Origin of the sequence: Terriglobus saanensis SP1PR4 (assembly GCF_000179915.2) — a bacterium.
Lineage (GTDB): Bacteria > Acidobacteriota > Terriglobia > Terriglobales > Acidobacteriaceae > Terriglobus > Terriglobus saanensis.
In genome coordinates, this window is the sequence record NC_014963.1 from 1321692 (window position 1) to 1379362 (window position 57671).

General features: G+C 57.6%; 50 protein-coding genes and 1 tRNA gene (2 of these 51 cut by a window edge). 21 read left to right on the plus strand and 30 right to left on the minus strand.

Features of this window, described 5'->3' with window-relative positions; translation table 11 throughout:
- Positions 1 to 1967: the 3' portion of a TonB-dependent receptor gene (locus ACIPR4_RS05495; protein ID WP_013567664.1), read on the plus strand. 1495 nt of this gene lie to the left of the window's left edge; 1967 of the gene's 3462 nt are visible here — the last part of the coding sequence; the start codon falls outside the window, past its left edge; it ends in the stop codon at positions 1965 to 1967.
- Between the two features lie 121 nt (positions 1968 to 2088).
- Positions 2089 to 4113 carry a beta-L-arabinofuranosidase domain-containing protein gene (locus ACIPR4_RS05500; protein ID WP_013567665.1) on the plus strand — a complete coding sequence of 675 codons (2025 nt, stop codon included), beginning with the start codon at positions 2089 to 2091 and terminating at the stop codon, positions 4111 to 4113.
- Between the two features lie 57 nt (positions 4114 to 4170).
- On the opposite strand, the gene ACIPR4_RS05505 is transcribed toward ACIPR4_RS05500, so the two are convergent.
- The 5 genes from ACIPR4_RS05505 to ACIPR4_RS05525 form a co-directional block, all read right to left on the minus strand.
- Positions 4171 to 4244 (minus strand) — tRNA-Gln (locus ACIPR4_RS05505).
- Positions 4245 to 4343: 99 nt separating this feature from the next.
- A complete protein-coding gene (locus ACIPR4_RS05510) occupies positions 4344 to 5873 on the minus strand; it encodes an ABC transporter substrate-binding protein (protein ID WP_013567666.1) in 1530 nt (509 codons plus the stop codon).
- On the minus strand, positions 5866 to 7041 hold the full coding sequence (locus tag ACIPR4_RS05515; protein ID WP_013567667.1) for an anhydro-N-acetylmuramic acid kinase: 1176 nt from the start codon (positions 7039 to 7041) through the stop codon (positions 5866 to 5868). Before ACIPR4_RS05515 ends, ACIPR4_RS05510 begins: the two co-directional genes overlap by 8 nt.
- Positions 7038 to 9707, minus strand: a complete 2670-nt coding sequence (mutS, locus tag ACIPR4_RS05520) for a DNA mismatch repair protein MutS (protein ID WP_013567668.1) — start codon at positions 9705 to 9707, stop codon at positions 7038 to 7040. Before mutS ends, ACIPR4_RS05515 begins: the two co-directional genes overlap by 4 nt.
- Before the next feature lie 44 nt (positions 9708 to 9751).
- Entirely contained in the window at positions 9752 to 10012 is a 261-nt protein-coding gene (locus tag ACIPR4_RS05525; RefSeq protein ID WP_013567669.1) for a hypothetical protein, read from the minus strand.
- A gap of 248 nt (positions 10013 to 10260) precedes the next feature.
- Between ACIPR4_RS05525 and ACIPR4_RS05530 the strand changes: the two genes are divergently transcribed.
- The 7 genes from ACIPR4_RS05530 to ACIPR4_RS05560 all read left to right on the plus strand — a co-directional run bounded on the left by ACIPR4_RS05530 (position 10261) and on the right by ACIPR4_RS05560 (position 18423).
- Positions 10261 to 11556 (plus strand): glycosyltransferase, encoded by a 1296-nt coding sequence (locus ACIPR4_RS05530; RefSeq protein ID WP_013567670.1) that lies wholly within the window; start codon positions 10261 to 10263, stop codon positions 11554 to 11556.
- 64 nt (positions 11557 to 11620) lie between these two features.
- Positions 11621 to 12919 (plus strand): glycosyltransferase, encoded by a 1299-nt coding sequence (locus tag ACIPR4_RS05535; RefSeq protein WP_013567671.1) that lies wholly within the window; start codon positions 11621 to 11623, stop codon positions 12917 to 12919.
- A 164-nt stretch (positions 12920 to 13083) separates the two neighbouring features.
- Entirely contained in the window at positions 13084 to 14400 is a 1317-nt protein-coding gene (locus tag ACIPR4_RS05540) for a glycosyltransferase (protein WP_013567672.1), read from the plus strand.
- 117 nt (positions 14401 to 14517) lie between these two features.
- Entirely contained in the window at positions 14518 to 15336 is an 819-nt protein-coding gene (gene ccsA / locus ACIPR4_RS05545; RefSeq protein ID WP_013567673.1) for a cytochrome c biogenesis protein CcsA, read from the plus strand.
- Positions 15333 to 16619: a glutamyl-tRNA reductase gene (gene hemA, locus ACIPR4_RS05550; RefSeq protein ID WP_013567674.1), complete on the plus strand. Its 1287-nt coding sequence runs from the start codon at positions 15333 to 15335 to the stop codon at positions 16617 to 16619. The genes ccsA and hemA overlap by 4 nt, the downstream gene beginning before the upstream one ends.
- Complete coding sequence (gene hemC / locus ACIPR4_RS05555; protein ID WP_013567675.1) at positions 16620 to 17672, plus strand: hydroxymethylbilane synthase; 1053 nt, start codon at positions 16620 to 16622, stop codon at positions 17670 to 17672.
- Positions 17665 to 18423, plus strand: coding sequence for a uroporphyrinogen-III synthase (locus ACIPR4_RS05560; protein ID WP_013567676.1), 759 nt, complete (start codon positions 17665 to 17667; stop codon positions 18421 to 18423). The genes hemC and ACIPR4_RS05560 overlap by 8 nt, the downstream gene beginning before the upstream one ends.
- Here ACIPR4_RS05560 and nth read toward each other — a convergent pair.
- Positions 18420 to 19184 (minus strand): endonuclease III, encoded by a 765-nt coding sequence (gene nth, locus ACIPR4_RS05565; RefSeq protein ID WP_013567677.1) that lies wholly within the window; start codon positions 19182 to 19184, stop codon positions 18420 to 18422. The genes ACIPR4_RS05560 and nth overlap by 4 nt on opposite strands.
- Complete coding sequence (locus ACIPR4_RS05570) at positions 19185 to 19955, minus strand: chlorite dismutase family protein (RefSeq protein WP_013567678.1); 771 nt, start codon at positions 19953 to 19955, stop codon at positions 19185 to 19187.
- 70 nt (positions 19956 to 20025) lie between these two features.
- Here ACIPR4_RS05570 and ACIPR4_RS05575 point away from each other — a divergent pair, with 70 nt between their 5' ends.
- Complete coding sequence (locus ACIPR4_RS05575) at positions 20026 to 20667, plus strand: DedA family protein (protein ID WP_013567679.1); 642 nt, start codon at positions 20026 to 20028, stop codon at positions 20665 to 20667.
- On the opposite strand, the gene ACIPR4_RS05580 is transcribed toward ACIPR4_RS05575, so the two are convergent.
- Positions 20664 to 21842, minus strand: coding sequence for a permease (locus tag ACIPR4_RS05580; protein ID WP_013567680.1), 1179 nt, complete (start codon positions 21840 to 21842; stop codon positions 20664 to 20666). The two genes, ACIPR4_RS05575 and ACIPR4_RS05580, sit on opposite strands and share 4 nt — an antisense overlap.
- Before the next feature lie 134 nt (positions 21843 to 21976).
- Here ACIPR4_RS05580 and ACIPR4_RS23455 point away from each other — a divergent pair, with 134 nt between their 5' ends.
- Complete coding sequence (locus ACIPR4_RS23455; protein ID WP_245536511.1) at positions 21977 to 22051, plus strand: hypothetical protein; 75 nt, start codon at positions 21977 to 21979, stop codon at positions 22049 to 22051.
- On the opposite strand, the gene ACIPR4_RS05585 is transcribed toward ACIPR4_RS23455, so the two are convergent.
- Genes ACIPR4_RS05585 through ACIPR4_RS05595 form a run of 3 tightly spaced genes read right to left on the minus strand, consistent with a single transcriptional unit; the run spans position 22023 to position 23910 of the window.
- Positions 22023 to 22829, minus strand: a complete 807-nt coding sequence (locus ACIPR4_RS05585; RefSeq protein ID WP_245536465.1) for an OmpA family protein — start codon at positions 22827 to 22829, stop codon at positions 22023 to 22025. The two genes, ACIPR4_RS23455 and ACIPR4_RS05585, sit on opposite strands and share 29 nt — an antisense overlap.
- 47 nt (positions 22830 to 22876) lie before the next feature.
- Entirely contained in the window at positions 22877 to 23653 is a 777-nt protein-coding gene (locus ACIPR4_RS05590; protein WP_245536466.1) for a flagellar motor protein, read from the minus strand.
- 8 nt (positions 23654 to 23661) lie between these two features.
- Complete coding sequence (locus tag ACIPR4_RS05595) at positions 23662 to 23910, minus strand: flagellar FlbD family protein (protein WP_013567683.1); 249 nt, start codon at positions 23908 to 23910, stop codon at positions 23662 to 23664.
- 242 nt (positions 23911 to 24152) lie between these two features.
- Between ACIPR4_RS05595 and ACIPR4_RS05600 the strand changes: the two genes are divergently transcribed.
- Positions 24153 to 25352 carry a flagellin N-terminal helical domain-containing protein gene (locus ACIPR4_RS05600; RefSeq protein WP_013567684.1) on the plus strand — a complete coding sequence of 400 codons (1200 nt, stop codon included), beginning with the start codon at positions 24153 to 24155 and terminating at the stop codon, positions 25350 to 25352.
- 100 nt (positions 25353 to 25452) lie between these two features.
- Entirely contained in the window at positions 25453 to 26607 is a 1155-nt protein-coding gene (locus ACIPR4_RS05605) for a diflavin oxidoreductase (RefSeq protein ID WP_013567685.1), read from the plus strand.
- A gap of 64 nt (positions 26608 to 26671) precedes the next feature.
- On the opposite strand, the gene ACIPR4_RS05610 is transcribed toward ACIPR4_RS05605, so the two are convergent.
- The 13 genes from ACIPR4_RS05610 to ACIPR4_RS05670 all read right to left on the minus strand — a co-directional run bounded on the left by ACIPR4_RS05610 (position 26672) and on the right by ACIPR4_RS05670 (position 41829).
- On the minus strand, positions 26672 to 28132 hold the full coding sequence (locus tag ACIPR4_RS05610; RefSeq protein ID WP_013567686.1) for a sensor histidine kinase: 1461 nt from the start codon (positions 28130 to 28132) through the stop codon (positions 26672 to 26674).
- A gap of 1 nt (position 28133) precedes the next feature.
- Complete coding sequence (locus ACIPR4_RS05615) at positions 28134 to 29174, minus strand: zinc-dependent alcohol dehydrogenase family protein (protein WP_013567687.1); 1041 nt, start codon at positions 29172 to 29174, stop codon at positions 28134 to 28136.
- A 49-nt stretch (positions 29175 to 29223) separates the two neighbouring features.
- Positions 29224 to 29721, minus strand: a complete 498-nt coding sequence (locus tag ACIPR4_RS05620) for a DinB family protein (RefSeq protein WP_013567688.1) — start codon at positions 29719 to 29721, stop codon at positions 29224 to 29226.
- A gap of 57 nt (positions 29722 to 29778) precedes the next feature.
- Positions 29779 to 31218: a hypothetical protein gene (locus ACIPR4_RS05625; protein WP_187290251.1), complete on the minus strand. Its 1440-nt coding sequence runs from the start codon at positions 31216 to 31218 to the stop codon at positions 29779 to 29781.
- A 381-nt stretch (positions 31219 to 31599) separates the two neighbouring features.
- Positions 31600 to 32622 (minus strand): ketol-acid reductoisomerase, encoded by a 1023-nt coding sequence (ilvC, locus tag ACIPR4_RS05630; protein WP_013567690.1) that lies wholly within the window; start codon positions 32620 to 32622, stop codon positions 31600 to 31602.
- A gap of 72 nt (positions 32623 to 32694) precedes the next feature.
- A complete protein-coding gene (ilvN, locus tag ACIPR4_RS05635; protein ID WP_013567691.1) occupies positions 32695 to 33312 on the minus strand; it encodes an acetolactate synthase small subunit in 618 nt (205 codons plus the stop codon).
- A 52-nt stretch (positions 33313 to 33364) separates the two neighbouring features.
- Positions 33365 to 35131 (minus strand): biosynthetic-type acetolactate synthase large subunit, encoded by a 1767-nt coding sequence (ilvB, locus tag ACIPR4_RS05640; RefSeq protein ID WP_013567692.1) that lies wholly within the window; start codon positions 35129 to 35131, stop codon positions 33365 to 33367.
- Positions 35132 to 35175: 44 nt separating this feature from the next.
- Complete coding sequence (ilvD, locus tag ACIPR4_RS05645; protein ID WP_013567693.1) at positions 35176 to 36870, minus strand: dihydroxy-acid dehydratase; 1695 nt, start codon at positions 36868 to 36870, stop codon at positions 35176 to 35178.
- Between the two features lie 37 nt (positions 36871 to 36907).
- Complete coding sequence (locus ACIPR4_RS05650) at positions 36908 to 37438, minus strand: hypothetical protein (RefSeq protein ID WP_013567694.1); 531 nt, start codon at positions 37436 to 37438, stop codon at positions 36908 to 36910.
- An 8-nt stretch (positions 37439 to 37446) separates the two neighbouring features.
- Positions 37447 to 38073 (minus strand): 3-isopropylmalate dehydratase small subunit, encoded by a 627-nt coding sequence (gene leuD, locus ACIPR4_RS05655; protein ID WP_013567695.1) that lies wholly within the window; start codon positions 38071 to 38073, stop codon positions 37447 to 37449.
- Positions 38073 to 39536 (minus strand): 3-isopropylmalate dehydratase large subunit, encoded by a 1464-nt coding sequence (gene leuC, locus ACIPR4_RS05660; RefSeq protein WP_013567696.1) that lies wholly within the window; start codon positions 39534 to 39536, stop codon positions 38073 to 38075. Before leuC ends, leuD begins: the two co-directional genes overlap by 1 nt.
- Before the next feature lie 10 nt (positions 39537 to 39546).
- Complete coding sequence (gene leuB / locus ACIPR4_RS05665) at positions 39547 to 40632, minus strand: 3-isopropylmalate dehydrogenase (protein WP_013567697.1); 1086 nt, start codon at positions 40630 to 40632, stop codon at positions 39547 to 39549.
- 15 nt (positions 40633 to 40647) lie between these two features.
- A complete protein-coding gene (locus ACIPR4_RS05670; RefSeq protein ID WP_013567698.1) occupies positions 40648 to 41829 on the minus strand; it encodes a 2-isopropylmalate synthase in 1182 nt (393 codons plus the stop codon).
- 93 nt (positions 41830 to 41922) lie between these two features.
- Between ACIPR4_RS05670 and ACIPR4_RS05675 the strand changes: the two genes are divergently transcribed.
- The 3 genes from ACIPR4_RS05675 (at position 41923) to ACIPR4_RS05685 (ending at position 44108) form a co-directional block, all read left to right on the plus strand.
- The gene (locus ACIPR4_RS05675; protein ID WP_013567699.1) at positions 41923 to 42849 is read left to right on the plus strand and encodes a LysR family transcriptional regulator; all 927 of its coding nucleotides are present in this window, start codon (positions 41923 to 41925) and stop codon (positions 42847 to 42849) included.
- Positions 42850 to 42937: 88 nt separating this feature from the next.
- Positions 42938 to 43315 carry a hypothetical protein gene (locus ACIPR4_RS05680; protein WP_013567700.1) on the plus strand — a complete coding sequence of 126 codons (378 nt, stop codon included), beginning with the start codon at positions 42938 to 42940 and terminating at the stop codon, positions 43313 to 43315.
- 193 nt (positions 43316 to 43508) lie between these two features.
- Positions 43509 to 44108: an outer membrane beta-barrel protein gene (locus ACIPR4_RS05685; RefSeq protein WP_041585937.1), complete on the plus strand. Its 600-nt coding sequence runs from the start codon at positions 43509 to 43511 to the stop codon at positions 44106 to 44108.
- A gap of 75 nt (positions 44109 to 44183) precedes the next feature.
- On the opposite strand, the gene ACIPR4_RS05690 is transcribed toward ACIPR4_RS05685, so the two are convergent.
- The 3 genes from ACIPR4_RS05690 to ACIPR4_RS05700 form a co-directional block, all read right to left on the minus strand.
- Positions 44184 to 44774, minus strand: coding sequence for an outer membrane beta-barrel protein (locus ACIPR4_RS05690; RefSeq protein WP_041585938.1), 591 nt, complete (start codon positions 44772 to 44774; stop codon positions 44184 to 44186).
- A 172-nt stretch (positions 44775 to 44946) separates the two neighbouring features.
- Positions 44947 to 46869 carry a hypothetical protein gene (locus ACIPR4_RS05695; RefSeq protein WP_013567703.1) on the minus strand — a complete coding sequence of 641 codons (1923 nt, stop codon included), beginning with the start codon at positions 46867 to 46869 and terminating at the stop codon, positions 44947 to 44949.
- Positions 46870 to 46967: 98 nt separating this feature from the next.
- Positions 46968 to 48074, minus strand: coding sequence for an energy transducer TonB (locus ACIPR4_RS05700; RefSeq protein ID WP_013567704.1), 1107 nt, complete (start codon positions 48072 to 48074; stop codon positions 46968 to 46970).
- Positions 48075 to 48504: 430 nt separating this feature from the next.
- Between ACIPR4_RS05700 and galE the strand changes: the two genes are divergently transcribed.
- The gene (gene galE, locus ACIPR4_RS05705; protein WP_013567705.1) at positions 48505 to 49485 is read left to right on the plus strand and encodes a UDP-glucose 4-epimerase GalE; all 981 of its coding nucleotides are present in this window, start codon (positions 48505 to 48507) and stop codon (positions 49483 to 49485) included.
- A 41-nt stretch (positions 49486 to 49526) separates the two neighbouring features.
- Positions 49527 to 50090: a DUF421 domain-containing protein gene (locus ACIPR4_RS05710; protein ID WP_245536467.1), complete on the plus strand. Its 564-nt coding sequence runs from the start codon at positions 49527 to 49529 to the stop codon at positions 50088 to 50090.
- Positions 50091 to 50117: 27 nt separating this feature from the next.
- Here the strand turns inward: ACIPR4_RS05710 and ACIPR4_RS05715 are convergent, their stop codons facing one another.
- Positions 50118 to 50330 (minus strand): hypothetical protein, encoded by a 213-nt coding sequence (locus ACIPR4_RS05715; protein ID WP_013567707.1) that lies wholly within the window; start codon positions 50328 to 50330, stop codon positions 50118 to 50120.
- Between the two features lie 162 nt (positions 50331 to 50492).
- Between ACIPR4_RS05715 and acs the strand changes: the two genes are divergently transcribed.
- A complete protein-coding gene (gene acs, locus ACIPR4_RS05720; protein WP_013567708.1) occupies positions 50493 to 52457 on the plus strand; it encodes an acetate--CoA ligase in 1965 nt (654 codons plus the stop codon).
- Positions 52458 to 52661: 204 nt separating this feature from the next.
- On the opposite strand, the gene ACIPR4_RS05725 is transcribed toward acs, so the two are convergent.
- Both ACIPR4_RS05725 and ACIPR4_RS05730 read right to left on the minus strand, forming a co-directional pair.
- Complete coding sequence (locus ACIPR4_RS05725; protein WP_013567709.1) at positions 52662 to 55037, minus strand: PAS domain S-box protein; 2376 nt, start codon at positions 55035 to 55037, stop codon at positions 52662 to 52664.
- Between the two features lie 80 nt (positions 55038 to 55117).
- Positions 55118 to 55657, minus strand: coding sequence for a YybH family protein (locus tag ACIPR4_RS05730; protein WP_013567710.1), 540 nt, complete (start codon positions 55655 to 55657; stop codon positions 55118 to 55120).
- Between the two features lie 73 nt (positions 55658 to 55730).
- Here ACIPR4_RS05730 and ACIPR4_RS05735 point away from each other — a divergent pair, with 73 nt between their 5' ends.
- Positions 55731 to 57131 carry a dicarboxylate/amino acid:cation symporter gene (locus tag ACIPR4_RS05735; RefSeq protein WP_013567711.1) on the plus strand — a complete coding sequence of 467 codons (1401 nt, stop codon included), beginning with the start codon at positions 55731 to 55733 and terminating at the stop codon, positions 57129 to 57131.
- A 124-nt stretch (positions 57132 to 57255) separates the two neighbouring features.
- Positions 57256 to 57671: the start of a 1-deoxy-D-xylulose-5-phosphate synthase gene (gene dxs / locus ACIPR4_RS05740; RefSeq protein ID WP_013567712.1), read on the plus strand. It continues 1474 nt past the right edge of the window; the window shows 416 of its 1890 coding nt (coding positions 1-416); its start codon is at positions 57256 to 57258; its stop codon lies beyond the right edge, outside the window.

Genomic DNA, 57671 nt, shown 5'->3' on the forward strand with positions numbered 1-57671 from the left:
GCTACACCCCCAATAAGGGACTGTTCACTGTTCCAGTGGTCAACGTCACGAACCTGGGTGTCGGTTTTGGTGATGCCAATCCGTATGAAGACTATATTCAGCATGGCTTTCATTGGCGGGATGTGGTGACCTATGTCCGAGGCAATCACGACTTTCGAATCGGTTACGAAGGCTGGCATGGGGATGACCTGGCGTACTTCGCAGGCCGATACAGCCAGCCAATCTTTACCTACACAAGCATCATCAACCTGATCAACGACAATCCATTTACTGAAACCAACATCGCTTTCAATCCAGTTACAGGACAGCCCTTTGCCGATAATTACGGCTTTGCCAAAACCTCGGGCGGTGCTTTCGCTGAAGACGAATGGAAGGTCACACACAGACTCACGGTCAACTACGGCATTCGCTACGATAACTTCGGCAATGCCTACCCTGCGCTCGGGCAGACGGTGCTGGCGAACTTTCATCCGGCGGCAGGCTCATCGTTTGCCGAGAGTATCGCCAACGGCGCCTTTACGCAGCAGAGCCACACGTTCGCGCACGATTTGAATTGGATCTTCAGTCCCCGAGCCGGATTTGCGTATGATCTCTTCGGTAAAGGAGATTGGGTCATGCGTGGAGGCTTCGGTGTCTATCGAGACGAGTTCACTCTTGGAAACCAGGAGAACGGATTGATTGCGAATCCACCCGGTCCTGTGCGTCCGACGTTCAAGAACGATGGTTCGACGCCAGCACCGGTCTTCGGATTGGCGACACAGAATACCTATCCCTTTGGCTTTCCGTATCCAGCCTTTGTTGGCGCTCCACTGGATGCAAAAGGCGGTCGCGTGGGAGGAGGATTCACTGTGATCGGGATCGACCCCAATCTTAGCTTGCCCCACACCTTGAACTACACTTTGACGCTTGAGCACTCACTGACGAGAAGCATCGTTGCCAGTGTCGGGTATCAGGGATCTCACTCTGGAAACCTGATCACGAATGGAGGTAACCTCGCCGCTCATACCTACGGCAATGACGTGAACGCCTTTGCGGGCGACCTTCTCCAGCATCCCAGCTTCGCAACTTCCGGAGCATATAACGGGACGGGCATTCAGAACCGTCTCAACACCAGCTTCGCCGCGATTACGTATGCGACGAATGGCCCGACCGCGAACTACAACGCCATCATCGCAGCGGTCAAAGGGCAGTTCTCGAGACATGGTTTTGTCACGGCTTCTTATACGCACTCCAAAGCAATGGACGACTGGCTGAGCTACCCAACCGCAGCACCGCCCTACAACCAATACTATTCAACCTCGCTGTTCAACGTGCCCAATGCTTTCTCGCTGGGATGGAACTATCAACTGCCAGGCGGCGCATTGCACAACCCCTTGCTCCGGCATATTGCGGGAGGTTGGACCTTGGCTGGGATTACGAGTCTGCAAGCCGGCACGCCCTTCAGTGTCCAGAACACAAACCCCTTGGCGGTAAGCGTTACCGGGACGGATGGGGTACGCATTACTTCTGCGAATTATGCAACCGAGTTGGCAGCCGGTCATCTCCAGTATGTTCTGACCAGCGGAGACTATAACGCCGATGGAAATAACACCGACTACCCGAACGTCACGGCCTATACGCAGAAGCACAATAGGAGCGATTTCCTTGTAGGTCATGGAGTCTTCCCTGTGTGTGCTGGCGGCGCGCTCCCTTGTGGCAACTTCACGCTTCCGGCCTTTGGGTCGGAAGGGAATCAAACCCCGAACCGGTTCAGCAATCCCGGTTATGCAGACACTGACCTGACGTTGAAAAAGACAACGCGGATCACAGAGCGCGTCAATATGGAGTTGCGCCTTGATACCTTCAACCTCTTAAATCGAGTGAACCTGATGGCCGTCGATCCGAAGCTGCAGGACACGACGTTTGGTCAATCGACCAGCACGTACGCACAAAGGAATATGCTGCTCGGAGCGAGAATCAACTTCTAACGACCGCGGTCTGCTTGGGAGGGTGGGTGATTTCTTTTGGGAACACCCATCCAGACTTCTGCTGACACCATCGCCACACTCTCGTTCGAAGCAAATCGTATACAAGGAATTCATTATCTCGATGCTGACACGTAGGAAGTTTGTAGAAGTTGGGGCAGCTGCTGTTGCCGCGGTGGCGCTGAAAGAAAAATCTGCTTTCGCTGATGAGCGACGCGAATCGTCGCTGAAGCTCGCTCCCACAGCGTTTCGAGCGCTGCCACTCGGGCAGATCCGTCCGGGGGGCTGGCTTCGTCGTCAGCTGCGCATTCAGGCGGATGGTCTAAGCGGTCATCTGGATGAGTTCTGGCCCGATGTAGGTCCGCATAGTGGATGGCTGGGCGGATCGGGCGAAAGCTGGGAACGCGGTCCTTATTTCGTTGACGGGTTACTCCCACTCGCGTGGCAACTCAATGATGAGCGTCTCAAGGCCAAAGCGATGCGTTTCATCGACTGGACTCTGAACCATCAGGCACCGAACGGCATGATTGGCCCGGCGAGCAATGACGACTGGTGGCCGCGCATGGTGATGCTGAAGGTGTTGGCTCAATATCATGATGCCACTGCGGATCCTCGCGTCCTTCCCGTACTCACGCGATACTTTCACTACCAGCTTGCCGTCTTGCCCACACGGCCCCTGCGCGATTGGGGAAAGTATCGATGGCAGGATGAAGTCCTCGTTGTAGAGTGGCTCTATGAATGCACTGGCGACGCGTCGTTATTGCGTCTTGCCAATCTGCTCGAGAAGCAGGGGTATGACTGGATTGTAGGCTTCGCGGACTTCAAGCATACCGGCGTCACCTCGCGCGCTTATCTTGATGCTTCGGCCATCGGCGGGAACAGGGCTGAAGGCATGGAAACGCATGGCGTCAATAATGGCCAAGCGATCAAAACCGCGGCCGTCCGTTACCGCCTTTCTGGGGACGCATCTGAACATGCCAACTTCAAACGACAGATCGACACGCTCGACCGCTTCCACGGCATGCCGAACGGTATGTTCTCCTGCGACGAGCATTTGGCAGGTCTTGATCCAAGCCACGGGACGGAGCTCTGTACTGTGGTGGAGACCCTCTATTCCCTCGAGGTCGCACTCGAAACCTTCGGGGATGCTTCCATCGCAGACCGTATCGAGAAGATTGCTTTCAACGCTCTTCCCGGTACCTTCGACGACGCGATGTGGGCTCACCAGTACGACCAGCAGGCCAATCAGGTTCTGGTGGGGCTCAACTCCAAGCCCTGGACAACCAACGGCCCCGAATCGAATCTGTACGGACTCGAACCCAACTTCGGTTGTTGCACGGCAAACTTTCACCAGGGCTGGCCTAAATTCACGTCCAGCCTGTGGATGCGCTCGCCGGACGGCGGTTTAGTGGCTTCGTTGTATGCCCCATGCGAGGTCGAGACCACGGTCAGCGATCACAAGATCTCTCTTCGCGTGGAGACCGAGTATCCGTTCAAGCAGGATGTCCGCATTGTTTTGTCTCCCGAGACTGCGTTGAGTTTTCCTTTGCACTTGCGGATTCCTGCATGGGCGAGCGCGGCCACTCTTCGGATCAATGGCCAGCCGGTACCGATCGATGCAAAGCCGGAAACCTTTGCGCTGATCGAAAGACGTTGGGTTCCAGGGGATGTTGTTGACTTGCATCTGCCCATGGTCCCTTCGATTTCACGTTGGTATAACCATTCGCTCGCACTGATGCGTGGGCCGTTGGTCTTCTCCCGGGATCCTGGAGAGAGTTGGGTCAAACTCCGCGACAGGGGACTGACTGCAGATTGGCAGGTGTACCCGAAGAAGTTTTGGAACTACGCTTTGCTCGTCGATGAGCGCTCGGCGGGGGAGGTTGAGGTCGTGGAGGGAGCTGTCGGTGTAATACCTTTTGCGGCGATATCGGCACCAGTGAAGCTGCGAGTCAAAGCTAGCCGCATCAATGCCTGGCGCTCAGAGGATGGAGTCGCGGCACCGGTGCCGGAAGGGCCGCAGACCAGCACACTTCCGGAGGAGATGCTGGAGCTCATCCCCTATGGCGCGGCCAAGCTGCGTATCACTGCCTTTCCGCAACTGAGAAGAGACAAGCAGGCAGATGAACACTTCTCACATGTTAAATGCTGATAATGCTTGATTTATGACCGCTTGAGGGATCTGGACCAGTGCCGAAAGGTGCAGAAGTGGTTGCCTCCCAGGGATTCGAACCCCGATATGCTGAGTCAGAGTCAGCTGTCCTACCATTGAACGAGGAGGCAATACTTTGCAGCGAATGGCTGCGGTGTGGGCGATGGATGTTTCTCAACCGCCTCATTGAGTGTACGAAGCATGCGGCAGTGCGTCAAACCAGCCCGTCGTTATTGGGCAGGAGAGGACGCGATTTCCGCCGTTCTGAGGAAGTCGTAAGTCGCTGAGGGTGTGGGGCGAACGTTCTTCAAACGTGCCGAATGAACGACCACGTTGTTCAAATACCAGAGGTTTACGCTGGGCTCCTGCTCGGCGAGGATGTGCTGTAGCTCCAGGTAGATGACGCGGCGCTTCGCCTGATCGAATTCGGCCTGCCCCTGCTCGATGAGCGCGTCGACCTGGGGGCTGGAGAAGCGGCCACGATTGGCTCCCTTGGGAGGGAAGCTGTTGGTGGCGTAAACATAGCGATAGATATCCGGATCCTCGTTCGCGCCGATCCATCGGAGGGCGTAGATCTGGAAGGCGCCCTTGGTGACGTCGGCATAGAAGGTGCCAAATTCGTTCGCGCGGAGCTCAAGATCGATACCGACGTTGCGAAGCTGCTGCTGCACGATGATGGCGAGCAGGCGCGTGGTGTCATCCGTCGAAGTCTTCAGGGTGAGGTGAAGGCGCGTGCCTTTGTTGTCTGACTTGTAGCCCGCAGCTTCGAGAAGAGCGCGAGCACGTGCGGGATCGTAGTTGTAGGTGAGGATCTCGTTCGGTGTGGCTCCCGCCCAGTGTCCTTCGGGCAGCATGCTGTTGGCGAGACGGGCCTCGTCACGAAAGAGAGCGTGGATGATCGCAGGCCGGTCGATGGCGAAGGAAATCGCTTGCCGCACACGCGCGTCGCGCAGGATAGGGTCCAGCGTATTGAAGTTGAGATAGTTCAGGATGGAGCCGGGATAAGTCTCCACGCGGACGTTTGGATCCGAACGCATCGCATAAACCGTGTCGAGCGAGAGAGCGTTGGAGACGATGTCGGCTGAGCCTTTTTGAATCTCCAGAGCGCGCGTGATGGCGTCAGGGACAACCTCGATGCGAACGTGCGGCACATGCGCGGGAGCGCCCCAGTAATGCTCGTTGCGGTCGAGAAGAACTTCTTTATCGACGACCTGCGAAACGTAGCGGAAAGGCCCAGTGCCAATCAGTGGTGCGTTTTTGCCGGCGCCGTTTTTTACAACGCCAAAGAGGCCATCGGAGAGATTGAAGAGCAGACCTGCATCGGGCTTTTTGAGGTGCACGGTGCAGGTGAGCGGGCCCGTGGCCTCTGCTCTGACCACGTTCGTAAAGCTGCCGGATTTCGAGGTGAGGATTGCGCCGTTGTGCATGCTTTCGATCGTCCACGCCACGTCCGCAGCAGTGAGGGAAGAGCCATCGTGAAAGAAAACGTTAGGGCGGATCTGAAATACGAACGTAAGCGGATCGGGTTGCTGCCAGCTCTCCGCGAGGAAGGGCTGCAGGTTGTAGTGTTCGTCTTTGCGCACGAGCGACTCGAAGACCAGTGAGCCGATGTGTTCGGACTGGGCATCGGTGCCCATGCGGATGTCCAGGTTGTTCGGTGAGCTTTCGATATCGACGACGATGGTGCTCAGGTTCGGCCTCTTCTGATGACAATCGCAGAGCAGCAACGGAAGAATGAAAAGCGCGAGGCCCTTACGCAAGCGTCACCTTGCCGAGAATCATAGGCTTGCTCGCTCCAGTTGCGGAGGGTACGTTGCCGGGAAGGTTATTCCAGCGCAGCCAGGCCAGCAGGGCGAAGGCCATGGCTTCCTTGGCTTGCGATGGTATGCCGTGCTCGTCTGTGGTGGAGACACTAATGCCGAGCGGCTCCAGACCTGCGCGAAGCTGCTGCATGAGCGTGCGGTTCGACGTGCCACCACCGGCGACGATGTAGTCCGTCGCGTCGGCCAGTGGTGCGTTCTGGCCGAGGAAGGGCCAGACGAGGTTGCGATAAGCGGAGAGGATACTCTGCACGGTGAGCGCGGTCGCGGTGGCGAGGATGTCTTCGTTGGTCGCGCGCGCTTTTTTACAGAGAGCAATAAGACGGTCGACGTACGCTTCGCCGAACTCTTCACGACCGCAGGACTTCGGTGTCTGCAGGCTGAAGTACTTGGTCTGCAAAAGCTGCTCGACAACCGGCTGGAGGGTCTTCCCTTTAGCTGCGGTTGCGCCATTGCGATCGTACGTGCGGTTGAAGAGGCGCTGCATGCACGCATCGATGAGCATATTCGCGGGACCGGAGTCGAAGGCCAGCGTCTCTTTGCTGCCGGCAGGGATGGCGGTAAGGTTGGCGATGCCGCCGAGGTTCTGCAGAATTCGATTGCGCTTTGGGTGTGCAAAGGCGATGCGGTCGAAGATGGGGACGAGCGGTGCGCCTTGCCCACCAGCGGTGATATCTGCTGGACGAAAGTCTGAGACGACGGGAAGGCCTGTGCGGGCGGCGACTTCCGCGGCTTCGCCTAACTGCCATGTGCAGCGCAGCGGCGTGCCGAAATACTTCTGCGCGATGCCCTGGTGATAGATCGTCTGTCCGTGAACGCCTGCAAGGTGCGCTTTGATCCTGTGCTGCTGTTGCGCCGCTACGATGGCATCTCCATAGACTTCGCCAAGACGCCAGTGGAGGCGTGCGAGTTCCGCAGCGGAGATATTCGGAGCATCCATGGCGGCGAGCACGGTGGCTCGCAGCTTCTTGCTGTAGGGAACTGCAGTGTGCCCGAGAAGCTTCAGCTTCGGTGCGGCGTCTTCGCGTGGAGTGATGCGGACGAGGGCAACGTCGATCCCGTCGGCTGAGGTGCCAGACATCACGCCCGCAACAACGAGGCTCTTCATTCGCTGATCTCCCGCTTGAGTTCCGAGAGAAGTTGCAGCGCTTCCATCGGCGTCATGCGGTCGACATCAAGCTCGCGGACGCGATCGACGACGCGCTGCGAGAGCGGCGTAAAGATCGTCATCTGCATCGACGGTGCTGGCGCGGCCTGTGCATGCACCTGTTGTGTCTCGACCTTCTCATGCAGTTTGAGGACGGAGCGCGCGCGGTCGATCACTTCGCGAGGAAGGCCCGCGAGCTTCGCCACTTCAATACCGTAGCTGCGGTCAGCCGCACCGCTCTCTACCGTGTGGAGAAAGACAATGCCAGTGGGCGTCTCGCGGCAGGCGACGCGAAGGTTCGTGAGACGCGTGAGCTGTTCATGAAGCAACGTGAGTTCGTGATAGTGCGTGGCAAAGAGGGTGCGCGCACCGATCTTGTTGTGCAGATGTTCCACGGTGGCCCACGCCAGCGAGAGGCCGTCATACGTCGCCGTGCCACGCCCCATCTCGTCGAGGAGGATGAGCGAACGCGCCGTTGCCGTGTTGAGAATCGCGGCAGTCTCGGTCATCTCCACCATGAAGGTAGAGCGGCCACGGGCGACGTTATCGCTCGCACCGATGCGGGTAAAGATGCGGTCTACGAGACCGATCCGAAGAGAGGCGGCAGGGACGAAGCAGCCGCATTGCGCCATGACGGCGAGCATCGCGGCCATGCGTAGATACGTGCTTTTACCACCCATATTCGGTCCGGTGATGAGCGCGAGCGATGGGCCGTTGGTCGCATCAAGAAAGCCCGAGTTTGGCGTGAAGCGGCCCAGGGCAGACTCTTCCAGACGAAGCTCGACTACAGGATGACGCGCTTCGGTAAATTCCAGAACGGTCGAATCCTCCTCAATGACCGGACGCGTCCAGTTGCGCAGCGCTGCCAAATGCGCGAAGTTCGCAAGAAGGTCGATCTCGGCAACACGCCGCGCTGTCTCACGCATGCGGTGAGCTGCTTCGAGGATAGTTCGCCGAAGGTCTACGAAGATGCGACGCTCGATCTCTGCGATGCGATCCTGCGCGGTAAGAATCTTGCGTTCGTAGTCCTTGAGTTCGGGCGTTGTGAATCGCTCCGCGTTGACGAGAGTCTGCTTACGCTCGTAGTCGGCGGGCACATTGGCGAGATTCGATTTCGTGATTTCGAGGTAATAACCGAAGACGGAGTTGAAGCGCACCTTGAGCGAGCTGATGCCGGTGCGTTCGCGCTCCCGATCTTCGATGGCCGCGATGGATTCGCGTCCACTGCGCGAGAGTCCGCGTAGCTCGTCCATCTCCGCGTCGACGTTCTGCGCAATCGCGTCGCCTTCGCCCAACTTCAACGGAGGATCTTCGACGAGGGTCCGACCGATCTGTCCGCAGAGTTCTTCAAGCGTGTCGAACTCCTGCGTCAAAGCGGACCAGCGGCCTTGCGAAAATTCTTTCGCGCCATATAACACGCCGGGCAAAGCGGAGAGCGTCCGGCAAAGAGCGACCACGTCACGAGGTCCGGCGGAGTCCAGTGCAATGCGCGCCAGCAGGCGTTCGAGATCGAGAATGCCGTCCAGCGCGCGGCGCAGCGTCTCGCGCTTCGGAAGGGAGGCATGGGCCTCGGCGACAGAGTCCAGCCGTGCGGCGATCTGCATCGGGTCGATGCTGGGCCGCAGAAGCGTGCTCCGTAACAGGCGTTTGCCCATGGGTGTGCGGCAGGCGTCCAGCGTGTAGAGCAGTGTGGTCTGGTTCGATTCGCCTGAGAACAACGGTTCCGTCAACTCCAGGTTGCGCACGCTGACAGCATCCAGTTCCAGGCAAGTTGCGCGCTCGTAGTATCCGAGAGAGTCCAGATGCTCCAGGTCCTCATGATGCGTGGCGCGGAGGTAATGCAGCAGAGCACCGGCAGCCGTGGCGGCAGAGGCGTGCGTCCCAAGTCCGAAACCATCCAGAGAGTTCGCACGGAAATGCTGTTGCAGAAGGGGCAGGGCATAATCCGCCGTGAAAACCCAGTCTTCCAGCGGAGTCTTGGTCGCGGCAGCGGGAAGCGTCTCGTCTTCTTCGCCGTTCAGCGTCGTCTGCGCCGATCCTAGACGAAGGTTCGTTGCCAGCAGGATTTCGCGTGGCGCGAGGCGATGGAGTTCGTCGACTGCTTCTTTTATCGCTGATTTGCCGTGAAACTCCGTCGCGCGGAACTCGCCGGTGGAAAGGTCCAGAGCGGCAACGCCTGCGGCATCCGACTTCGTGTTGAGTGTCAGGGCCGCAAGAAAGGTATTGTCATTCGCTGCGAGGCTGCTATCGAGCGCCGTTCCCGGTGTGAGCACGCGGGTGACACCGCGGCGGACAAGGGTCTTCGTGAGTTTGGGATCTTCGAGTTGCTCGCACATGGCGATCCGATAGCCGCGGCGGAGGAGCTTTTGCAGATAGTTTTCGGCGGCATGGTACGGAACGCCGCACATGGGAATCGCCTTCTCCCTGTCACGAGCAGTAAGGGAGATCTGCAGTTCGCGAGCGACGAGGATGGCGTCATCGTAAAACAGCTCGTAAAAATCGCCCATGCGAAAGAAAAGCAGGCAGTCCGGGTGGGCCTGTTTGGCCGCGAAAAACTGACGCATTACGGGTGTCTGCGTGTGGGGGGCTGGGATGGGGGTTTCTACAGACATTCCAATGGCCAGCATACCGTCTTCCGGCATGCTGGCGCTTGTGGAAGTCCGGGTGCGAATTAGCGGGCGGTCGCGTCCGAACCGTGCTGTTTCACCAGTTTGTTGTAGAGACCGAGGATCAGAAAGGGGGCGACCCACTGACCTACAAAGAGCGCAGCGTGGTCCCTTTTCTGCGCTTTGAAGAGCAGCGAGGCGGTAATGGACGCGATGGCTGCCGCCAGGAAAACACCGCTGGGAACCTGGGCGGTGTAGGTTTCAATGGCTGCGGTTGCTTTGCCTTCGGTTGCTTCGCCTGCCTGTACTTTATGTCCGTATTCCATATGTCTCTCCCGTGCGGATCTCCGCTACTTCCGGGTTCAGATGCGGAGGATACGCGGAACTCTGTGCGCCAATTGAGCAGGATCACGGGCGATTTCGGCTGACGAACAGACACCGATATTTTTGTGCGTACCCCGGACACCGCCTATGGGAAGAGAGTTTCCTCGCCACCGCCAGAGTCGGAAAATTGAATAAATTGGTGAATTCTTTGTTTTACCTAAGGCGAGCTGAATGCGCCCTTGGGAGACGAATGAGCAATATCCTTGTATCGGTTACGCCAGCGCCCGGTCACGTCAATCCTCTCCTTCTTATTGCAGAGCATCTCAGCAAAGCAGGACACGAGGTCACATTTAACAGCGCAGAGATCTTTCGCGAAAAGGCGGAGGCGGTGGGGCTCAATTTCGTTCCGTTCCTTGGCGCGGCAAATTTGGATTATCGCCTCATACCCGAACTATTGCCCGACAGAGCGTTCGCTGAACCAGGGCTACCCCAGGTCGACTACGACATGGAATATTTCCTCGGCGCGAACATCCCAGATCAATACGAGGGCATTCTGGATCTGATTGAAAAACAGAGAATTGATCTGGTTCTGACAGATTTTTGCTTTTTCGGCAGCTTTCCTCTGATCCTCGGGACCAAGAAGAGACCTCCCGTCGTTGCGTGTGGCGTGGCTCCATACTGGATGCGGCGGCAGGAGGTATCGCCTTTTACGGGGCCGGACAGCACCCCGGAAGGTCTGTTGCGCAATGCGGAGCACAACCGATTGGTCGACGAGGGTTTGGCGCGGTCGACAGCGTCCATCCAGCGAATCCTGGGGAGGTACGGCATATCCACCCCAATCGATTCGGTGCTCTACGCTGCTTGTGCGCTGCCCGATATTTTTCTGCAACTTACGGTGGAAGAGTTTGAGTATCCAATCAAAACCAAGCCAAAGAATCTGCGGTTTGTTGGGCCAATCATTCCAAAAAACACGGGTAAGGCGGACGAGCCTGAATGGTTGAAAAGAATAGATGGCTCCAGGCCCGTAATCTTTGTAACGCAGGGAACGGTTGCGAACTACGACTTCAATCAGCTATTGGGCCCAACCATCGCCGCTCTGGCGGAAGAAAACGTCGAGCTAGTCGTTACCGGCGGGGGCATGGATATTTCAGGCCTTCAGGAATCGCCGAATGTTCATCTCGAACGTTACCTTCCCTATCACCTTGTTTTACCGAAGGCTGACCTCTTTATCACCAACGGCGGATACAACGGCGTACAGCAGGCACTGAGCTTTGGGGTTCCGGTGATCGGGGCCGGGATTACCGAAGACAAACCGCTCGTCTGTGCTCGTGTGGCATGGTCTGGTACCGGAATTGACCTGAAGACCGGAAGTCCTACGCCGGAACAGATCTGGGATGCGGTCCAGCTTATCTTGGGCGATCGCAGATATCGCGAAGCAGCGAAGAAAATGGAAAAGGTTTTTGCCCGACATGATGCGCTGGGCACGATCTTGAAAGTGGTCGAAGCGGCCATTGGAACAGTGCATGGGCAAGAACCGGCAAAATGATTTGAATAAAACGACGAATGCGGTGTTTTACCTGCGGCGAAGCTGAATTCGCCCTGGGAGACGAATGAGCAACATCCTTGTATCCGTTACGCCCGCACCCGGGCACGTCAATCCTCTCCTCCTCATTGCAGAACATCTCAGCAAACAAGGACATGAGGTCACGTTTAACACTGCTGAAATTTTTAGAGAAAAAGCCGAAGCTGCGGGGCTGAACTTTGCTCCGCTCGGCGGCACGGCGAACTTCGACTATCGCCTCAAGGAAGAATTCTTCCCCGACAGACATACAACAGAACCAGGGCTGCCGCAGTTCAACTACGATATGGAACGCGTCTTGGGCGCTCAAATCCCAGACCAGTACGAGAACATGCAACGGCTGATTCAAGAGCAGGAGATTGATCTGGTCTTGACGGATATTGGCTTCTTTGGCAGTTTTCCTATGATCCTCGGAGCGAAAGCTAGACCTCCGGTCGTTTCGTGCGGAATTTTGCCGTATCTGATGAGTCGGCCCGAAGTATCGCCATTTACCGGCCCGGATAGCACTCCGGAAGGCCTGTTGCGCAATCTGGAGCACAATCGCCAGTTGGAAGAGGGGCTGGCGGGGGCTACAGCTTCCATCAACCGAATCTTGAGGGGGTACGGCATCTCCGCTTCAATCGGTGTGCCATTCGATGCTGCCAGTATTCTTCCGGATGTTTTTCTGGAGTTTACGGCGGAAGAGTTTGAGTACCCAATCAAGGACAAACCGAAGAACCTTCAGTTTGTTGGGCCGCTCGTTCCAAAGATAGCGGAAAAGTCCGAAGAACCTGAGTGGCTGAAGAGAATCGATGGATCGAAGCCCGTTATCTTTGTGACGCAGGGAACGATCGCGAACTACGACTTTGGCCAGCTTGTCGGACCCACAATCGTTGCCCTGGCCGAGGAAGACGTAGAGGTAATCGTCACCGGCGGCGGTGTGGATGTTTCAGGTCTTCAGATCCCGTCAAATGTTCATGTGGAGCGCTATCTTCCCTATCACCTGGTGTTGCCGAAGGCCGACCTCTTTATCACCAACGGCGGATACAACGGTGTGCAGCAGGCGTTGAGCTTTGGAGTTCCGGTAATTGGAGCCGGTGCGACGGAAGATAAGCCGTTCGTCTGCGCCCGTGTGGCGTGGTCGGGTACCGGAATTGATCTGAAAACCGGAAGTCCCACATCGGAGCAGATAAAGGATGCGGTCAGGCTTATTTTGAGCGACCCTAAATATCGCGAACGAGCGAAGAAGATGGCAGAAGACTTTGCACGATACGATGCGCTGAGTGCCGTCGTCCAGGTGGCTGAATCGGTTATTGAAAGCAGTGCGTGGCGGAAGGCCGAGAAGTCTTAGGAGAAAGAGACCGTATCAGCCAATTCTCGCGGTTATCTCGTAACTCATGAAGTTCTGAAAGGAAAGCCTTCTCGATATCGGCCAAAGTCGACAAATTTATTTGAATAAAACGACAGATGCTGTGTTTAACCTACGGCGAAGCTGAATTCGCCCCTAGGAGACGAATGAGCCGCATACTTGTATCCGTTACGCCCGCACCCGGGCACGTCAATCCTCTCCTCCTCATTGCAGAACATCTCAGCAAACAAGGACATGAGGTCATATTTAACAGCGCTGAAATTTTTAGAGAAAAAGCCGAAGCTGCAGGTCTGAACTTTGTTTCCCTCAACGGCAAGGCGAACTTCGACTATCGGCTCCTGCTTGAGATCTTCCCTGATCGAGCCACCAAAGAACCCGGACTGCCCCAGCTTAACTACGATATAGAACAGGTTTTCGTCGCCACAATTCCAGATCAATACGAAGGGGTCCAAAAGCTGATCGAAGAACTGGATGTCGATCTGGTTCTGACCGATCTCTGCTTCATGGGGAGCTTTCCTCTGATCCTTGGAACCAGTCCCAGACCTCCGATCGTTGGGTGCGGCATCATTCCATACTGGATGCGGCGGCCTGAAGTATCGCCATTTACAGGCCCGGATAGCACTCCGGAGGGTATGTTGCGCAATTTGGAACACAATCGTCAGTTTGAGGAAGGTCTGGCCGGGTCAACAGCCGCTTTGAATCAACTCCTGAGGGGTTACGGTATATCGACTTCAATCGATCTGGCTCTGGACGCTTCTTGCATGCTGCCGGATGTCTTTCTACAGTTTACGGCGGAAGAGTTTGAGTATCCGATCAAGGACAAACCGAAGAACCTTCAGTTTGTCGGTCCGCTTGTTCCAAAGCCCACCGATAGGGAAGAGCCCGAGTGGCTGAAAAGAATCGACGGCTCGAAGCCCGTTATCTTCGTGACGCAGGGAACGATTGCGAACTACGACTTCGGTCAGCTTGTCGGGCCCACCATCGCTGCACTGGCGGAGGAAAATGTCGAGGTGATCGTTACTGGCGGCGGTGTGGATATCACAGGCCTTGAGGTACCGCCCAACGTTCATATTGAGCGCTACCTTCCCTATCACCTGGTCCTGCCGAGGACAGACGTCTTTATCACCAATGGGGGATACAATGGCGTGCAGCAGGCGCTGAGCTTTGGCGTTCCGATCATCGGAGCCGGAGCGACTGAAGATAAGCCGTTTGTCTGTGCTCGTGTAGCGTGGTCAGGTACCGGCATTGATCTGAAAACCGGAAATCCCACATCGGAGCAGATACGGGATGCAGTTCGACTTATCTTGAGCGATAGCAAATATCGGGAGCGGGCAAAAGAGATGGCGAAGATTTTCTCCCAATACAACGCGCTCGGCACGACCGCCAAAGTGATTAAGTCGACCATTGAAAGCAGTCCATGGCGGGCTGGTAAGTCTCAGGAGAGAGAGACCTTACCGGCCTAGAGGGTGGCGAATAACGACTAGCCCCTTAGGCTGGTCGTGGTTCGCCGTGTTTTCAATGCCCGGTATACTTAAGGACAGGTACCTTGCGCGGCTTTGCGTCCAGGTATCTCCTTGTTTATGTCTCTAGTCTGGCTCAAGATCGCGGTACTTCTGTACGGTATAGCCTCCCTGGCCGTACTGCCTGCGGTTCTGTACGAACGCCCCAATTGGAGATATGCCGCGCTTCCCGCGGCGCTGCTTGGGTTGTTTTTTCACTCCATCTCCCTGGTGCAGATGCTTGCAGCAGCCCACCACCTCGTCCCGGTGGAGGCGACCGAAGTCCAGGCCGTTCTGGCCTTGCTGCTCGTTATGGCATTCCTGTTGACTGCTGCTGTTTATCGCACTCTGACGATGGGAGTCGTCCTGCTGCCGGTGGCTACGCTGCTCTGTCTCGTGCCAGCCTTTGCACTGGGCAAAAGCACCCTGGCAAGCCCGCTTTTACATAGCGGTTGGATCTGGCTCCATATTGCCCTTCTTCTGGCGGCCTATGCTGCTCTGATACTTTCGCTCCTGGCGAGCGTGCTCTACCTGATTCAGGAGAAGCGACTTAAGTCGCGTTCCACCAAGGGCCCGATGAGCGCTCTGCCGCCGCTGGCGACGACGGACGCGATCGTGCTGAAGTCGCTCCTCTTTGGCCTGCCGTGCATGACGGCCGGGCTATTGATCGGTTCGCTTCTGGCCATGCAGATGTATGGTTCGTCGTATTTCCACGACCCCAAGGTCCTGCTCAGTTTTGTCATGTGGCTGGCGTATGTCGCCATGATCGCGATCCGGCGCAGCGCAGGTCTGCGCGGACGTCGCGCCGTGTTTCTCTCGGCCTTTGTTTTCTTTGTGATGCTGGCGGTGTGGAGCGCGAACCAGTTTTCCAGCGTGCATCAGTTTGCGGTGGAGCGATGAGCTTGATCCTCCTTGGAGTCAATCACACCACAGCACCGGTTGAAGTTCGCGAACGTCTGGCCATTCCGGCGGACGGTCTGGCCGATGCTACGCGCAGCCTGCTGCAACATCCCGGCGTGCGCGAAGGCCTGATCCTTTCCACCTGCAATCGCGTGGAGTTTGTCGCGGAAGAGGACGACGCCAATCTTCCGGACCTGCGTAAGTTCTTGCGGGAGTACTTCTCTCTGCAGGCCTCTGCCATTGAGCCGCATCTCTATGAGTTTCGCGAGCGCGATGCCGTAAGACATCTCTTCCGCGTTGCCTCTTCTCTGGATTCCATGGTCGTCGGCGAACCGCAAATCCTGGGACAGGTGAAGGAGAGCTACAGCGTCGCCCGCGAGGTCGGCGCGGTCTCGAAGTCGCTCGAACGCCTCTTGCAGTCTGCGTTCACCACAGCGAAAAAGGTTCGTACAGAAACCGAGATCGGCTCGAGCAGCGTGTCCATCGCATCCGTCGCGGTGGATCTGGCGCATCGCATCTTCGGTTCGCTGGAGGGCCGGCAGGTGCTGCTCGTCGGTGCGGGGAAGATGAGCCTCCTCGCTGCGCGCCACCTGATGCAGCAGGGAGCCACGCAGATCCTGGTGGCGAACCGCACGCCCGAACGAGCGCAGCAGTTGGCGGCGGAGTTCCACGGTCTCGCGGTCCCGTTTGCAGATCTGCAGGAGCACGCCCCGAAAGCGGACATCATCATCACCTCCACCGGGGCTCTTGGCTATGTCTTTACGCGGGCTCAGGCGCAGGCAATTCTCCACCGTCGCAAGGGCAAGCCGATCTTCTTCATCGACATCGCCGTGCCGCGCGATGTCGAGCCAGCAGCCAACGAGGTCGACGGCGCCTTCGTGTACTCCATCGACGATCTGCAACAGGTGGCCTCGGCCAACATGGTGCAAAGGTCCGCGGAGGCTGCCGCAGCGGAAAAGATTGTCTCGCGCGAGGTCGATCGCTTCCAGCTGAGGCTGCAATCCCTCGATGCGGTTCCGGCGATCGTCGCCGTGCAGGAGTTCGCCGAGCAGATGAGGCAGGCCGAACTGGAACGCGCGCGAGGCCGCCTTGCTTCTCTTTCTGCAGAACAGGCTGCTGCTGTCGATGCTCTCACCAAGTCGCTGGTGAACAAGTTTTTGCATAGACCGATGCAGGGGATGCGTGAAGCAGCGCGCGCCGGAGATGGCGTTGCCCTGGATACGATGCGGCGCGTCTTCTCCCGTGGAAACGAAGAATCACTCAGGAACGATGAGGAGATCTAAATGCATTTGAGACTTGGATCGCGCGGATCGCAGCTGGCGTTATGGCAGGCAAATCACATCGCCGCATCGCTTCGTGGAGCGGGACATACCACCAAGATCACCATTATCCGTACCACGGGCGATCGGATGCAGGACCCTGCCTATGTAAAGGAGAACCCAGTCACGCCGGAGATGGACGCAAAGGGCATCTTTATCAAAGAGATCGAAGAAGCGCTCCTGCGCGGCGAGATCGATCTTGCGGTGCATTCGCTGAAAGATCTGCCGACCGTGATGGATCCGCGTTTCACACTCGCCGCCATTCCTACACGTGCAGACGCTCGCGATGCTCTGCTGTCGCCCGAGTGGGTCCAGTTGCACACCTTGCCGGACGGAGCGCGCGTGGGCACCACGTCGCCGCGGCGCAAGGCACAGATGCTCGCGCATCGACCTGATCTGCAGTTCGTAGAAATCCGAGGAAACATCGATACACGCCTGCGCAAGCTGGCTGCCGGTCAATGCGACGCACTCGTTCTGGCCTGCGCTGGAATCGACCGTCTGGGCGCACGCTTGCTGCATCCGGTGGACCTCGATCCCGCACATCCCGAGCACGGCCGTGCACCGCACGTCGAGTGTGTGACGCATGCCGACCACGATCACCTGGAAGAGCACCCTACGGAGCATGAACCAGCCGGACAGGTTGACTGGATCCGCGAGCGCTTTGCTGCAGACACGATGTGTCCGGCTCCTGGTCAGGGTGCGCTCGGTGTGGAGACACTATCCGATGCCCCCGAAGTGATTGCGGCAGTCTCCGCGCTGGACGACGCAGAGACGCGCTACGCCGTGGAAGCCGAGCGCTGGATGCTGCATGCACTCGGTGGCGGATGCTCTCTTCCCGTAGGTGCGTGGTGCGTCGACAAAAGGCTGACCGCGAACGTGACCGCAGCCGACGGCGACGAGATGCTCTCTTCCGAAATTTCAGCAAACGAAGGCGAGTCGGCGCGTTCCCTCGGTGAGCGCGTGGCCGCCGATCTGGTCGCTCGTGGAGCGCGTGAGCTACTGCAGGCCTATGCCTGACCGGAAACGCATTCTTGTCACACGCGCTAAACATCAGGCTTCTGCTCTGGCGGACGCGCTGGCGGAGCGCGGTTTCGAGGTCGTCGCAATCCCGGCGATTGAGATCGTTCCGCCTGAAGACAGCTATCGTGCGCTGGATTGGGCCCTGCGTACCGTGGAGCGGTTCGAATGGATCGTCTTTACCTCGGCCAATGCCGTCGAGGTCTTCGCGTCACGTCTTGAGTTCTTAGATTTACCGGTACCCGACACCTTGCAGATCGCTGCCATTGGGCAGGCCACGGCGCGTGCGCTGACCGAGCTTGGTCTGCAGGTCGATGTCATACCGCCGACTGCAGTCGCGGAATCGCTCGCCGAGGCGCTCGCTCCGCACGTCGCGGATACGCACGTGCTTCTCATACGCGCAGCCGAGGCGCGAGAGGTCTTGGTGCCGCAACTTGAAGCCGTGGGTGCAAAGGTGACCGTAGCCGCTGCGTATCGCACGGTTGTTCCAGAAGATTCTGCTGAGTCTCTGCGAACAGAACTCGGGGACATCGATGCCTTCACGTTCACCAGCGCCTCTTCCGTTCGCAACCTGGGCATACTGCTGCACAGCGCGGAGGTCACACTCCCGATGGAAGCCGTGATGGCCTCCATCGGCCCTGTCACTTCGCAGGCGATGCGCGAATCCGGTTGGGAACCGACCGTAGAGGCGCAGGAGGCCAGCGTGGCCGCGTTAGCGGAAGCCTTGAAGGTTTACTTCAGCAACCGCTAGTGCGATGACCAAGTCTTGTCGGTTGAGTTGCACAGCGTTTCAATGGAACAGTCGGCGCAGCGCGGTTTCCGCGCGATGCAGACCTGCCGTCCGTGAAAGATCACGCGATGTGAGTAGTCGATCCACTGGCCCTGCGGAAGGATGCGGATCAGGTCCTGTTCGACCTTGACCGGTTCAATATTCTTCGTCAGCTCAAGCCGTCGCGAGATGCGCAGAACATGGGTATCGACCACCACACCGGAGGCGATCTTGAACCACGAACCGAGCACCACATTCGCCGTTTTGCGTGCAACGCCCGGGAGAGTGATCAGTTCTTCAATCGTCTGCGGCACCTTGTTGCCGAAGTTTTCGACGATCACGCGCGCAGCGCCCTGAATATTCTTCGCCTTCGAGTGGTAAAAACCAGTTGGGCGAATGATCTGTTCGATGGCTGGGATAGACGCTTCTGCGAGGGCCTTCGGTGTAGGGAAGATCCTGAACAGCATCGGAGTCACGGAGTTCACTGTAACGTCCGTCGTCTGTGCGGAGAGTGCGGTCGCGATCACGAGCTGCCATGCGGAGTTGTGAATCAGTGCGCAAACGGCATCAGGATAAGCCTTTGCCAGACCATCCAGAATTGCCGCCACACGCTCTGGTGCGAGCGGCTTCTTCGTTTTTCCCGGCTTGATCTTCGGGGAAACAGGTTCGCTGGCCGCAATCGCCCGCGCTTTTGAGGGCGCGGGCGCAGTGGCGCTGCGGACTGATTTAATGCGAGTGGACATCTATCCGAGGCGGTTCAGAGCATCTTCCGGCGTCAGGCGTACGCAGGAGAAGATCGGATAGTCCTTGAGCGTGTAGATGCTGATCTCGGTTTCGCGTAGCTGCTGCACGAGATCGAGGAAGTCTTCAGGGAAGTTGGTCTCAAAGGCCACCACAAATTCCTGATCGTCGATACCGAAAGAGTAGGTGGTGTTGAGCTTCACGCGAGGAAAGGACAGCCCAACGCGGATGTGCTCTTCCATGAGACGGCGGCGTTCTTCCATCGAAAGCAGGTACCAGGGGCGGGTCTTCCAGAACGGATAGACGAAGAGATACTTGTGTCCGCCTGGCCGAATTGCGCCGCGGCCTTCGCCTTCGCTCTCGTCTTCGCGATCGATCTGGTACTGCGAACGCTTGGTCATCGCGAGGAAGCTGTGCGGTATCTCGAGGTAGCCGCCGATGGGGGTTGCCAGCAACTCCGCCCGCATCCGGTTCAACTCTTCGATGGAATAGCAGATGCTCCAGACGCAGAGATCGGTGTCCCCACGCGTACCTACCGTGGAGTAGGTGAGTGAGAGAAACTCGCCGGGCGTATTCCAGCGATTGAAAACTTCGATAAAGGCGGCTTTGTGCGCCGCGCGCTCGTCGGCGGGCAGGCGCTTCCACTCGGGAAGGATCTTGTAGAAACTGAAAGCCACGATCTGACGGCGGACGGGCGGTCCACCGTGCGTGGAGGGTTGTGCGCCGTAGGAGGATGCCGGTCGTTCTGCGGGAGGTGCGCTTGTCTCTGCCATAGCCTCTATCGTAGAAGCCTGCGGGGAGCGCGGCAAGTTTGGGCCTACGGTTATACTCGTCTGGACGTCCATGACAGAACACATCATCAATTTCCTGCTGCCCTACATCACCGGAATTATCTCGGCGATCGGATATCCTGGCGTCGCCCTCCTGATGGCCATCGAATCGGCGTGCATCCCTCTGCCGAGCGAAATCATCATGCCGTTTGCCGGATACGTGGTCTACCAGGGCAAGATGAACCTGCTCCTGGCGGCAACCGCTGGCGCCATTGGGTGCAACCTTGGTTCGGTGGTGGCGTACTGGATCGGCGCGTACGGCGGGCGTCCCATGGTGGAGAAGTTTGGCCGCTATGTTCTTATGTCGAAGCGCGATCTCGATCGCGTGGACCACTACTTCCAGAAGTACGGCAGCATTACCGTTCTGCTCGGACGTCTGCTTCCCGTCGTGCGTACCTTTATCGCCCTGCCCGCGGGCATCGCCCGCATGCCGCAGCTTCGCTTCCACGTCTATACCTTCATCGGGTCGTGGCCCTGGTGCTTCGCACTTGCCTACGCGGGTATGAAGGCTGGCGAAAGCTGGGACGATCCCAACTCCATGCTCAAGCATGTTCTGCACAAGGCCGATGCCGCGGTCATTCTGTTGGTGCTGGTAGGTATTGTCTGGTTTGTCTGGTCGCACCTGAAGCATCGCGGAGACGCTAGCGCCGCCTAGTGGCAGTGGTGGTGATGGCCCTCTTCGGATGGCGCTTCGTCCATCATGCGGAGCATTGCCGGACCTCCGGTTTTGAGAAACCGGATAAACAGAGGTAATGAAAGAACCAGGAATACGATATTCAGCATGCTGGTGTAGTTCCAGCGCACAGACTCCTGCATGATGCTGGCGTGGCCGTGCTCTGGAATCAGATGCAGCAGGCCGAAGAGACCTTCGACGGCAAGTGCCGCAAGGGACATCGATGAGTAGAAGACAAGGAAGAGAATCGCCGCGACCTTGCCGCCGTAGTATCTCCGATAGATATTGACGATAGGCAGGATGATGAGATCGGCGAAGAGGAAGGCGATGACACCGCCGAAGCTGATGCCTCCGTTCCACAGCACCGCCGCCAGCGGGACATTGCCTACAGAGCAGACGAAGCTGAGCACCGCGACCAGCGGCCCGATGAGCGGTCCCCAAAACTTTGCCAGAAGTGGATGTCCGGCAAGGAAGAATCCCTGCCAGAAGGTTTGCGGCACCCATGCCGCAAGGACTCCGGAGATGAGCAGGCCGAGGGCGATGTCTCCCCAGAGTGAAGACCAGTTCATGAAGTAGTAGTGACTGATGGCCGTCTGGCCTTTGTTCGAGGAAAATTTCTGCCAGAACGTCCCCTGGTGGAGCGACATATCCATGGCGGCATGGCCTTCCATCTTGCCCGCCAGGTTACGTTCGGCCTGCTTTCTTGCGGCTTCAAGGACTCGTGGCCTGAGCGTGATCCGCAGCAGCACCACAAGCAGCATGATCATGACGGGACCGCCCACAAACTCCGCCAGCATGAACTGCCAGCCGAGCAGCACCGCGAGAAGAATGCTCAGCTCCAGAACGAGATTGGTCGAGGCAAACTGAAAGGCCATCGCTGCGATGAAATCCGCGCCTTTGCGAAAGAGAGAACGAGCGATGGCGACGGCAGCGTAAGAGCAGGAAGAAGACGCCGCTCCCAGACCGCTGGCGATCACGATGGTCTTCGGTGAAGAGTCCGGCATGAGCTTGCCGATCTGCTCCTTGGACACCACGGCTTCCACCACGGCAGAGACCAGGAACCCGAGGCAGAGCGCCCAAAGGATCTCCCAGGCCATCATGACCGCCATCATGAGCGGATGGAGCAGTGTCTGGAGGTGCATCGTATGAACGTGCATCGCTTGTCCTCACCCATGGGTACCTTTGATGATTTGACCGACTCTTGCAAGAATAGCCGGAGAAAGGTCCTCATGCATCACGAGAGATCTCGACCGTCACCAAGGGTCGGCTCGATCTGGGCCCGTGGCGGCGGATCGTTTCCGCGGAGCTTGATGGGCAGCGATCAAGGCGCGTGATCGTCAAGGTGTTGGGGACAACGAAGGCTTAGCGGGAGAGACGATCTGCGCCAACTCCGCTAAGGGTTGTTTCAAAAGAACGATATCGACGCGACGGTTCTTCGCCCGGCCTTCTTCCGTGCTGTTGCTGGAAATCGGGTGGAACTCCGCGTACCCCGCGACAGCGAGCGATGCAGGATTGACGAGGCTTCGCGCCAGTAGAACACGCGCAATGGCATTTGCGCGGGCGGTAGAGAGCTCCCAGTTGGAGGCGTACAGCGCCGTGTGAATTGCGACATTGTCCGTGTGTCCCTCCACGCGGAGCGGACCCATAGGTAGACTGGCTGCGATGCGTTCCAGCACAGGTATCGCATCCGCACGGAGTGCGGCGGAGCCGGAGTTGAAGAAGCCCGCGTCCTGCAGAGACAGCACCAGACCCTCGGGTTCGCTGCGAAAGGAGACTGCGCTGATCGCGGTGCCGCGCTTCTCGGGCGAAGGCGGCTTCGCACCGAGCGGAGGAAGGTTCTGATTCTTCTGCGGTACAGCCATCTGCGCCAATGCATCATAGATACGCTTCTTGTCCGCGGCTTCCTTTCTCGCGGCAGCCTCGGGCGTCATGGGAGTCGGCATGGCAATGGGCGTCGGCTTTCCCATCGCACCTGCAGAAGGCGCAAGCGCGGGAGTCTTGGAATGCGCATCGAACGCCCCCTGCGCAAAGGCCGTCTGGATGGCAACGGCGAGCAGTTGCTGCTTTTTGGCGTCTCCCCTTGAGCCTGCAAACAGTACAACAAAGAACGCAAAAAGGAGAGTGATGAAATCTGCGTACGACACGAGCCAGCGCTCGTGTCCATGGGGGGCGTGTTTCTTTTTCCCGCGCATTAGATGGTCTCGGAGGTCTGCGGCTTCTGCTCGAAGAGGAAAGTACGCAGTTTGGTTTCTACCATGCGGGGATTCATGCCTTCGAGGATGGAGGTCACGCCTTCCAGCATCATCTCCTTCACCATTCGCTCATCGCTCTGCCGGATCTTGAGCTTTCCTGCTGCTGGAATACAGATGAGATTGGCCAGAGCGACACCGTAGATCGTCGCGACAAACGCGGTCGCGATGCCTTTGCCCACTTCATCGATGTTGTCCAGATGCTGCATGACCTGGATCAGGCCAAGCACCGCGCCAATAATTCCGACAGTTGGCGAAAATCCGCCGGCCGATTCCAGGACCTGGGGAATCTTTTCTTCATACTCTGCTTTGTTATCCAGCTCCATGCGCATAATCTTTCGCACCTCGGAGGGTTCTGTGCCGTCGACTGCCAGCATCAGAGCTCGCCTCAGGAATGGATCCGACACCTTCGCCAGGTCTGCGTCCAGCGAGACGATTCCGCTCTTGCGTGCCTTGTTGGCAAACCCCACCAACTGGTTCAAAGTGGCTTCTCCATCCGTACCGCGATGAAAGAAGACGCCCATGAAACCCCGGATCGACGCGAGAAAGATACTGAGAGGGAATTGCAGGAGTACTGCACCCGCCGTTCCTCCAATCACGATCAAGGCAGCCGTTGGCTGCATGATCTGACCGATGTTTCCACCCTCCATCATCATGCCAACAAAAATGCCGATGAAAGCGAGTGCAAGACCTCCAATGCTGGCGATATCCATGTTCATGTCCCTGTTTATTCTGTGGAGCTGGCACGGAAGGTTTGAAGAGCAGAAACTGCTGAGGCAGCACTCGGCCACGCTTCATGAAGGATCGAAGCACGATATTGTTTGACTCGCTGCGTCAGGTCTTCTCGACTCTCCAGAACAACGAGCTTCTCGCCCGTCACAAGTGTGATGGTGGTATCGGGTGTGGACTCGGCATAGCGCATCAGGTCGCAGTTCACGCTGATGGGTTGACCGTTGAGTCGTGTAAGTTCAATCATCTGGCGGGCTCCATAGCCCCTATCGGCATCGAGGAGAGAAAGGATGAAAAGCCGGAGGTGTGCCCCAGATTGAGGCGTTGTTCAAGTCGCAGAGGGCCTTGCCGATGAAGGCTGTGAACGCAACGTGCTTCAACGGGAACTGGGCAATCCGCCGCCTTAATCAGCGACGGACAGGCTTGGATAGAGCCGGAGAACAGGCGAGGCGTGAAGCAACCACCTCAAGCAGATCTAAGGAGCGAATGATGTCCCTCGGCGTATTGAATAACATCTCGGCACTCTACACACTGAACAGCCTGAACACAACGCAGGCAAGTCTCTCGAAGACACTGCAGCAACTCTCTTCAGGTTCGCGGATCAACTCCGGTGCGGACGACGCAGCAGGCCTTGCCGTTGCGGACGGTCTCACTGCAAACTCCACCGCTCTGGCTCAGTCCACACGGAATGCCAGCGATGCGATTGGTCTTCTCCAGACGGCAGATGGCGCTCTTTCCCAGGTCACCAGTCTGCTCACCCGCGCCGTAACGCTGGCCACGCAGGCTTCCAATAGCACACTCACCACGAGCCAGGTCAGCTCGGCCAACCAGGAGTACCAGAACATCCTGACGCAGATCGCAGATATCGGCACCAGCACGAACTTCAACGGCAACACGATCTTCAACGGCTCTACAAAGACCTTCGTCGTCTCTGACGGAACAACCGCCGGCACCATCAGCTACTCCGACATCGTCGGTGCTCTCAGCCAGAGCAGCATCGGTACAAGCGACACGACCAAGACCGCTCTCGCTTTGAGCACCCCCACTGCGTCTGCCGCTGGCACCGCGTCGACTACGAAAGTAAGCCTCGCCACGGCAACGGATACGGTCTCCGGAACTCTCTCGGTGGCTGTGGGAACGGGCACAGCAGTCTCTCTGCAGGTAGCGGCGGGCACGTCTCTGTCTGATCTGGCAACTCAGATCAACGCGAATGCTGATTTCACTGCCGCTGGCGTCACTGCCTCCTACGACACCACTACAAAAGCTCTGACTCTGAGCGGACCGGCTACTGCTGCAAGCACTCTGGATACCACGGGCACAGCCCTCACGGAAGATGCCCCAGTCGCGGCAGGACAGGTGGGTGCAGGTGTTGATTTCACAACGGCGACCCTCAAGACACTCACGTCCGCTTCGGCACAGACCATCCTTACCACCCTGGGCACGGCAATCTCCGGCGTTGCCCTTCAGCGTGGCTCCATCGGCGCTGACATCAACCAGCTCAGCTCCGCGCAGCAGGTCGCAGCTACGGAACAGACCAATCTCACGGCTGCGCAGAACAACATCAGCGCCACGGATTATGGCCAGGCGGCGTCGGATCTTTCCAAGTACCAGGTGCTCAGCCAGACCGGTATCAGTGCCCTGGCACAGGCCAACAGCGTTCAGCAGGAAGTACTGAAGCTGCTGCAATAATGTCTAAAGCAGGTCCTAACCGGGAGAGCGAGGCCAAGTGCCTCGCTCTCCTTTTTGCGCTCAACATGCTACCCTTAAGATTCGTATCAAGCGAAAACTTATGAGCACTGAGACCCAGAAATACACACGCAATAACCCCTATCAGTCGACCATGCTGGTCAACTATGTGATGACCGACAAGGACTCCGAAAAGGAAACCCGTCACATCGAACTGTCGCTGGAACCGGGCATGACGTACACCCCCGGCGACGCCGTAGGCATTCTGCCGGAAAACCGCGAAAGCGAAGTCGCAGATGTTCTCTCCGCGCTCGGCTACAAGGGTGACGAACGCGTTCTCGACCACTACAAGGTGGAGATCTCCTTGGAAGAGGCGCTCCGCACACGGCTTGCTATCGGCAAACTGACGCGCGGCAGTGTGAACAGCTACGCCAAGATCGCTCCGGAGACCACAAAGGGCCTCGACTTTTTGAAGGGGCTCGCCGGTGCCGACAACAAGAGCAAGGCCGAAGAGTACGTCTGGGGCCGTGAATTCTTCGACCTCATCACGGAGCACCCCGGCGGGATCACACAGCCGCAGCAGCTCTTCACCGTGCTGCAGCGCCTGACACCCCGTATGTACTCCATTGCATCCTCGCAGGCCAAAGCAACGGACACAGTGCACACCACGGTTCGCGTTGTGCGTTATCACACCCATAACCGCGATCGCCAGGGCCTGTGCAGCGGACATCTCGGCGAACGCGCCGATGTCGGCGTGACCATGCCGATCTTCCTGCATGCCAACCAGAACTTCCGCCTGCCGGAGGATACCAACGCTCCTGTCATCATGGTTGGTCCCGGTACGGGCATTGCCCCATTCCGTTCGTACCTGCAGCATCGCCAGGCTGAAGGTCATAAAGGCGACAACTGGCTCTTCTTTGGCGAACAGCGTCGCGCTTCAGACTTCCTCTATCGCGAAGAACTGGAAGGCATGCACGCCGATGGCTTCCTCACGCGTCTCGACACAGCGTTTTCGCGCGATCAGGCACACAAGATCTACGTGCAGGACAAGATGCGGGAAAACTCCGCGGAACTCTTTGCCTGGCTTGAGCGTGGAGCTTACTTCTACATCTGCGGCGATGCGACACGCATGGCAAAGGATGTGGAGACGGCCCTGCTGGACTCCATCGCCAACGGCAAGGACTGCTCGCCGGAACACGCGCAGGAGTACCTCTCCGAAATGAAGAAGCAGAAGCGCTATCAGCTCGACGTGTACTAGTACCTGGTCAGGGCAAATAAAGAGGACACCGGATGCCGGTGTCCTCTTTTTGTTTTCATGAAGCTTAGTAAGCCCCGGTCCCTTCGAGCGGAAGATTCACTTGAAAGCAGGTGTTTCCCGGCACAGAGGTGACGGTCATCGATCCGCCGTGCTTCGAGACGACGCGGCTCGCGTTGTCCAGACCCAATCCGAGCCCCTCACCCAACCGCTTCGTTGTAAAAAATGGCTCAAAGATGCGCGGCAGAATCTCCGGCAGAATCCCGTGCCCACTGTCGCAGATCTCTACCAGAAAGAAGTTGCCCGAAACCCTGGCCCGCAGAGTGAGAATGCCACCGTCTTCGCTCATGGCATCGATCGCGTTTTCGATCAGTTCCGTCCACACCTGGTTTAGTTCGCTTCCATAAGCGGGAATCGGTGGCAGCACCGGCGCAAAGTCATGCAGGACCTCGATCTTCCCCAAGCGCGAGCCGAACATGGCTAGCGTGGCATCGAGCGACTGCGTGACATCGATCTCCTGAATCGGGGCCTGATCCATGTAGGAATAGTCCTGAATCGCAGAGATCAGATCGAAGATGCGCGCCGTTGCGTCGATGACCGTGTCCGTCATCCGCTCCGAACGAAGGGCAGAAGCGAACGAGCAAAGGGCCGTGGACAATGCTTCTTCTGGGATACTCGCAACGAGATCATCCAGATTGGCCGTTGTGATCGCGGTCTCTGCCAAAGTGGGTGCAATCGTCCACGGTTCCGGAATTTTGTGGCTCTCAAGCCACTCTGTAAAGACATCCTCACGCTGCGCTGTTTCGATTGAGTCTGAAGTGACAGGCTCCGTAGTGTTGAGCAGACTCTGAACGGATGTAGCCCACACTCTGTAGGCTTCTTTGCTCTCATCGGAGAGGTTGAGAGCACCGAGCCGAAACTTCTGATTGCCGTAGTTGCGCAGCTCTTTGGAAAGGCTGGTTGCGGCGGAGCGCGCGGCGGAGGCAGGGTTCTTCAGTTCGTGCGAAAGGTTCGCCGCCAGCTTACCCAGCGAGGCGATCTTGTCCGCCTGTTGCTCGACGCGGGTCATCTCTCGGACACGGTCCAGCAGAACAGAGACGCATCGCTGCGCCATCGACGGGATCGTCGCCAGCATCTCAGGGAACCGGCTCTGGTGGATGTACATGGCCCGCGTCCGGCCGATGGCAAAACCGTCGCCAGCTGCAGATTTCATCCTGGAGTAGGGAATTTTTCCTGTAATCTGCCCGGCCCGGCCTACAAAAACACCGAGCGTGCCCGACCGGAGCATCCGAAATTGAAAAGAGCCGTCCAGGACGAAGGCCAGGTGTTCCAGCACTTCTCCAGCACGAAAGATATGTTCTCCGTCCTCATGAATGGTCTCAATCCCATTCTCAGCCAGCCAACGGAACTCTTCTTCCGTGAGTCCGTCCAGGGTCGAAAACCTGCGCAATGAGCTGATCAGATCCTCACAGGCCATCGGAGCTTCGTGTTCGACGAGAGTTGTGTTCATCTCTGCCATGCTTGCCATTCTAGACCTCCTCGATCGCGCTACCTGCCATTTGGACGATCACCTTGCCCAGATGGGCACCTGTAGCGAGGTAATGTAAGGCTTCTTTTGTCTGCCTGAAGGGAAAAACCCGGTCGATCACAGGCTTCATCTTGGCTTCGGCAAACGCGGAAATGACCTCTCGCAGCATCTGCACCGATCCCACATGAATTCCCTGAATCCGAAGGGTATTCATCAGTATGGGAACCACACTAACCGGCTCCGCCGCCCCTGCCAAGACCCCAATGAGGGATATTTGGCCCCCTACCCGGGTGGATTTGATCGAAAGTCCAAGCGTTCCGGCGCCTCCGACCTCAATTACGTGCGTCGCGCCGGCTTTCGCCGTCAGACGGCGAACTTCTTTGTCCCACTCTGGCGTCGTCCGATAGTTAATGCCCTCGTTTGCTCCCAAATGTTTAGCCAGTTCCAGCTTTTTGTCCGACGAGCTCGTCACCAACACCTGGGCACCGCGCATTTTGGCAATCTGAAGGGCGAAAATCGAAACCCCACCCGTGCCGAGCGCGAGAACCGTGTCGGTCTTGCCGACATTCCCCGTCGAAACCAAGGCGTGCCACGCCGTAACTCCCGCGCATGGAAAGGCGCTGGCCTCTTCATAGGTCATCGCATCCGGAATCGGCACTAGCGCCTCGGCTGGGAAGACTCGATAGGTTGCCAACACTCCATCGGTTCCATCCCCCATTGCAGAGAGCCTGCCTGCCAAGGTCGGAGGCCCGTCAATCCACGCAGGCATAAATCCCGCAACGACACGGTCGCCCACAATATACGAAGTGACGCCAGAACCCACCGCGATGACTTCTCCCGCACCATCTGACCCCAGAATGCGAGGCTTCTCAATCCGCGGGTTGTAACTTCCATCCGCAATCATCAGATCGCGATAGTTCAACGACACCGCACAAAGACGAACCAGCACCTCGCCCGCACTTGGGGCGGCCACGGTCACCGTGTCGAAGGTGAGGTTCTCGATGCCGAACGCACCGGAAAGACGAAGTGCCTGGGATCCCATAAGTATCGGATGCTCCAAACTCCATTAGGCTTCGACAGCAGAACCGAAATCATGCCCGCTTTGCAACGAGGAACAGGTAATCTGCCGGTGGGACAGGCCCAAAACCGTGCTGCCGAGCCAGCGTGGAAAGCTGCGCATAATGCCTGAGCGCATGCAGAAGCGAATGATGCAGCACGGCCTTACGTGGAGCCCGCAGCCTTCCCGCCGTCAGCGTATTGAATTCGATCTCCTCCGACCAGTCAAAAGCAAGATCGGCCAGAAGTCCACGCAAGACCTCCAGAGCGCGATCATGCGTCGCGAAGATCTCATGCGCGGTTGAAAATGGAAGCTGCGCATAGTCCGTTACAGGCAGATTGCTCAGCCGCTCCGCATAGCGCAACTCAACCGCAACCACGTGCTGCAACAACTCGCCTACTGTCTTCGCCTTGGAGATATCGCAGGGCACATCAAGCAAGGCCGGATTTTCCCCTGCAAGGGTGCGCCAGTTCTTTGCCGTCTGATCGTTCCACGCGATCAGCTCTTCGGCGCTAAGAGAAGCATGGTTCATGGTGTGCTCCGGGGATATCTTTGGAAGATAATTTGTTGAGCAAACCTCTCCTTTGTTTCAAGGTCGAGGATAGTAGATACGCAGTCTTCCATTCGCAATGACTGGACCTGCGGTGTAATGGTCTCGAAGATACGAAACAAGCGGTTCGTAGCTCAACCGAGGGTTGCGCGCTCGGGGCGCGTAAGGTGAAAGCTCAGTTGCTCTAAGAGCCTGCAGATCTGTCTCAAGTACGAAGTTATCTTCAATCGGACCATTTTGAAGAATGACCGGAACGGTGGGGCGCTGCACTAGTTCTTCGCGCTTTCGAAGGATGGCTCTGGTCGTCAAAACGTCCTGTGTTCCAAGGTAGAAACCATTGTCGAGACACTCCAAAAGACGCACGGGGACTGGAGAAGGCACGACACTGGGGCTAAAGTACTGTTGATCGCAGGGCAACTCTGCTGTGCCGGGCAAAGCATTTTCAGGTGCAGCCATAGTGCTTGGCGGCGCGCCAGGGCTCGCTGTGGCGCTTGCAACTGGGGCGGTGAAATGATGGACACGCTTCATGATGGACACCCAGTAGATCCCGATTACAGGAATGATCAGAAGCAAGGCCAAGGCGAAAGGAAACCAGATACGGCGCAAGGTCGGGCGCTCGAGGATTGCTGCGGAGCCCACGGCAAATGCGGGCATCGCAGACATCATGTGACCCATATCGCATCGTCCCATCGCGGAAGGCAGGATGACACATCCTGCAACGACAAGCGGAATTGTGGTTGAGTCGATGACGCCAAGAGAAACTTTGCGGTAGAACACGCAGGCAGCCATTACATACACAAAGAGAATGATGAGGGTACGAGGGGACGCAAGGATAGGAAATGCCAATCCACCGGAAGCAAAATCGCTCAGGCTAATAAATAGGCCGGCGTGCGCCGCGATAGTGAGCATGACGACTCCACCCAGGAAGAGAATTCCCAGCGCAACCAGGTATTTCAAGTTGCGATTATGCCATGCCAGAAGCACCAGATATGCGTCCATTGCAACCAGCACTGCAAGTCCTTGCTCCGGGGAAACCGCGAGACCAAGGGCAGAAGCTGCGACAGCGGCAATAGCAAGCCGAATCGGATCGCTGGTTCGCTTCCATACGTACATGACGGCGAGTATCAGAGTCGCGGCACAGAAGAGTCGCACCGGAGTGTAGTTCGATCCTTCATCTTTGATGGAGGAAATCTGTGGAATCAGAAGGAAAATAAATAACGTAAGGCGTCTGCTCTTTCCGATATCCACAAATCGGCAGAAGAGCCAAGTCATCGTCACGCCAATCAACCACTGAATGCCCCACCACAGGTAATATCCTGAAACCTGGCTGACACCCATTACTTTTGCAAAAAGATATCCGGGGTAGAGAAGAAGTGGCCCGTACATGAAATCAATCTGACGGTAAAGCTTTTCACCCGAAGCCAGAAGCTGCTGCCGATCAAGAAAAAACTGGGCTTCTCCGCCAGGGAAGTGGTGCATGGAGATGTATCTGCGCCCGATGCAAAGGAGCGCAAAAGAAGATAAGGAGATGAGTAGAACGCGAAGGGACAACTTCGATTCGCCTTCTTCGACCCTTGCAATCTCACCTTTGGTGTAAAAAGCGAATCCTAGAGCGCCAAGAACCAATAAAACAACCGCAGTCCGATTGCTATACCCCGCAAGATAAGAAAGGGAGTTGGTTGGCTGCTGAACGGGTACCAGGTAGGGAACGAAATAGACTGCTGCTGCGATGAGGGCAAACAGGCTTGCGACCGCCCATGGGGACCTGAAATTCGAGGAGCTCTTGGATTGCATGGCCCCATTCTACGACGCAAAAAACCGTCCATGTGTCTGCATGGACGGTTTCTCACTGCTTTGCGTTTAAGCCTTTACGACGTTGCCGTCTTTCACCACAACTGGATCGAGGAAGGGCATCGCCTTGCGAAGATCGGCGCCGACCTTTTCAATCGGATGAGCTGCTTCTTCCTTGCGGATGCGAGCAAACTCGTGGCGTCCGGTCTCGTTCTCTTCGATGAACTTCTTGGCGAAGGTTCCGTCCTGAATGTCGTTGAGAAGGCCCTTCATCGCCTTCTTCACATCGGCAGTAACGATGCGCGGACCGGCAACGTAGTCACCCCACTCTGCTGTGTCGCTGATCGAATGCCGCATGTACTCCAGGCCGCCGCGATACATCAGGTCGACGATCAGCTTCAGTTCGTGCAGGACTTCAAAGTAGGCGAGTTCGGGCTGATATCCAGCCTCAACGAGAGTCTCAAAGCCAGCCTTCACCAGAGCGGAGGTGCCGCCGCAAAGAACAGCCTGTTCGCCAAAGAGATCGGTCTCCGTCTCTTCCGTGAAGGTCGTTTCGAGAACACCAGCGCGTGTGCAGCCGATACCCTTCGCGTAGCTGAGAGCATTCTTCAGAGCATTACCCGTTGCATCCTGCTCTACGGCTACGAGAGCAGGTACTCCGCCGCCTTCGGTGAAGACCTCGCGCACACGGTGACCGGGAGACTTCGGCGCAACTAGCGAAACGTCGATGTCCGCAGGAGGCGTGATCGTGCGGAAGCGGATATTGAAGCCGTGCGCGAACATCAGCGTCTTGCCTGTCTTCAGGCCGGGTTCAATTTCTTTGTAAACCTTGGCTGCGGTCTGGTCCGGGACCAGGACCATGATGGTGTCTGCCCATGCGGCTGCGTCGGCGACGGAGAGGACTTCCAAACCGCTGGCCTTGGCCTTCTCAGCGCCCTTTGAGCCTTCGCGAAGTCCGACCTTCACGTCCACGCCGGAGTCCTTCAGGTTGAGCGCATGCGCGTGGCCCTGTGAGCCGTAACCGATGATGGCGACTTTCTTCGCCTGGATAAGAGAGAGGTCTGCGTCTGCGTCGTGGTAGGTCTTTGCCATTGCGTTTTGTCTTCTTCCTTTGTGATGTATCTAAAGTCTATCTGTTACGAGTTGGTGAGTGAAGATTGGAGTCTAAGCATCATGCTCAGCGAACTGGTTGGGAATTCTTTCTGAAGGAGGTAGGGCATCGGGATCCAGAGGGCTGTCACCCTGATGATCTTTAGACCCAAGCGCCTTCATGACGCGCGAAGTATGCTTCCCGCGCCGCATGGCCATCCGTCCCGTGCGTGAGACCTCGAGAATCTTGTAGCCGCTCTCCATCAGGACCTGGATCAGACCTTCGATCTTCGAAGAGGAGCCCGTCATCTCCAGCATCAACGACTCCGGAGCGAGATCCACAATACGCGCACGGAAGACTTCGGCCAGTTCAAACAGGTGAGTTCGCGAAGAAGACGAAGAAGCGGGTGGACCGGCTTCAACTTTGATCAGCGCTAGCTCACGAATCACGGCTTCGCTGCGGCCAACCTCGTCGACATCGCGCGTGATCTCCAGCTTGTAGAGCGATGCACGAATGCGATGTGCGGCGTTATCGGGTGCATCGCAGACGATGGTCATCCGCGAGACCTCTTCACGCTCTGTCTCGCCGACGGTAAGCGAAGCGATGTTGATGTTGAGACGGCGGAAGAGCGAAGCGATCCGCGTGAGCACGCCTGGCTTGTTATCTACAAGTGCGATAAAAGTGTGAAGCATAAGAGTATCCGTTCTCGGTCGTTAGTGATATCGCAAAGTTTCCGGGGGGAGATTAGTCCTCGCTCGTCTCAATCAAAGGATTCGGCCGCCGAACCATCTCATGCAGCGCAGCACCCGGAGCAATCATCGGGTAAACCCCATCTTCCTTTTCCACGGAGAAGTTGATCAGGAAAGCGGAAGCCCCTGTACGCGCCTTGGTCACCGTAGACAGCACCTGAGAACGCTCAGTCACATGCGCTCCAGGAATGCCATGCGCATCCGCGAGCTTGACGAAATCTGGCGACAGGATCGGCGAGCATGCATAATTCTTGTCATAGAACGCCTCCTGCCACTGCCGCACCATGCCGAGGAAGCCGTTATTGATCACGGCGATGTTGATGTGAATGCCTTCCTGAACAATCGTGGAGAGCTCGGAAGCCGTCATCTGGAAACCGCCGTCACCAGCGATAACCCAGACATCCTTCTCCGGGCAGGCGATCTTCGCGCCGATGGCGGCAGGCAAGGCGAATCCCATCGTTCCCAGGCCGCCCGAGGTGACGAGTGAGCGAGTAGCTTCATGGCGGAAGTACTGCGCCTCCCACATCTGGTGCTGGCCTACGTCGGTTGCGATGATCGTGTTGTCGAGACGTCCGGCGGCCTTCGCCTCCTGCCAGATGTCGTTGATCACGTGTGCTGCGTAGAGGTGTCCGTTGTCCGGAAGATTGATGATGTCGCGCACACTGGCATCGCCCTTCATCGCACGAATCTCCTCGCGCCATTCCTTGGTCACATCCACCTGTCGAGGCTCGCCTGCCTGGTCGATCAACGGCGCCATGGTGTTCAGCACCTGCTTGAGATCGCCGATCAGTGCGACGTCTACCTTTACATTCTTGTTGATCTCACTCGGATCGATCTCGATATGGATCTTCTTCGCATTCGGTGCATACGTTGCGAGGTTGCCGGTCACACGATCGTCGAAGCGCATGCCAAACGCCAGCAGAAGATCCGACTGCTGAATCGCGTTGTTCACCCACGATTCACCGTGCATACCCATCATGCCTAGTGCCAGCGGATGCGATGCAGGGAAGCCCCCCAGGCCCAGCAACGTCGTGGCGACCGGAATCTTGTGACGTTCTGCGAACGCAAGCACTTCAACCTCAGCTTCAGCCTGAATGATGCCGTGTCCCGCAAGAATCACAGGCCGCTTCGAACCGCGCATCAAAGAGATCGCCTTCGCCATATCGGCAGACTCAGCATGCAGCATCGGATGCGGACGGTACTCAGGAGGCACAGCAGCTTCGAAATCAAAGACACATGTCGCCTGCTGCGCATCTTTGGTGATGTCCACGAGCACCGGCCCCGGACGCCCACTGCGCGCAATCTGGAATGCTTCGCGAATCATCGGAGCCACATCCTCCGCACGCGTCGCCACGAAGTTATGCTTCGTGATAGGCAGCGTGATGCCGGTGATGTCGATCTCCTGGAACGCATCTGTTCCAAGCACCTTGGACGAGACCTGGCCCGTGATGCAGACCATTGGAATCGAATCGAGCATAGCGGTTGCAATGCCCGTCACCAGGTTCGTTGCTCCCGGACCGGAGGTCGCTACGGCAACACCAACCTTGCCTGAGGCGCGTGCATAGCCGTCTGCCATGTGCACCGCGCCCTGCTCATGTCGTACCAGCACATGATGAATGGGAAATTTACGCAGAGCGTCATACGCCGGAAGAATCGCTCCACCGGGATAACCAAAGACGTCGGTGACGCCTTCGCCGACGAGCGTGGCCCAGAGGATCTCGGCTCCGGTCAGGGTGGGTGCGTTCGGATTCGTCTTCGTCATTGCGTGCTCCTTTTTTTACTACTGTGTTCTTCAGGAAAGTTGAACTAAGAAGTAATTGCGCCCTTGCTTGCAGACGAAACGCCCTTCGTATACTTCGCGAAGACTCCACGCTTGTACCGCGACTCGGGCGCTTTGAAGTTTTCAAGCCGCTTCGCAATCTCATCAGCCGGAACTTCCAGACGAAGCTCGCGATTTGGAATATCAAACGTAATCAGATCGCCTTCATGCACTGCCGCGATGGGACCGCCGAGATAAGCCTCTGGCGCGACATGCCCGGCCATCAGGCCGCGTGTCGCACCGGAGAATCGCCCATCGGTCAGCAGAGCCACGGTCTCTGAAAGCTCCGGAATGCCCTTGATCGCTGCCGTTACGGCCAGCATCTCGCGCATGCCTGGGCCGCCCTTCGGACCTTCGTAGCGAATCACGCAAATATCGTTGGGCTTGATTTTGCCCTCTTCCACTGCGGCGAAGCAGAGGTCTTCGGACTCGAAGACGCGTGCAGGTCCCTGATGGAAGAGGCGCTCATGCCCAGCCACCTTGATCACGCAACCCTCCGGTGCAAGGTTCCCATGCAGGATCACGAGGCCACCTGTAGGCTTCAGCGGCTTTTCCAGCTTGTGAATCACAGGCTGGCCTGGCGTCTCCACAGCATCCTTCGCTTCTTCGGCAAGGGTGCGGCCGGTGACGGTAGGCGTATCGCCATTTATCAATCCGCCATCGATAAGAATTTTTGCAAGAAGGCGCGATCCGCCCGCCTCCTGGTAATCCTTCGCAACATACTTGCCGCCCGGAGAAAGGTCGCAGATGTGCGGCGTGCGTTCATTGATCGCGTTGAACTCATCGATGTTGAAAGGAATGTTGAACTCGCTCGCGATGGCAAGCAGATGCAGGACGGCGTTTGTGCTGCCGCCGCTGGCACAGACCGCGGCGTAAGCGTTCTCGATGGCTTTACGCGTAACGATGTCCGACGGCTTTGTGCCGCGACGTGCCAACTCCATCACCAGCTTGCCCGCCTCGCGGCTCGCGTGTGCCTTTTCCGGGGACATCGCGAGAACACCTGTAAGGTGGATCGGCGAGATCCCGAGAAACTCTCCCGCCATGGCCATCGTGTTCGCCGTAAACTGACCACCGCACGCGCCTGGCCCCGGACAAGCAGCAGCTTCAACCGCTTCGAGATCGTCGTCGGAGATCTTTCCCGCAGCGTGCGATCCGATGGCCTCAAACACATTCAGAATCGTGATGTTCTTGTGCGTTCCATCCGGCTGCGCAAGCTGCCCAGGAGCAATGCTGCCGCCGTAGAGCATCAGGCCTGGAATGTTCACGCGTGCCAGCGCCATGATCGCCGCAGGCATGTTCTTGTCGCAACCCGCGATACAGATCAGGCCATCGAACGAGTTACCGCGCGCCACGAGCTCAATCGAATCGGCAATCACTTCGCGCGAGATCAGCGAAGCCTTCATGCCTTCGGTGCCCATCGTGATGCCGTCCGAGATCGTGACGGTGTTAAACTCCATCGGTGTGCCACCCGCTTCGCGTACGCCCTGCTTCACCGCTTCGGCGACCTGGCGCAGATGGAAGTTGCAAGGCCCAATCTCGGTCCACGTGTTCGCAATGCCGATGATCGGCTTGTGCAGATCTTCTTTGGTGAAACCAACGCCGCGCAGATAGCTGCGCGCAGCAGCGCGGTTGGGGCCTTCGGTTAGTACAATCGAATTCTTTTTACCGGGTACGACACTCATGGGAACTTCTCCAGTGCTTCAACAATGCAGGGCGTGATTAGTGCCGGATGATGGACTTATTCTTCGGAGGAACAGGTTGTGGAGAGACGAGCGAGTCAAAATCTTTCACAAGCGCCGCAATCGTTTCATCCAGGTTCTTATCTCGATTTTTCTGACGGACAGCGTAATTCGTGCGCTCGGTAAGGGACCAAAGAACAATGTGAGAGTGCGGATCTTGAAGCACAACGCGGAACTGGCGGAAGCCGCCGGAACCCTGGCCACTCGCAATCGACTGACCGGGGGAGATTTCATAGTGAAGTTCCAGAACGAGGTCCGCAGCGTTGGGATCAGCAACGAGTTGAAAGCGGCTCAGCGCACCGATGCCTTGATAGAAGCTGTTGTAGGCGCGAAGGCAGTCGGCATTCTCTTGGTCACCCGCATTGCCGATAAAGAGCTTCGTAGCCGACGTGAGCGCGGCGGGCAGAGGCGCCGCAGGCGGCTCAGGTGTCTGTGCACCCGCAGTTGCAGCGAAGAGCAGCACCGACAACGTGGATGCGAGAGCGAGCTTCGAGTTGAGTGGGTATCTCATCTTCGTCCTCAGGCCTTCGGTGCGGTCCAGAAATCGTTGTCGTGTTTGCTCTCAAAAGTATCGAGAGAGTCAATGTGTCGCAGCGTGAGGCCGATATCGTCAAGCCCATTCAGCAGGCAATATTTGCGGAAAGGATCGATCTCGAAGCCTGCTTTGAAGCCCTGATCGTCCGTGACCGTCTGCTCTTCCAGGTTGATCGTGATCACGTGCTTCGGATTTGCCGTCGAACGCTGCATCAGCGTCTCGACGTCCTCATCCGACAGACGAACAAGGATGATGCCGTTTTTGCCCGCGTTTGAAAAGAAGATGTCCGCGAACGAAGGTGCAATCACAGCAAGAAAACCATACTGGTTGATTGCCCACGCAGCGTGTTCGCGCGAAGATCCGCAGCCGAAGTTCTTCTCTGCAATCAGGATCTTCGATCCGTTGTACTCCGGCTTGTTCAGCACGAAGTCGGAGTTCGGCTCCACGTGGTCCGGTGTGTCCAGGTTGTAGCGCCAGTCGAAGAACAGGAAATCGCCATACCCCGTACGCTCGATGCGCTTCAGAAACTGCTTCGGAATAATCTGGTCCGTGTCGATGTTCGGTAGCGGCAAAGGCACAGCGGTGCTGGTCAGAACGTTGATAGGAATCATTAGCGCGAACCTCCTTCGACGAGCATCTGCTCTGCTGGCAACGTGGGGGCGATCTCTTTCCACTTGCGAATGTCTGTGAAGTGACCCGTGATCGCAGCCGCAGCTGCCATCTCCGGAGAAACAAGATGCGTACGCCCACCGCGTCCCTGGCGACCCTCAAAGTTGCGGTTCGAGGTCGAAGCGCAACGCTCTCCCGGCTGCAGAATGTCCGGATTCATCCCCAGGCACATCGAACATCCCGGCTCGCGCCACTCAAAGCCTGCCGTCTTGAAGACCAGATCCAGACCCTCCTGCTCCGCCTGCCGCTTCACCGCCTGTGATCCCGGAACGACCATCGCGCGCACCTTCGTCGCAATGTGATGTCCCTTGACGACAGCAGCCGCAGCGCGCAGATCTTCAATGCGTCCATTCGTGCAGGATCCAAGAAACACCGTGTCGATCCTGATCTCTTCCATTGGTGTTCCCGGCTTCAGGTCCATGTACTCAAAGGCGCGCTCGTAGCTCTTGCGATCGGCATCGCTCTTCGCATCCTCCAGCGTAGGAACGGACGCGCCAATCGTCGTCGTCATTCCCGGCGAAGTCCCCCAAGTCACCGCAGGTGCAAGCGTCGTCGCATCGATATGCAGCTCGCGATCATAGATCGCACCCGCATCCGTTGGAAGAGTCTTCCAGTGCGCTACAGCGGCATCCCACTGCTCGCCTTTGGGAGCAAAGCGTCGCCCCTTCAGATAGGCAAACGTCGTCTCGTCCGGTGCGATCATACCGGCGCGCGCGCCAGCCTCAATGCTCATGTTGCAGATCGTCATGCGGCCTTCCATCGAAAGCGCGCGAATCGCCGAACCTGCGTACTCGATCACGCATCCCGTCGCGCCATCCGTACCGATGCGGCCGATGATGTCGAGAATGATGTCCTTTGCTGTAACTCCAAAGGGAAGATCTCCCTCAACATTGATGAGGAAGGTCTTCGGTCGCGACTGAGGCAGCGTCTGCGTCGCCATCACGTGTTCGACTTCGCTCGTTCCAATACCGAAGGCGAGCGCGCCAAACGCACCGTGTGTGGACGTGTGTGAATCGCCGCAGACGATCGTCATGCCCGGCTTCGTCGCACCCAGCTCCGGCCCGATCATGTGCACGATGCCCTGCGAAGCGTCCTGCACGTCGAAGAACTCAATGCCAAACTCCGCACAGTTCTTGCGCAGCGCATTCACCTGCGCGGCAGCAACCTGATCGACAATCACGAGGCGATCCTGCGCGCTCGTCGTCGGAACATTATGGTCCACCGTCGCAATGTGACGGTCAGGGCGACGCAGTTTGCGTCCGGCCAGGCGAAGACCATCAAACGCCTGTGGCGACGTGACTTCGTGCACCAGTTGCAGATCGATGTAGATCAGCGTCGGCTCGCCCGTAGGCTCTGCGACGATGTGCTGCTCCCAAACTTTTTCGAACAATGTCTTCGCTGCCATATGCCTGTCCTTACTTCAGTGAAGCCTTGACCTTATCGAGAATGATCTTGCCCATCTCGGTTGTAGAAACAGTGCGCTGCCCGACGATGTTGCCGCGCGCGATATCCGTAGTGCGATTGCCTTCTTCCAAAGCCTCAATCACAGCAGCCTCAATGACCTTCGCCTCAGCTTCCAGTCCAGCCGAGTGCCGCAGAACCAGTGCCGCTGTGAGGATGGCGCCAATCGGATTCGCCTTGCCTGTTCCGGCAATGTCAGGAGCCGATCCATGCACCGGCTCGTAAAGATTTACTTTGCCGCCGAGCGTTGCAGAGGGAAGCATGCCGAGCGACCCGGTAATCACGCCGCTCTCATCTGACAGGATGTCGCCGAACAGATTCTCCGTCAGCACGACATCGAAGCTGCGTGGCGTATTCATGAGATGAATCGCCATGGAATCCACAAGCTGATGTTCCAGCGTCACGTCTGGATAATCCTTCGCAACTTCCGTCACAGCAGCACGCCAGAGCTGCGAAACCTCCAGCACGTTCGCCTTGTCCACAGAGGTGACCTTCTTCTTACGCTTCTGCGCGAGCTGGAAGGCGATCTTCGCCACACGTACGACCTCGGCCTTCGAATAGACCATCGTGTTGTGCGCGAGTTCCTTCTCGCGGTCCCACCAGCGCGGCTCGCCAAAGTAAAGCCCACCCAGTAGTTCGCGGACGAAGAGAATATCGACGCCTTCGGTGATCTCAGGCCGCAGCGGAGAGTTGTCCGCCAGCGCTTTGTACGCGGTCGCCGGACGAAGATTCGCAAAGCCACCCAGAGCGGAACGGATCTGCAACAGGCCAGCCTCGGGCCGCTCGTTCGGAGAAAGATGGTTGAACTTGTTGTCTCCCACCGCGCCCAGCAGGGCAGCGTCGCATGCGAGCGTCTGTTCCAAAGTCTCCGCAGGCAGCGGCGAGCCCTTTGCCGTAATCGCGACTCCACCAATCAATAGCGGAACAAACTCGAAGCTGTGCCTACCGTGCGCGGCGACAGCCTCAAGTACGTTCACAGCTTCCTGCGTTACTTCGGGGCCAATGCCGTCACCGGCCAGCAATGCAATTTTCAGCTTCATATCTCTCTTCTCGTTCTAGTTTGCGGAAATCTTCTGCGGCAACAGAGCCACAATGTCCTGGTCATAGATCGCCTTCTTGCGATCGGCGAGCTCCGTGAAGCGCGTGTACGTCACGTCCAACTCATCCTTCGTCAGCGTATGTCCCAGCTCCGTCAGGCGATGCTCCAGAGCGCGCCTTCCCGAATGCTTGCCCAGCACAATGCTGTTCGCCGTAACGCCCACAGATTCAGGAGTCATGATCTCGTACGTCAGCGGATTGGCCAGCACGCCATGCTGATGAATGCCGCTCTCGTGCGCAAAGGCATTTTTGCCAACGACCGCTTTATTTGGAGCCACACCAAAGCTGACAATCTCCCCCAGCATCGTGCTCGTCGGAGCCAGCTGATTCATCACGATGTTGTGCCGGAAAGGGAAGCGGTCCTTCCGCACCATCATCGCTGCGGCCACTTCTTCCAGTGCGGCATTGCCAGCACGTTCGCCGATGCCGTTGATCGTGACCTCAACCTGGCGCGCCCCGCCAAGAACACCGGCAAGCGCATTCGCCGTGGCCATACCAAGATCGTCATGGCAATGTGTCGAGAAGATCAGCGCATCGGAGTTAGCAATGCGCGCGCGCATCGTCTCAAAGAGTTGCTTGTACTCTGCGGGAGTTGTGTAGCCCACCGTATCCGGTAGATTGATCGTCGTCGCCCCCGCTTCCACGGCCACGTTTACAAGCTGGATCATGAACTCCAGGTCCGAACGCGTTGCGTCTTCAGCAGAGAACTCCACGTCTTCTGAAAGTGTGCGCGCCAGGCGAACCATCTCGCCGGTCTGGTCCAACGCCTGTGCGCGGGTGATCCGCAGCTTGGCCTCGAGGTGCAGGTCGGACGAAGCGATAAACACGTGGATACGATTCTTCTCCGCCGCCTCGACCGCCCTTCCCGCGGTAAGAACATCGTCGCGTCTGCAGCGTGCAAGTGCCGCGATCCGTGGGCCGTTCTTAAGCTCACGCGAAATAGCGCGAACGGATTCAAAGTCGCCGGTCGAGGCAATCGGGAAGCCTGCCTCGATAATGTCTACGCCCAGCGTCGAAAGCTGGTGCGCAAAACGGAGCTTCTCCGCATGGTGCATGGTGCATCCGGGGGACTGCTCGCCATCCCGGAGAGTGGTGTCGAAGAAGAGAACGCGATTGTTTGTAACGCTACCCGTGCTCATGTTGATATTGTAAACATAACTACGATTTATAGGCACTGATGACAGTATCAGTAATTCTTATATCAACGCGCATTGAAGGATCGGATACAGGCATTGGACCTCTTTCAGCTCGAAACCTTTCTCGCCGTCGCCCAGGAACGAAGCTTTTCGCGGGCTGCTGTTCGCCTTCGCAGGACCCAACCCGCCATCAGCCAGACTGTTGCAAAGCTCGAAGCGGAGCTGGGAGAGGCCCTCTTTGAGCGCTCCATGCGCGACGGATCGCTCACGGACGCGGGCGAGGTCCTCCGGGAATACGCCCAAAAGCTGCTCAACCTTCGGTCAGAAGCCAGTGGTGCGCTGGAAGAGCTGCGCTCCCTGCACCGGGGCATCCTGAATCTCGCCGCCAACGAATACACCTGTCTCTATCTCCTTCCGCTTCTGGATATCTTTCGCAGAAAGCATCCCCGCATCAAGGTCACGGTGCATCGGTCCCTGGCCAGCCGCATTGCGGACGAAGTTCTGGCGCATTCCGTTGAGCTTGGCGTGCTCTCCTTCCGTCCGGAGGATCCGCAGGTACGCTCGATCGTTGTCTACCGAGATGCCCTCTCCTTCGTCGTTCATCCAAAACACCCTTTAGCTACCGCGAAGTCCGTTTCGATCCGCGATCTGGGTTCGGAGGACTTTGTCGCCCACAACGTTCCCTCCCCGCAGCGCGCCAAGGTGATGGACGCCTTCCGTCGCCACAAAACTCCTCTACGGATCGAAGTGGAGCTGCCTTCGCTCGACGCCGTGAAGCGCTTCGTCGCCATGGGGAATGGCGTAGCCATCGCGCCCGGACTCAGCGTGGAAAGCGAACTCGCCTCCGGGAACCTGGTGCAGGTGATGGTGAAAGAGTTGCAGATGGAGCGAAAGCTGCGTCTCGTCCACCGCAAGCAGGCCACGCTTTCGCACGCAGCCATGGCCTTTTTGGAGGTCGTGGAGACCCACGCCGCCATCACGGGCGATCCGTATAGCTATCTCCTCGAACGGTCCCCGCATTAATTTTGCTCCGGATGTGGGAACTCCTTCGGGGGATCCTCGTCTGTACTGGAAGCGGCCTTGGAAGATCGGCCGTCCGCGAGGAAAGAGTATGAGCCGTTTTGATCTGAATCGTCTACACGTTGGCATTGTAGGAATGTGCCTTCTCGCCGCTCCCGCAGCACTGGTTCTGGCCCAACAGGACACGCCGCCCCCAGGCGATGGCATGCGTCCTGGAGGTCCAGGCGGCGACCGCATGGGAGATCGCTTGGCCGATCGTCTGAATCTGACCGCCGACCAGCGCACCCAACTCAAAGCCATCCAGCAAGCCACCCGCCAACAGGAGATGGAACTGCATAAAGAAGAGACCGCGAAGCTTCGCGCCCTCCTCACAGACGAGCAACGCGCGAAGTTCGACCAGATGCAGGCGCAGATGCAGCAGCGCCGAGGTCAACGCGGCATGGACAATTCCCAGGCACCGCCCCAGTAAGGCCGCGGTGGAACCCCGGGCCGTCGTCGGTTTTACCTGCGGCGGCCTTCGCCTGCGCGCTCACTTTGCATCGGATGACACTCGTTCCACCTTCCTCGGCCCATGTACAGGTACAATAAAATGGATTGCTGTACCGGTGCCGCCTTCAAGGGCAAGCCCCTGGATGCAGGAAAGGTGAAGGTTGATCCGCGGAATGAAGAAGACGATTTGGTTGGGTGCTCTGCTGCTGTCGGCAGCTGTAATGCATGGACAGGAAAGCCGACAGGACGTGAGTGTAAGCGCAATCGGTATCTTTGCGCCTCAGGTAAATGGAAATAGTGCGCAGTTGAATACCAATTCAACGACCGGCTTCCTCGCCAGCTACCGCTACATGCTCACGCCGCGCAGCGCCCTGGAGTTGAACTACTCCTTCGCACAGTACACGGACATCTTTCGCACCAGCTTCTATCCCAACGGCCTCCGCATCCATGCGCGCCAGCAGGAACTGACTGGGGCTTATGTCTACAACATGAACTTCCGCCGGATTAATCCTTTTCTTGAGGCTGGCGTCGGCGGTTTCATTCTCACTCCGATCCGCGACTTTCAGACGCAGACTCTGGATACCAAGCAGAACACCAATATCGGTGCTCTCTTTGGCGCAGGTGTCGCGTATGAGCTCAGCCCCAGCTATGACATTCGCGTGCAATACCGTGGATTCCTTCTGAAATCCCCCAACTTCGGTATCGACAACTTCAAGACCAACCGCTATGAAATCATCTCCATGCCTACGGTTGGCGTTGCCTATCACTTCTAAAAGAGAAACTAGCTGAAATGACAAAGGCCCTGGAGAGTTCTCCGGGGCCTTTCTCTTGTCTTTCTTCGCGATCCATTAGAAGTGGTACGCCACGCCTGCTGTCAACATCTTGGGCGTCAAAGCGCCGTTCGGGAAGCCCTTCCAATGCTGATATTCAAAATCGCCGCGGACGTTGATATGTCTTGTAACGTTCAAGTCCACACCGCCTCCAAGGACGCCTATGTTGTAGGCCAGATTCGCAGAGTCATTGGCGAAATTGAAAACTCCACGGCCGACCATGATCTTGCCGTAGGGATTGATAAAGCCTTTATAGTGGCGGACATAGCGGACGCCGAGCTGGTAGGTTCGCTCGTAAAGCTTATTGTCCCCCGTGGTATCTACCTGTCGGATATCCCCTTCGATACCCCAATGTTGCGAAAAGTCAAAGGTCGTATAAAAGGTGCCACCGTAGTATCTGTGGCCACCATAATGCGGTCCGCCGGAGACTCCCAGGCCAACCTGAAAGTCGGCCTTCCGCACACCGGCTGCAGTTGCCTGGCCTAGAACTCGTGCCGAGCCAACTGAACCGATGCCCAAAAGGAAGATGGCGATCCTAAATATGTTTTTATCCCGGCTTTTTGTGTCATTCACTCTTGCCGTGATGGTTTCAACTGCTTGAATCGGCATACTGTCCCTCGGCCGCAGTCTGGTCGATGCCTCTGCTGTCATGAATGTCTCCGAATTTTTGTCATGATGGTGCTAACACCAACCGCACCCGGCGGTTTTGAGGAGCCGCTCGCGATCAAGCGGGCGGCTCCAGCGAAAGGTCCGGTAGGAGTCCTGATTTGGAATCCTCTGGCTACTGCGGCGTCGGGGCGGTTGCGCCCGGAGCCGTTCCTGCCGCAGCGCCTGTTGCAGGGGCTGCAGTGGTTGGAGTCAGTGTGGTGTCGGCCGGTGCTGCCGTGGTTCCAGCAGGAACTCCCGTTGTAGGAGTTGCACCAGGTGTGGCGTCTGCCGGAGCTGCCCCGGTTGTGGGGGCTGCTGCAGGTGCTGCTTCCGGCGGTGCTTTATAGTACGTCAACTTCAGATAAACCGGAGCCACTTCAAACGGCATCTTGTCGCGTGAGCTGAGAAGAGGTTCGAAGGCAGCGTGCATCTGGATAACCTGATCCGTCCAGGGATCGAAGCGGAGGAAGGCCGAAAGAGGCATCGCGGCATTCTGCTTCAGGTCATTCATGTCCAGCTTGGGTCCCTTGCCAACCAGCGCCTGCAGCCAGAAGGTGGTGGGATCCTTGAACAGGCCATCACCCAGCATCGGCTCGTTGAGAGCCTTGAGAGCCTTGCTGCGCGCCTGAAGCTGCGCGAGGTAAAGTCCAAACTGTCCAGGAGCGTCGCTCAACTCCTTTGGCTGCAACAACTCCAGTGTCTTTTTCGCAGCCTCTTCGTTGTCTTTGTCGGTATGGTGCATCGGGATCCGAGCGAATGCCGAGGTGTCTGGGAAGAGAAGGCGATCATTGAAGGCGTACTTCGTATCCAGGCGATGACCGAGAATCACGTGCGCGAGCTGGAAGGCAATCACGGCATAGAGGTTCGAAACCTGCTCGTTGTTGTTTCCAGGGACGGCGGTAGTATCGATAAGGCTCTTGGAGATGATGATGGTGTTGCCGATGGCTACTGATTCGAGCGGCTCGGTCAACAGCGTGCGGCAGCGGATCGGGCGCGAGAGCTGGATGTTGTTGTAAGCGAGGATGTTCCCCGCAATCTGCTCTAGAATCTTGTCGAAGTCGGATGGAGCATCCAGCAAACCAGCCTGGACGAGGCGGTCGACGACGTTGTCCTCAGCCTGCTGTACCCATGCGCGCTGTGCTCCGAGGGGGCCTACATCCTGTGCATCCTGGGATACGTCGGTTGCGCCCTGAACTTCCACGTCGACGTTCTCGGTGTCCTTGTTCGGCACCTTCAGCACGTAACCCCAGATGTGATTGACGGCCTTGAACTTAACCGTGCTCTCCGTGCTCTTGGGGTCGGACTCTTCTACGTAAAAGCTGGTCGGAAGCCAGAGGTCTTCCTGTACATTCGTGCGCCAGGAATCGAAGTGGTAGAACTCCTTGATGTCCTTTTGCGTTCCGGCAAACGAACCATTGAAGCGAACGATGTTTCCGTTCCGCCGTTCGATCCAGATGCGTCCGAAGAAACGTCCACGAGTGCTCTTGGAGGCAGGCTCTACGTCAAAGACCATCGTAGGCACAGTGCCAAGAAAGTCATTACGTACAAAACCAAACTTGTACATCTGGCGGTTGAAATCCTTGGAGTCCACCAGCATCATCTGCACGAAACCCTCTTCGGAGAACTCCAGATGGAGGGACTTCGAAAGGCCGGAGAGGTAACCCAGCGAGTTCTTGAAGAACCCGAGCTTTCCGCCAGATTTTCCATGAACGGCGGCCGTCTGGTATTGCGAGTCGCCGATGATCTTGCCGAATTCAACGCGGCCGAGGAAATGCTGATCCGATTCGGGCACCTGCAGCAACGCGACATCGGGCTTCATGTTCTGGATATAGGTTTCCACCAGAGGTGCGCGTTCTTTTACGACCTTGATGACTTCCTTCTCCCGCGCGATGGCTTTGTCGATCAAGGCGTTCTGCGCGGCGGTGAGTTTTCGCGCTGGCAGATCTTCCTTCTTTTTTCCACCGAAAAGGCTAATGGCATGGGCCGGAACGGTCGATATTGTGAGTAGGCTCAGGAACATCAGGCCGGCGAGGCTTGGCTTGCGGAAGTTCATCATGGTCTTTGCTGCTCCTGTCGTGGGCATTGCCACGGGTGTACTGATCTTTGACACAGGTTTCCGCCTCGCAGAGGTCAAAACCATCGTGAGCTTCTAGCTTATCCTGCGAGCTGGAAGTTGATATTTACGACGCCATCCCAGTCCACCGGATGACCGTCCTGCATGGCAGGCGAGAAGCGCATGCCTTCCACGGCCTGGATGGCTGCCTGATCCAATCCGTGTCCAAGTCCGCTCGAAATACCAACAACTTGTACTGCGCCAGCGGCCGTGAGATGAATTTTCACGTACACCGTACCTTCCAGATGGAGCTGACGAGCCTCTGCTGTGTAAACAGGCTTCGGTTTGAAGAGCAGCTTGGGTGCTGTGCGGGCCGCCGGTGGGGGAACGCCCATCGGACGAACCGCCTGCGGCTGTGCCGCCGCGATCTGAATCGCGCCTACAGGGCGTGCCGTCACCGGGCCAGTTCCACCCGGTGAACCGAGCTTCACGCCAGTCACAACATGAGCAGAGTTGTCCGTGCCCCCCATTCTTCCGTTGGGTGCTCCGGAGCCGCCAATATTGATCTTGCTGGCCGGTCCAAGGCCTGAGTTGCCAGCGGGCATGCCCGGTGCTCCAGCGCGTCCCAGGTTCACCGGCGAAACAGCCGGTCCGGTGACGTTCTTGATAGGGTTCGTCTGGCTGCCCAGACGAATTGCGCTGGGATGGGAATCGTTATTCGCGACTGAAGTCGCCTGTGCTTGGTTCAGCTTGATCACCTGCGGAGCTGGAGGAGGCGTCACGGCCTTGGGAGGCGCGGGGGTGGGGACGGGAACTGGCGCGGCCTTCATCACCGGCGTCTGAATCTTGGGAGGCTCGGGAACCTCGATCTTGGGAACATTGATCTTGGGCGGTTCCACCACGGCGATTTTGGGGGGCTTCGGTAGCACGGGGATCGGTTTCGGCTTGGGAGCCTCTTTCAATTCCTTTGGGATCGGGGCATCCAGGCGCGAAAGTTTTACAATTTGCTGCTGCTTCTTTACCGCGGCCGTCAGCAAAAGAATCACGAGGGCGGCCGTGACATTCAGGATGAGCGCCGTGAAGAAAGAACCCCGGCTCTGTTTTCCGGCGTTCAGAACTCCGAAGTGAGAAAACTGAATCTCGCTCGGCTTCTCGCGCGTGGACTTCTCTACCGTGGGCTTCTCTTGCGTGGGCGTCTGGATAGCCATACTTGTGCGGTCCTCGTCTGGCCCGAATCGTGGGGCTCGATTGATTGTGTGTTTCCGTCACTAACCATTAACCGGTTTAGGTTGTAAGAGGTTAGCGAAGGTCACTTGGATGTACGGCGCGAAGGGAGATCTTCCGCTACTAAAGTTGTAAGACGCCGATTTCTCGAAAGGGTTTCTCTCTCTACGGAGAGTTCCAAGTTGGATACTTCTGATCCTTCGTGAACTGATGATAAGCGATAGAGGAGGGTTTTCAATGCAACTGTTGGGTTACTCGAAAGTTGGAACTGTTGGGTTAGATTGATTGTTTTCGCATCATTCAGTCCATTTTCCAGTGGTCAATAAATATAAGTTGACTTCATGACGTACCTCACACTGTGCAAGAATCTTGCAAGACGCCGCACCAGCAGGTGTCGCCAAGGGTGATGACGTTATGAATCTTCTTGTTACAGGTGGGGCCGGATATATCGGTGGGACCGTCTCCCGCATTCTCCTCGCAGCCGGACATACGGTCACCATCTACGACAATCTTTGCCACAGCAAGCGCGAAGCCGTAGCTCCCGGTGCGACGTTTATAGAAGCCGATATCGCTGACCGTCCCCGCATTGAGCAGACCCTGCGTGAAGGAAAGTTTGATGGTGTCATGCACTTCGCTGCGCTCATCGAAGCGGGTGAGAGCATGCAGAAGCCGGAGATCTACTTCCGCAACAATACCGCCTCCACTCTCACGCTGCTTGAAGCCATGCTCGCCACCGGGAATAACAAGCTCGTCTTTTCTTCCACGGCGGCCTGCTACGGCGAGCCCGAAAAAACTCCCATCCTCGAAGACGCCACCCTCAAGCCAACGAATGCCTATGGCGAGTCCAAACTTCTCGTGGAACATATTCTCGGTTGGTTCCACCGCGTCCACGGTTTTCGCTACGCCAGCCTCCGCTACTTTAATGTAGCTGGAGCGATCGAGGGATACGGCGAAGCGCACGAACCGGAATCGCACCTCATCCCGCTCATCCTGGACGTTGCTCTGGGTCGTCGCGAGAGCATCAAGATCTACGGCAGCGACTATCCCACCCCAGACGGCACCTGCGTCCGTGACTATATTCATGTCTCCGATCTCGCCGACGCGCACCTTCTCGCTCTGCAGTCTCTCGAAAAGCAGACCCGCGCGATCTATAACATCGGCAGCGGTGGAGGTTTTACCGTCCGCCAGGTCATCGACTCTGTCTCGCGCGTCACAGGCAAACAGATTCCCGTGATCGAAGAGCCTCGCCGCGATGGAGATCCCGCCGTTCTGGTCGCCAGTTCGGAAAAGATCAAGTCGGAGCTCGGCTGGGCTCCACGCTACGCCGAACTGGACGACATCATTGCCAGCGCATGGAAGTGGCATCAGCAGCGATACGTAGGAAAGACCTCCTGATTCTTGCGTAACGCCGTACTCTGGTGAATATGTTTGACCACATGTTCCACCTCCCGTTGCCGATCCTGGAAAAGATCGCACGCCCGGCGATCGTCTATATCTCGTTGATCCTCTTCCTGCGCATCTTTGGGAAACGAGAACTCGCGCAACTCAACCCCTTCGATCTCGTCGTCCTTCTGTCGCTCTCCAACACTGTGCAGAACGCGATCATCGGCGAAGACAACTCCGTCATCGGTGGAATTATCGGTGCCCTTTCTCTTCTCAGCGTCAACTGGCTCGTCAATCGCGGCCTCTTCCGCATGCCGAAGTTGAACCAAATCCTCCAGGGCAGCCGGACGGTGCTCATCCAGGATGGCGTGATCGACGAACAGGCGTTGAAGAAAGAGATCCTCACCCACGACGAACTTATGGGCGTACTCCATAAGAGCGGCGTCCATAGTCCCGAAGAGCTGAAACTCTGCAGCTTGGAACCCAGCGGCAACTTCTATCTCGATAAAGATGAGGACGCTCTACCCTCCGTCCACTTCAAAGCCCTCATGAAGAAGATGGACCATCTCTCCATCGAACTGGCAGCCCTGAAGAAACAGATCGCGAAGGAAAAATAGGGAAGAGAAGACCCGTCGCCTTTAGAGCTACTCCTTTGGAGTGCTCACGCCGTCCACACTCCTGGCCACCTTCAGTACCGCCTTGCGATACCGCTCCGGCGGAGGGTCCATGCGCGCCTCACGAATCGCGGCACGGTATCCGCCGTTGAAGATGCCGTACATCACCGCGAGCGCGCATCCCACGCCGAAGCCGAAGCCCAGAAACACTCCGATGAACACGGCGCTCGAAAACCCAACCATATCTGCAAGCCTAGCAGGCATGTCTAAAAGGATCATCGTAGGCAGTAGGACATTCGCCCAGAGCCAGTTATCTCGCCGCGCTTGTACAATCGCTCACAATCGGTGAACACACGCACGTTGTGCGCGAAATCACCTAATTCCTTTTCAGGGTCTTAGAAACGCATGTCAACAGCTGCTCCCGAATCACAGAACTTCGACTCCTTGCTGCGCGAAAACCGCCTGTTTCCGCCGCCAGCCGAGTTCTCCGCACGCGCACATATTCGCAGTCGCGAAGAGTACGAAGTGATGTACAAGCGCTCCGTCGAAGACTCTGACGCCTTCTGGGCAGAGGCCGCCTCGGAGCTCGAATGGTTTTCTCCCTGGACCGAAGTTCTTAAATGGAACGTACCCCACGCGCAGTGGTTCGTCGATGGAAAACTGAATCTCTGCCACAACGCCGTCGATCGTCACGCCCTCGGCTCCCGCGCAGACAAAACCGCCATCCTCTGGGAAGGCGAGCCCGGCGAGGTCCGGAAGCTTACCTACGCGGAGTTACACGCAGAGGTGCAGCGCTTCGGCAATGTGCTCAAGGGCCTTGGCGCGAAGAAGGGCGACCGCATCGCCATCTACATGGGCATGTGTCCCGAACTTGCCATCGCCCTGCTCGCCTGCGCGCGCATCGGGGCTGTCCACTCCGTTGTCTTCGGCGGCTTCGCAGCGCACGCTCTGGTGGAGCGCATCCAGGACGCCGAGTGCAAGATTGTCATCACGCAGGACACCAGTTACCGTCGTGGCGCAGACATTAAGCTCAAGGCCATTGCAGATGAAGCGGTAGCTGCATGTCCCACCGTAGAGAGCGTCGTCGTCTACCAGCGCACCGGGAAGCCCGTTGACATGCAGGCCGGGCGTGACTACTGGTGGCATGAACTCGCGGCCAAGGCCTCTCCGGATTGCCCTGCCGAATGGATGGACTCCGAAGATCCGCTTTACATCCTCTACACCAGCGGCACCACCGGTAAACCGAAGGGCCTCGTGCACACCACCGGCGGCTACTCGGTCGGAACCTACCTCACCACGAAGTACATCTTCGATCTGCACGAAGACGATGTCTACTTCTGCACGGCGGACATCGGCTGGGTCACTGGCCATAGTTACGTCGTATACGGTCCTCTGCAAAACGGTTCGACCGTGGTCATGTACGAAGGAGCACCGAACTTTCCAGAGTGCGATCGTCTCTGGCAGATCGTCGACGACCACAAGGTCACCGTCTTCTACACCGCCCCCACAGCGATCCGCGCCTGCATCAAATGGGGTGACCAATGGGTTACCAAACACTCGCTCGCCAGTCTTCGCCTTCTGGGAACCGTGGGTGAACCGATCAATCCCGAAGCGTGGATGTGGTATCACCGCATGATCGGTAAGGAGCGCTGTCCCATCGTCGATACCTGGTGGCAGACCGAGACCGGCTCCATCCTGATCGCGCCCATCCCCGGCGCGGTCGCCACCAAACCCGGCTCTGCAACACTTCCTTTCTTCGGCATTGTGCCCGAAGTCGTCACCAAAGAGGGAGACCCCGTTCCCGCAGGCCAGGGCGGTCTGCTCGTCATTCGTAAACCCTGGCCCTCTATGGCGAGGACGGTCTACAACAACCCGGAGCGTTACCAGGCGGCCTATTGGAGCGAGATCCCCGGCAGCTACTTTACCGGCGACGGCGCGAGAAAAGATGCGGATGGCTACTTCTGGCTGATGGGCCGCGTGGACGACGTGCTCAACGTCAGCGGGCACCGCCTCGGCACGGCGGAACTCGAAAGCGCCCTCGTCGCCCACCCTAAGGTAGCGGAGGCCGCTGTGGTCGCTCGTCCCGATGACCTCAAGGGGCAAGCGATCTGCGCCTTTGTCTCTCTGGAAGAAGGGCACGAGCCCAGCGACGAGTTGAAGAACGAAATTAAGAAGTGGGTCGCTAAGGAGATCGGTGCACTCGCTCGTCCAGACGATGTCCGATTTACGCCGATGCTGCCTAAAACCCGCTCCGGCAAGATCATGCGCAGGCTTCTTCGAGAACTCGCGACGACTGGCACTGTAACGGGAGATACCACCACCCTCGAAGACTTCAGCATTGTCGCCAAACTCCGCGAACAGGACGAGTAACGAATTCGCTTTTGTGCCCCATTCTTTCACTGTTTCATCGCGAAAGGGTGGGGTCGCGCAGAGCGCATAAACCTGATTTCGAAGGGCAAAAACAGATCCCTTCGCTTCGCTACGGGATGACAAAGTGGGCCAGAGGAAGGAGTTGTGGGTGCTTACCCCGCCCTTTCGCCAAAAGCCGCGAAAGAATGGGGCACAAAAACTTCTCTAGCTCAAATGCTGGCGTGGCTTTGTCGGAAGCGTAAAGAAAAACGTTGATCCCCGACCGTACTTACTCTCCGCCCAGATGTGGCCTCCGTGCTGCGATACGATCGACCGGCAGATCGCCAGCCCAAGTCCCGTGCCTCCCATTGCGCGGGAGTCGGAGGCGTCGACCTGCTGGAAGCGCTCGAAGATCGACTCCAGCTTGTCGTTCGGAATCCCGCGGCCGTGGTCATGGACTTCAATCTGCGCTTCGTCTCCGCTCAGGTTGCGGGCTTCCAGGCGAATCTTTCCACCCTCCGGAGAGAACTTGATCGCGTTCGAAAGCAGGTTGGTAATTGTCTGCAGGATGCGATCCGGGTCGCCCCAGACATTCACACCCCGTGCTTCAATCTCGAATTTGATCCCGGCCTTTGCTGCCGTGCCTGTCAGCAATCCAGTCGCCCGGCGGAACAGGTCATCCGCGGATGACAGCGTGGAGTGCAGCTCCGCTTTTCCTGAGCCGATCCGTTCCAGCTCCAGGATGTCGTTGACCAGGCTGACCAGGCGCTCCGTGTTGCCGATGGCAATCTCCAGCATCTGCTTCTGTTTCTCAGGACGCGAAGCCAGCGCGCCCGAAGCGATCAGCCCCAGAGAAGCCCGCATCGACGTCAACGGTGTCCGCAACTCGTGGGAGACGGTCGAGATGAACTCGTCCTTCATCTTGTCCAGTGCGCGACGCTCTGTTGTATCGGTAAAGGCCACCACGATGCCGGTAGCCCGGCCGTCCTTCACGATGGGGCAGGCGACATACTCCACGGGGAAGCTGCTGCCGTCCTTGCGCCAGAACAGGTCCGTCGAAGCACGGACGGCTTCGCGTTGGTGCAGGCTCCGCTCGATCGGACTTTCGTCGTCCGCGTATTCCGTACCGTCGGCGCGGGTCAGACGCAGCAGATCGCTTATCTTGCGACCTAGAATTTCATGGGTGCCATATCCCAGCATCGATGCGGCCGCAGGATTCACCACCGTCGCCACGCCGTCCAGGCTTGTCGCAAAGATGCCGTCACCTACGGAGTCAAGAATCGAGTTCGATTGCAGCGTGAGTGCCGACAGGCTCTCTTCCGCGCGCACCTTCTCCGTAATGTCGACGCCAAACCCCAGCACAAACCGGTCGCGTCCTTCGGGAGCGATGAGGCGATTGCGATAGGCCAGCGTGCGACGTTCCCCATTGCGGTGCAACAGGCAGAACGTACCCTGGGCCTCGCCCGTCTTCCGCATCTTTTCAAGATAGGCATCGAAAGCCACAAAGTCTTCGTCCGGCATGAAATCCGTCAGGGACCTGCCCAGCATCTCTTCGATGCCATAGCCCAGGCTTTCTGCTCCATAGGTATTCAGGGAGATCAGCCTGCCCTTGGGTGTATGTGTGAAGACCACACCGAGAGAACCTTCGACCAGTTGCCGGTACTGCGCTTCGCTCTGCCGCAAGGTATCTTCAGCAACCCGCTGCAGAGTCACGTCAATTCCAGTTGCGATCACGAAGTTAAGTTCGTTCTGCGCGTCCATCAGAGCGGTCGCAGTCCACTGAATGCGCCGCAGACCTCCGCCCCTGACCTTCCAGCGATCTTCAAACGAAACCGGAAACGATCCGCTGCGAATCGTCTCAAAGGCCCTGTTTGCCTCGGCGCGGTCTTCTTCAGGAATCAGCGTCTCCCAGAGGTAACGTCCGACGATCTCACGTGTGGCAAATCCGGAGATGGCCTCGCAGGCGCGGTTGAATCGGACCACGCGGCCCGCTGTATCCATGACCACGACCAGTGCGCCGGCTGTTTCGAGGACGGCGGAGACAAAGTTGCGCTCTACTGTCAGTGCACTTTCGACCCTCTGCCGTACGCGCGATTCGTTGTCCATCAACCGGACGCGTGCCTGCAGTTCTAGCCGTGTCATCACCTGCGTAGAAAGAATGCGCAGAGCAGTCGCCTCCGCGTCCGTCAGCAGACGCGAGTGCGGCGAAAGAATACAAAGACAACCGATGCTGCTGCCGTTGGGCGCCAGAAGAGGGGCTCCCGCATAAAAACGAAAAGTGTTTTTTCCGAGCTCAATGCCAAGTCCGTCATAGCGGTCGTCGAGAGACGCATCGGGTATCTGGTAGAGATCGGAACCTGTGATGGCCTCATCGCAGGGAGAGTTTGTACGCGACGTCTGGTCGATATCCATACCAAACGTATTTGTGTACCAGACCGTTTCTTCTCCCACAAAGCTGATCGCGGCGGCGGGCACGTTGCAGACCTGTGCCGCAAGCTGCGTGATCGCCGTAAGGCCTGGGTCAGACGCTGCGTCCACGACGTTGAAGCTTTCAAGCGTGTCGAGCCGTACGTCTTCGTCTTGGAGCAGCGTGTTTCTCACGTAAGGTAATCATCATCGCAGTCCTGACTAACGCTTGTCAGTAGACGTGCGGGCCACAGTCTTCACAAAAGTTGTAGTGCTTAGGGCTTGGGAAGAGCGCAGCAATCGGCTGCAGGCTCCTCAGCGCTGGCGTCCAGCGCGACCTTCCACTCTCCATTCGGTTGCTTGATCCAGACTGTGATATATCTCCCTTCCAGGACGACGGGCTGACCATTTCGGTCTTTCGAGCGTCCCTCATAGTGGCCCCATGTATAACCCATATCGTTGGAGGGCCCCATCTTCCCTCCAACAGGAACCCAAGACAACTGATAATTCTGCGGTTCCCAGTCTGCCGCCGCAGAAATGCGTGTTTTTCCCAATATGGGAGTGCGTTTGTTGTTCAAGGTCAAAGCGTCCGGCGCGAACCAGGAGGCAAAGGCCTTTCCGCCGCCTTTCAGTGTCTCCTGCGAAAAACGGACATCCAGCTCCATGAGCTCCATCACGCCAGCGGCTACCGGCATCTGCCCGAAGGGTCGCGCTACAGGGGGTTTTCCGCCACTCGCGTCGAGAGGAATCTGCGCCCGTGCACCGACCGCGCAAATGCCCAAAGCAACCACTGTTATCCACCGAATTCTTGCCATCTTCTCCACCTCGGGGGCTACATCCTATCAAGCCTTGTACACTCCCCGAATACGACACTATCTACGGAGAACCATGGTTTCAAGACGGTTTGAACTTTCACTTCTCGCAATCGCTGTTGTTCTTCTCGCAGCTGGCAGTGCTTTGGGTATCCTCGCCGTACCGCACTCTCTTGTGTTTAGACTCGGTGTTGCATCGAGAGTCGCGTCTGTTCTTCTGCTCGTCCTGTGGGCTGTGAATCGGCGCAAACTGACGCCATGGATCGCAGTTGCGATGGTCGCCGGGGTGGAACTCGGTCTGGATGCTCCCGCCGCAGCGCTTCAGATTCACTTTCTCTCGGATATCTTCCTCCGTCTCGTAAAAACCATTGCCGCCCCCCTGATTCTGATGACCATCATCTCCGGTGTCGCTGGCCACGGAGATCTCAAAGGCGTCGGCCGCATGGCCTTCAAAAGTCTTATCTACTTTGAAGTCATCACGACGCTTGCTCTGGTCATCGGCCTCTGCGCGATTAACATCAGCAAAGCGGGCGTCGGTATGAATGTTCCCGAAGATCCCGCTTCGTCGGCTGCTCTGAATAGCGCTGCGCCCATCCACTGGCAGGACTTTCTGGTGCACGTCTTTCCTGAAAATATCGCGAAGTCTATCGCCGACGGCCAGGTACTGCAGGTTTCCATCTTTGGCCTCATCTTCGGGATCGCCCTGGCCCTCACGCCACTCGATAAACGGACTCCTGTCCTGCGCCTGACGGAGTCGATCAGCGAAGTCATGTTTCGCTTTACGAACATTGTCATGTACTTCGCCCCCTTTGGCGTGGGTGCGGCCATCGCGTACACCATCGCCAGGATGGGCCCTGGCATCCTGATCCATCTAGGCAAACTGCTCCTTACTCTCTACGCCGCGCTTGGAGTCTTTGGTGTCTGCGTCCTGCTTCCAGTGGCGCTCCTGGCGCGTATCCCGGTGCGCCGCTTCCTGAAACACGTCTCCGGCCCTGCAGCCATCGCTTTCGCCACAGCCGCGAGCGAAGCCGCACTTCCTCGCGTCATGGAAGAGATGGAAGCATTTGGCGTTCCCCGCCGGATCGTCGCCTTTGTCATCCCTGCTGGTTACAGCTTCAATCTCGAAGGTTCCACCCTCTATCTGGCGATGGCCATGGGCTTTGTCGCCCAGGCCGCCGGGATACAGCTCACGCTCGGCCAGCAGGTCTTCATGATGGGTACGCTTATGTTGTCCTCAAAAGGCGTTGCGGGTGTCCCACGCGCCGTCCTTGTCGTCCTCATGAGTACCGCCGCGACCATCCATCTCCCCCCAGAGCCGATCCTGATTCTTTTGGGTGTCGACGCCCTCATGGACATGGGCCGCACCATGATCAGCGTCGTCGGCAACTCGCTCGCAACGGCTGTGATCGCGCGCTGGGAAGGCGAGCTTAATCTCGAAGCGCCGTCTCTCGCCATTCGTGAGGCGATGGCCGAATAAACACTTTGACGGTGTGCAAATCGGTCTCCAAGCAGCACGTCTTCGCCCGCCCGCATCCAACGCTTGATATAGTGAAGGATTGAAGCTGCAAGAGGGCGCAACGCCTGAGGACCTGTAACGCACGATGAGCAACCACCTCGCCACGATCCAATCTCCCGCCGACGTCAAAAAGCTCACGGTCCCTCAACTCGTGGAGTTGGCAGAAGAGATTCGCGAACGTCTCATCCTTGGCGTCTCCAAGACCGGTGGCCACATTGGGCCGAATCTCGGTGTCGTGGAACTGACCATCGCGATGCACTACGTCTTCGATACTCCGCAAGACAGTTTTGTTTTTGACGTCTCGCATCAAGCCTATGTCCACAAGCTCCTCACCGGCCGCGAAAACCGCTTTGACACCATCCGACAGCCGGGTGGCCTGAACGGCTTCATGCTCCGCACGGAAAGCGAGCACGACAGCTTTGGCGCGGGCCACGCAGGCACTGCGCTCTCGGCCGCCCTCGGCATGGCCGTCGCTCGGGATATGTCAGGAGGCAAAGAGCA

Coding starts and splice junctions, on each gene's coding strand:
- ACIPR4_RS05500 (WP_013567665.1), top strand. CDS start 2,089: ATGCTGACACGTAGGAAGTTTGTAGAAGTTGGGGCAGCTGCTGTTGCC.
- ACIPR4_RS05515 (WP_013567667.1), bottom strand. CDS start 7,041: ATGAAGAGCCTCGTTGTTGCGGGCGTGATGTCTGGCACCTCAGCCGAC.
- mutS (WP_013567668.1), bottom strand. CDS start 9,707: ATGCTGGCCATTGGAATGTCTGTAGAAACCCCCATCCCAGCCCCCCAC.
- ACIPR4_RS05525 (WP_013567669.1), bottom strand. CDS start 10,012: ATGGAATACGGACATAAAGTACAGGCAGGCGAAGCAACCGAAGGCAAA.
- ACIPR4_RS05530 (WP_013567670.1), top strand. CDS start 10,261: ATGAGCAATATCCTTGTATCGGTTACGCCAGCGCCCGGTCACGTCAAT.
- ACIPR4_RS05535 (WP_013567671.1), top strand. CDS start 11,621: ATGAGCAACATCCTTGTATCCGTTACGCCCGCACCCGGGCACGTCAAT.
- ACIPR4_RS05540 (WP_013567672.1), top strand. CDS start 13,084: ATGAGCCGCATACTTGTATCCGTTACGCCCGCACCCGGGCACGTCAAT.
- ccsA (WP_013567673.1), top strand. CDS start 14,518: ATGTCTCTAGTCTGGCTCAAGATCGCGGTACTTCTGTACGGTATAGCC.
- hemA (WP_013567674.1), top strand. CDS start 15,333: ATGAGCTTGATCCTCCTTGGAGTCAATCACACCACAGCACCGGTTGAA.
- hemC (WP_013567675.1), top strand. CDS start 16,620: ATGCATTTGAGACTTGGATCGCGCGGATCGCAGCTGGCGTTATGGCAG.
- ACIPR4_RS05560 (WP_013567676.1), top strand. CDS start 17,665: ATGCCTGACCGGAAACGCATTCTTGTCACACGCGCTAAACATCAGGCT.
- nth (WP_013567677.1), bottom strand. CDS start 19,184: ATGTCCACTCGCATTAAATCAGTCCGCAGCGCCACTGCGCCCGCGCCC.
- ACIPR4_RS05570 (WP_013567678.1), bottom strand. CDS start 19,955: ATGGCAGAGACAAGCGCACCTCCCGCAGAACGACCGGCATCCTCCTAC.
- ACIPR4_RS05575 (WP_013567679.1), top strand. CDS start 20,026: ATGACAGAACACATCATCAATTTCCTGCTGCCCTACATCACCGGAATT.
- ACIPR4_RS05580 (WP_013567680.1), bottom strand. CDS start 21,842: ATGCACGTTCATACGATGCACCTCCAGACACTGCTCCATCCGCTCATG.
- ACIPR4_RS05590 (WP_245536466.1), bottom strand. CDS start 23,653: ATGAACATGGATATCGCCAGCATTGGAGGTCTTGCACTCGCTTTCATC.
- ACIPR4_RS05595 (WP_013567683.1), bottom strand. CDS start 23,910: ATGATTGAACTTACACGACTCAACGGTCAACCCATCAGCGTGAACTGC.
- ACIPR4_RS05600 (WP_013567684.1), top strand. CDS start 24,153: ATGTCCCTCGGCGTATTGAATAACATCTCGGCACTCTACACACTGAAC.
- ACIPR4_RS05605 (WP_013567685.1), top strand. CDS start 25,453: ATGAGCACTGAGACCCAGAAATACACACGCAATAACCCCTATCAGTCG.
- ACIPR4_RS05610 (WP_013567686.1), bottom strand. CDS start 28,132: ATGGCAAGCATGGCAGAGATGAACACAACTCTCGTCGAACACGAAGCT.
- ACIPR4_RS05615 (WP_013567687.1), bottom strand. CDS start 29,174: ATGGGATCCCAGGCACTTCGTCTTTCCGGTGCGTTCGGCATCGAGAAC.
- ACIPR4_RS05620 (WP_013567688.1), bottom strand. CDS start 29,721: ATGAACCATGCTTCTCTTAGCGCCGAAGAGCTGATCGCGTGGAACGAT.
- ACIPR4_RS05625 (WP_187290251.1), bottom strand. CDS start 31,218: ATGCACCACTTCCCTGGCGGAGAAGCCCAGTTTTTTCTTGATCGGCAG.
- ilvC (WP_013567690.1), bottom strand. CDS start 32,622: ATGGCAAAGACCTACCACGACGCAGACGCAGACCTCTCTCTTATCCAG.
- ilvN (WP_013567691.1), bottom strand. CDS start 33,312: ATGCTTCACACTTTTATCGCACTTGTAGATAACAAGCCAGGCGTGCTC.
- ilvB (WP_013567692.1), bottom strand. CDS start 35,131: ATGACGAAGACGAATCCGAACGCACCCACCCTGACCGGAGCCGAGATC.
- ilvD (WP_013567693.1), bottom strand. CDS start 36,870: ATGAGTGTCGTACCCGGTAAAAAGAATTCGATTGTACTAACCGAAGGC.
- ACIPR4_RS05650 (WP_013567694.1), bottom strand. CDS start 37,438: ATGAGATACCCACTCAACTCGAAGCTCGCTCTCGCATCCACGTTGTCG.
- leuD (WP_013567695.1), bottom strand. CDS start 38,073: ATGATTCCTATCAACGTTCTGACCAGCACCGCTGTGCCTTTGCCGCTA.
- leuC (WP_013567696.1), bottom strand. CDS start 39,536: ATGGCAGCGAAGACATTGTTCGAAAAAGTTTGGGAGCAGCACATCGTC.
- leuB (WP_013567697.1), bottom strand. CDS start 40,632: ATGAAGCTGAAAATTGCATTGCTGGCCGGTGACGGCATTGGCCCCGAA.
- ACIPR4_RS05670 (WP_013567698.1), bottom strand. CDS start 41,829: ATGAGCACGGGTAGCGTTACAAACAATCGCGTTCTCTTCTTCGACACC.
- ACIPR4_RS05680 (WP_013567700.1), top strand. CDS start 42,938: ATGAGCCGTTTTGATCTGAATCGTCTACACGTTGGCATTGTAGGAATG.
- ACIPR4_RS05685 (WP_041585937.1), top strand. CDS start 43,509: ATGAAGAAGACGATTTGGTTGGGTGCTCTGCTGCTGTCGGCAGCTGTA.
- ACIPR4_RS05690 (WP_041585938.1), bottom strand. CDS start 44,774: ATGCCGATTCAAGCAGTTGAAACCATCACGGCAAGAGTGAATGACACA.
- ACIPR4_RS05695 (WP_013567703.1), bottom strand. CDS start 46,869: ATGATGAACTTCCGCAAGCCAAGCCTCGCCGGCCTGATGTTCCTGAGC.
- ACIPR4_RS05700 (WP_013567704.1), bottom strand. CDS start 48,074: ATGGCTATCCAGACGCCCACGCAAGAGAAGCCCACGGTAGAGAAGTCC.
- galE (WP_013567705.1), top strand. CDS start 48,505: ATGAATCTTCTTGTTACAGGTGGGGCCGGATATATCGGTGGGACCGTC.
- ACIPR4_RS05710 (WP_245536467.1), top strand. CDS start 49,527: ATGTTCCACCTCCCGTTGCCGATCCTGGAAAAGATCGCACGCCCGGCG.
- ACIPR4_RS05715 (WP_013567707.1), bottom strand. CDS start 50,330: ATGGTTGGGTTTTCGAGCGCCGTGTTCATCGGAGTGTTTCTGGGCTTC.
- acs (WP_013567708.1), top strand. CDS start 50,493: ATGTCAACAGCTGCTCCCGAATCACAGAACTTCGACTCCTTGCTGCGC.
- ACIPR4_RS05730 (WP_013567710.1), bottom strand. CDS start 55,657: ATGGCAAGAATTCGGTGGATAACAGTGGTTGCTTTGGGCATTTGCGCG.
- ACIPR4_RS05735 (WP_013567711.1), top strand. CDS start 55,731: ATGGTTTCAAGACGGTTTGAACTTTCACTTCTCGCAATCGCTGTTGTT.